Below are 57427 nucleotides of genomic sequence, written 5' to 3' on the forward strand. Positions count from 1 at the left end.
TGTATTCCGCAGGAAGCAAATCCTCCAATTTCATTTCCGGTACATCCAATTCAGGAAGGCTGTAACCGGTTCTTCCAGGCTTCGTCAATTCAAAAATAAGTGCTTGATCCTGTTTATTCATGGCGATCCCCCAATTCGTTCACAAGCTGATCGATTTCTTCCTTCGTTCTCAGTTCCGTTACCGCAACTAGCATATGGTTATTAAGAGCAGGATTGGTTAATCCAAGGTCATAGCCGCCGATAATGCCTGACTGAATAAGCTTTGCATTCGCTTCTTTAACAGGCTTTTTTAACTTAACAGCAAATTCATTAAAAATGGGTCCTTCAAAGGCAATTTCCAGGCCTGCTTCTTTAAAGCGGTTTTTGGCGTAGTTTGCTTTTTGAAGATTTTGAAGCGCCATTTCCTTTACTCCTTTTTTCCCTAAAGCGGTCATGGCAACAGAAGCCGCCAGCGCATTCAGTGCCTGATTGGAGCAAATGTTCGATGTTGCTTTATCACGGCGGATATGCTGTTCCCGCGCCTGTAGCGTCAATACGAACCCGCGCTGCCCATCCTCATCCACCGTTTGGCCGACCAGTCTGCCGGGAACTTTTCTCATCAATTTATTCGTAACGGCGAAATATCCGCAGTGGGGACCGCCGAATGCCGTCGGTATTCCAAACACCTGGGCATCTCCCACTACAATATCAGCACCGAGGGCACCCGGGGGAGTCAGAATTCCAAGCGCCAGAGGATTGGATGATACGATCATCATGCTTTTTCCCTGATGGGCAATCGGCTCAATATCTTTTAATGGTTCAACTTGACCGTAGAAGTTCGGATATTGGACGATAACGGCTGCCACATCATCTCCCATTTCCTTTTCAAGCGCAGCAAGATCGGTTGTTCCTTTTGAAGCAGGTACTTCTATGACTTCAATATACTGCCCCTTTGCATAGGTGCGCAAAACGTCTTTTGATTCAGGATTTACGGCTTCAGAAACGAGAATCTTCTTCTTTTTCGTCTGCCCTGCTGCAAGCATCGCTGCCTCAGCAAGAGCCGTGCCGCCATCATACATGGAAGAATTGGCTACATCCATACCTGTCAATTCACAAATCATCGTCTGAAACTCAAAGATTGCCTGCAGCTCTCCTTGGGAAATTTCCGGCTGATACGGGGTATAGGCTGTATAAAATTCCGAACGGGAGATGACATGGTCAACGATGACCGGCATGTAATGATCATATACACCGGCTCCCAGGAACGAAACATTTTGCCTCAAATCCTTATTTTTCGCTGCAAGACTGCTTAGTTCTTTTAAAAGCTCCGTCTCAGATTTCGCAGGCTTAATCTTATACTCTCTGTTAAATCGAACCTGACCGGGAATATCCTCGAATAAATCATCTATTGTTTCTACGCCAATTGCATTCAGCATTTCTTTTTGATCTTGTTCTGTCATCGGCAAATAACGGTGCTTCATCACTGTATCCCCTCTCCTTTATCCTCTTGGACGTTTATAAAACGGCGTTGAAACAACCTTTGCTTTCAGCTGTTTGCCGCGGATTTCCACATATACTTCCGTTCCGGGTTCGCAGCATTCTGCCAGAAGGAGCGCCAGGCCGATGTTTTTCTTTAATGTAGGAGATTGGGTGCCTGTCGTGACCATCCCAATCTGCGCTCCATTTTTGTATACCGGATATCCGTGTCTAGGAATCCCTTTATCCACCATCTCAATACCTGTCAATTTCCGTGGTGCGCCATTTTCCTTCTGTTCTTTTAGAACTTCTTTTCCAATGAACTCTGCTTCTTTATTCGGTTTAACGGCAAATCCAATCCCTGCTTCGATAGGTGTAATCGTTTGAGAAAGCTCCTGTCCGTATAGCGGCAAGTTGGATTCAAAGCGCAGCGTATCCCTTGCCCCTAATCCGCACGGCAGGGCCCCCAGATCTTCTCCTGCTTCAAGAATGGAGGACCAAAGCACTTCAGCATCCGCTGCACGGCAGTACAGCTCAAATCCATCTTCACCTGTATAGCCTGTTCTGGACACCAATACGCTGACTCCGGCAATTGTCACTTGATCTTTAAATTTAAAAAATCGGATATCCTGCAAGTTTTCCTCTGTTAAAGATTGCAGGATCTCTTCAGCAAGCGGGCCTTGAAAAGCAAGAAGCGCTGTTTCATCCGATACGTCTGTAATCACAACTTCTCCATCTGCATGTTTTCTCATCCACTCTAAATCCTTCTCAATGTTGGATGCATTGATGACAGCCAAATAATCGTCATCCGCTTTTTTATAAACGAGCAAATCGTCGACTGTACCGCCATCCTCATAGCACATCGCTGTATACTGAGCCCCTCCGGCTTTTAAAAGGGATACATCATTGGTCATCAATCGTTGAAGAAAAGGCAGGCTGCCTTTTCCTTTTATTGATACTTCCCCCATATGGGAGACATCAAATAATCCGGCTTTCGATCTTACAGCGTGATGCTCTTCTTTAATAGAAGAAAACTGAACCGGAAGCTCCCAGCCCCCGAAGTCAATCGTCTTTCCTCCACTTTGCTTATATACCTCAAACAAGGGTGTTCTTTTTAACTGTGACAAAGCTTTCCCTCCCCGGAATATCGTGCTTAAGATGCAAAAAAGGACAGACTCCTCCTGATCAGATCAGAAGGCTCTGTCCTTGGCACCTGAAAGTTTACCCTGTTCGGCAGGGCTTTCCCCTTTGGCGGTTTACGATTTGTAAACTCTCTCCAGAGCTGCGTCAAATAAGAGTCTTTTTGCCTGAGAGATTCACATATGTTTGCTCCTTCGGCGCCGCATGCGGAATTTGCCCGCTGCGATCTCTCCCCTTATTGTCATCCGCACATATTATTCCAAATCATGGTTACACTAATATCAGCCTATCTTTGCCTATCCCGATGAACGGACATGGACATGGGAACAGACAGAGGAATAACAGAAAATGAAGCATTTTGTAAACTTTCTAACTACTTAACATCCTACCACCATATCAGAAGCAGAGCAATCCTATTTTTTCTGAATGTTTTGCGGGTATCTTATCAAATCATTCGTTTTTTAACGATATACCTTCTTAATATACACATAAAACTATGCTTTTTTCCCAAAAAGTGAACAATACAGAGAGTTGGTGAGAAATAGATGAAAAGGTTTACAAGTTTCAATGTACCCATCCACTATGACAATAAATGGGAAGATGAAATGATGGACCGGATGGAAACGGACGGTCCGTGGGCTAACTGGGAGCTTTTTAAGCTGTCCTCTGAAATTCAGCTGCATACCGCCGTTCCAGAATTTGAAGGATTGCAGGCCCCCAAACACCTGCCTGATTTTCAGCCCCTTCCGCATCAGCTTGAGGTGGCAAAAACGGTTGTAGAAAAAATGAATGGCAAAGCCATTCTTGCAGACGAAGTCGGGCTTGGGAAAACGATCGAAGCGGGACTTATCCTCAAAGAATATATGATCCGCGGCCTTGTGAAAAAGGCTTTAATCCTTGTTCCCGCCTCTTTAGTTTCCCAGTGGGCCCGGGAGCTGAATCAGAAGTTTTACATCCCTGCTGTTGAGCAAAAGAAAAGTTATGTATGGGAACAATGTGATGTCGTTGTGTCATCCATTGATACGGCTAAACGAAATCCGCACCGGGATATCGTTTTGAATCAGCTTTATGATCTCGTTATTATTGATGAAGCTCATAAACTGAAAAACAGCAAAACGAAAAACTACGAGTTTGTGCTGAATTTAAAAAAGAAATATTGTCTCCTGCTTACCGCAACTCCGATCCAAAATCGAATTGAAGAAATTTTTAATCTTGTTTCTCTTTTAAAACCTGGTCATCTTGGCAACGAAGCCTACTTTACTGAAGTGTTTTCAGCCAAAAATCGCTCCGTCGAATACCATGAGCACCTAAGGGAACTGATCAATAAAGTCATGCTTCGAAACCGGCGCGGCGATACAGGCATTGATTGGCCGAAACGAATTGTTGAAACGGTTCCCATTGAATTTTCTGAAACAGAACAACATCTATACGATCAAATAACTGCAGTAAAGACCTCTCTTCCCGGAGGAGTGAACACTTTCTCCATCATGACCCTCCAGAGAGAGGCATGCAGCAGCCGGGAATCCGTCTACATGACGCTGAAAAAAATGCTGGACCGTCCAGAGGAAGACGGTTCTCCTATACCGGTTCCTGTTATTCACCAGCTTTTGAAAGCAGTAGATGAAGTAACCCAAAACAGCAAGGCTGAAAAAGTGCTGGAGATTATCCAGAAAATCAATGATAAAGTCATTATCTTCACTGAGTATCGGGCCACCCAAATGTACCTGCAATGGTATTTAAAGCAGCACGGAATTTCTTCAGTGCCTTTTCGTGGCGGATTCAAGCGCGGAAAAAAGGATTGGATGAAGGATTTGTTTAAAGGAAACATTCAAGTTCTGATTGCCACAGAGGCCGGGGGGGAAGGAATTAACCTTCAATTCTGCAATCAGATCATTAATTACGATCTGCCATGGAATCCAATGAGGCTCGAACAGCGTATTGGACGGATTCATCGCCTTGGCCAGGAACGGGATGTTCATATTTATAATCTGTCAACAAGAAATACCGTTGAAGAACATATTCTTAAGCTTTTGTATGAGAAAATCAATCTCTTTGAAAAAGTCATCGGACAGCTCGATGAGATTTTGACACGTTTGGAAATTACAAATTTCGAAGAGCACCTTCAGGACATCCTGTTCCATTCCTCAACAGAAGGCGAAATGAAAATCAAAATGGAAAACCTTACTTCCATCCTCGATTTCGGGCAGCAGGAAACGGAAGAAAAAAAAGTGTCAGGTGACATCCTTTAAGGAGGAAAATGATGAACCAGCAGGAAATTCATACACTGCTTGAACGCTTCTTTCGGGCGAACCAGTGCGATATATCCAAAAAAACACCTGGCGCTTTAGCCATCCAGCTGACAGTCGATCTGGACAAAGAACTGATGAACCGCCCTTTTTACTGGCATTACCTTGAAAAAACCGGGGGCGAGCCGAATCCAATGAGTCTTACGCTGCTCACAGATAAGGACGAAGTCTCAGAAGAGCAGAAAACAGAATTCATCCACTTTGGATCGCCGAGGCTCCATCAAATATTTGGCTCAGCGCGTAAGCTGGGAGCATTTGCGCGTATGTATGAGGATTCATTTATGGAGGGAACACAGCAGCCGCTCCATCCATGGCTTGGAATGAATATGACGGTTTCCTATCAGTGCGATATGAAAAAAGACTTTATCTACTCTATCGGTCTCCATTTAATAAGCGGAACGATGGTCGAGAATTTTCAGGAAAGATTGAATCAGCTTCAGCTTACTCCTAAAATACCGGACTTCCGCTTTACCCTCTCGCCGTTAATTCTGCCCAAAAGCGGAATGACGAGAATCAGGCAGTACATCGAGAGAAAAATAGCAGAGGATTCTCATGAGTGGGCAGAAGAATCGAGGCAGAGATGGAACGCCGATTTAATGCTCCTCCATCATTTCTATGAAGATATGGAGGAAAAACCGGAAGTTTATGAACTCGAAAAAGGCGCATTGAAGGACCTTTATGAACCGAACATCCATATTTCTGTTAATAACGGGGGTATTTTTTACCTGAATCCGCAAACGATTTTTTAATTATATCGGCAGAAAAATCAAAAATTTTAATATATTTTTCCAATTCGACATGATTCAGCACCATTTTTTCTTTTTCCAATCTATAATCATGGTACAAAGGTTCCTTCCGCTGATCGTGACTTTAGTATGACGTCCGCGGAAAGGATGCCGATTCTGTCAGATAAAGGCAAACCTGTTGAAAGGCAGGGACGCAAAATCACGGGTCTTAGGTTGCCGGCCAGGCAATGATGATCGCCGGATTGCCTGAAATACATACGTATTTTAGGAGGAAAAAGGATGGAGAAGGTACTCGTAAAAGAAGAATTGGATGTAGAATGGAAAGAATTGATCCTCGCTGCACTGGACATGGGAATCAGCAAAGAAGATATCCGCTATTTCCTTCAAAATAAGCAGGCAGAAAGAGAGAAATAACCAAATTTTGTCGAAAAAATTTTGTCGATTTTGTTCGATTTATCGAAATGATCCCTTCGTTATATGCTATAATATCGATGGGAAGGTGATGTTATGATTGGGGAACGCATACGCAAATATCGCAAAGAAAAAAATCTATCTCTATCTGAACTAGCAGACCGGGCAGGCGTAGCTAAATCATACCTAAGTTCGATTGAACGAAATCTGCAATCCAATCCATCTGTACAATTTTTGGAAAAGGTTTCATCCGTGCTTGGCATCTCTGTTAATACCCTGTTAAACGGCAACACAGAAGATGCTTATGCAAATCAGCTGGATCAGGACTGGGCATCACTTGTAAAAGAAGCTATGCAATCAGGCGTAACGAAAGATCAATTTAGAGAATTTCTGGAATTTAATAAATGGCGGATGCATCAGCCAAAAAAATAAAACGGCCGGACAGATGTCCAGACCGTTTTATTTTTTATGAAGCTGTTTTTTTATGATTCTCCTCGATTTTTAAAATCGCCTGCCAAATGGTGGAGATAGAATAAATAATCAGTAATATGCCAGGTATGATAGCAAACAGCGCACGGCCCTCTTTTGTTTGGGCATAGCTGCTGATGTAGCCTGCATAAGGAATCGTCACACCTGTGTATTCAGCTACCACATTCGAAGAGAGTACAGGGGCTGAATCCTCCGACTCGTTATGATCCCCCTTCGTCCGATACACTGCCTGTCCCCGGCTTACGGTTTTTTCCGTAATTCTGTGAGTTGCGAGGTCATATTCATTCATCCAGAATGTGATGACATCATCCTTTTTAAACCTGTTCATATCTCCTCCGGTCTTTACTGCTATAACTGAACCGGTCTGGATCCCCGGTTCCATTGATCCGGAAAGAACGGTTTTAAATTGATAACCAAAAACTTGAGGCTCGCCGCCGGAAGCCTTTGAAGAGAAAACCGCGATGGCAAGACTGATCAGAATAAAAAACAGCAGCAAGGTGAACGCTCTGCTTACAATCTTCAATTTCTCTCCTCCTTTTCTTCTGAAATCGGAGGATTCGTTTGCAGAACTTCGGATTCATTCTTTTCATCAGAGTTCGCGGCAGGCAAATCGTTCTCAGGTTTTGGTTTCTCTTCGAGGTCAGGCTTGTCCGCATTCTCTTTGTTCGTTTCTTTAGAAGGAACTTTTGAATCGGGTTTCTTTTTTTCTTCCTTTTTTGGAGGCGGACATTCAGCTACCGTAACTTTTTCACTCTCTGTCCGGACCGTTTCATTCATTCCCTGAAAGCCAGGGCGCTGATCGGCTTCTGCATAATACACTCCAGCCTTATCCGTTCGAATAGAAAGATGTCCTGTCTCATTCTCCCCAATGATTGAAAGGGAGCCCTCTTCTGCAAGCTCGCCATCTTTAAAAATTCGATAGCCTGTAGAACCAATCATTCCGAATCCTGAATTTCTGATTGAAAACGTAAGATTTACGGGACTGCAGTTTGTCTTCGGCTCTGTTTCACCTGCTTTTTCAAAGCTGAGTTTGCTTCCATCCCACCAGGAACCTAATTGAATTCCTATTTCCTGCTCGGCTTTCGCATGAAAATAGGCTTGAACGGGCGTCACGGATAAAGTCAATATTAGCAAAACCGCACAAACAAACACCGCAGTCTGAAGCAGCTTATTTGCCTTTTTCATTTTCTTTCTGCTCATCAATCTTCATCCCCCGTTCGATATGTATGAATTCCCAAGATGCAAAAACCGATAAAGTGAGGCAGGGAGCAGCACAGCCACTTACCTGCTGTACTGCTCCCTCTCTATACACTATCGGAACCGATTGAAATTATAGCTCCTGTCCCTCACCCTGGCGTCCATCAAATGTCCATTTCAGCTGCAGAGAATCTCCCTGGAATTGGTTTTGATCTTCACCATTGTCAACAAACTCAAATTGTACGAACAAATCATCGGTTGTACCGGCTTTCAGTCCTTTTTTCTTTTCAAAAAGCGGGGTAAACACATTGCTAGCTACAGCATTTGGATCCATATCCTTCAGCTCTTCAAGCGTTGTACTGTAAATAACGTCATTCAGCTTGTCCGCATTATAAAGGAAATTCACTTTAATATGGCTGCCGAGATCCTCTGTATTTGCAGGCTCGCCCTCTTTATTCGCTACCGTATATTCGGTTGTTAAAAGAACTTTTTTAATATCAACCGTTCCATCATTTTTCAGTTTAAAGGTTCGTGTCATCCAATCTCCGGGCTTCATGTCCTTCACATTCACAACCTCAGTAGGAACCGCATTCAAATCAAGCGTTCCCGCCGCAAAAGAGCTCGCCGCTTCTGCTTTGTCATTGAAATAGGCATAAGTTCCCCCGCCGACCAGTGATAATCCGAGCGCTGCAGATGCAATACCCAACCCTAATTTTGTCTTGATCCCCATTTTACATTCCTCCTGATTTTTTCTGCGTGTATGTGAACTCTTTTCCTGTAAAGAAGCTCAACCATTACTATCGAAATCTTCTGATAAATAAACGTGCATGGAGGAAAAAATTCTACAGATGTAAGATTATGTAGAGTCTGTCATAAAATTCTTTCTTACCGCTACTTTAGTTTAGCAGTCGCCTAATTTCGGCAAAAGGTTCTTTGTACCAGAAAATTCACTCATCCATTCGTATGATTTTTCTGAAAAATAACCTTGCCTTATTTTCGAAAACTCTTACTTTTCAGGCATTTAGCCAACTGCGGCTTTTTTCTCTGCATCTATTTATCCGGTAAAATAGCCTATAGTAAGCTCTATGCCAATACAAACAAAAAAACCAGGATACAGGACCTGGTTTTTTAAGCATACAACGAGATGAAAGATTTTTGACGGTGCTGATTTTCATTGTATTTCCCTTTTAATGGGGTAACCTTCGTCTGGGCATTTTCAAAAAGAACCCTTTGGAAGGATAAATCATTCGAACAAACCGGGCAGACCCATGCTCCGCCATTGTAACTGCTATAAGAAGATTTTGCACAGCGCGGACATACTTTTTTGAACATCATCATCTCTCCTAATTGGTTACATGGAAAATCCAAGTTGAATGCAGAATCATGACAAATGTATAAAGAAGACAGGCTGCGCAGGTCGCACCCTTTAAGATTTTCGTTGTTTTCAGCGGAATTAGAAACACCATACAAAGCAGAAGAATCGAAAACATCAGCTTCACTCCGATAAAAGCCACTGGAGTCCACTCGTACAGGTTTTTCATAAGAGGGTTTGCTTCCTTTATAAAACCAAGTTCAAGACCGGCTAATGTAACAAATAAATCGATTGTATTAACAATCGCCAGGTAAATGAATGCGGTTTTCATGAAGCAGCTCCTTTGGCATACAGGCCATTATTTATGCTATGTATGGAATTCAGGAAACTATACCCTCTTAGGCTCCTCCAGCCTCGAAATGACCCGCCAAATGGTTATTATGGAGTATCCAATCAAAAGCAATCCGGGAATAATGAACAAGAGCGCGTTTCCTTCTTTTGACTTAGCATATTCAATAAAATAACCGATATACGGGATGGTGAAACCTGTATACTGGGCTGTCACATTTTGAGCAAGCACCGGTTCAGAATCAGGAGTCTTATTATTGTCTCCTTTTGTCGTATAAATAACAGCCTGACCGCTCGCCTTTTTTGCTACAATCCGATGAGTTGCGAGATCTTTTTCATCCATTTTAAAAGTGATGACATCCCCTGGCTGGAAACGATTCATATCGCCGCCTGTTTTGACAGCAATGATCGAGCCGGTTTGAATTCCGGGTTCCATTGAACCGGATAAGACGGTTTTCAGCTGATAGCCGAAAAACTCCGGTTGACCGCCGGATGCTTTTGAGGAGAGGACGAGGAGGATCATGACAAGCAAGAGAACAAACAGCAGTGCGGATAATGTTTGACTGATTAGTTTTCCCGCCAGTTTCATTTATTAACTCCCCCTTCGCTGCCTATCGTTTCCTCACTCAAACGACCTGATTCGTCTGTTGCAGGATTATCGCTTGAGGATGTTTCTTCTATAGCCTTGTTCTCCTCCTCGGTGCCTTCTATTGGAGATTCTACTTCTTCCTTGTCTCCCTCCATCTCCTCTTTAATAGAATCCTTTTCATGATTCTCCTCCTGCTTTTCTTTTTCATCTTTAGGCGGAGGACATTCAGCTATTGAAACGGACTGGCTGTTTGTTCTGGTTATCTCTGAGTCATTGCCGCCATAGCCTGGACGCTGATCAGCCTCGGCCATATAAGTCCCTGGAGAATCGGTTATAACAGATAAAATTGCCGTCTTTTCAGCCTGGATTATTCCTAATGTGCCTTCTGTAAATACTTCTCCATTTTTATAGATTCGATATGTGGTCGTACCAATCATCGTAAAACCCTTGTTTATTACAGGAAAGTTTAATCTTATTGGTTCACAGCCTGTAAGTTCATCTGCAGCAGGAAGTTCCTCAAAACTCAAATTACTCTTATCCCACCAGGTTCCGGCTTCAATATAAATGCCTTGTTCCTTTTGGTCGTTATAATATGCTCCAGTAGGAGAGGCTGCATAATTTAAAATCAATAAAAAAGAATAAATTAATGCGAATAACTTAAATAAGGAATGACTTTCATACATATTGTTCCGAATTGCCTCCAGCCCCCGTTCTTTTATGGGTAGAGTCATGTAAAAAGAAGGCAGGAAGTTCCTGCCTTCCCATCAGCCTTAAAGCTCTTCCCCTTTTCCCTGACGTGCCTCAAAATTCCATTTCAGCTGGAGAGAGTCACCTTGAAATTCATTTTGATCCTGCTCATTATCAATAAATTCAAATTGGACAAATAAATCATCTGTGGTTCCGGCTTTAAGGCCTTTTCTCTCGAATAAAGGGGTGAAAACATTTTTATCAAGTACATTAGGATCCATATCTTTTAATTCTTTAAGCGTAGTACTGTAAATTACATCATTCAGCTTATCTGCATTGTATAAAAAGTTTACTTGAATATGATCGCCGAAGTCCGAATTATTCCCTGCAGCACCTTCATTAACGGTATAGTCTGTTGTTAAAAGCACTTTTTTAATATCCAGAGAACCGCTGTTTTCCAATTTAAAAGCTCTAGTCATATAGTCACCAGGTTTGATATTCTTCACATCAATAATCGTTGTCGGATTTACATTCAAATCCAAAGTTCCCGCTGCAAATGAAGAAGCAGCGTCTGCTTTGTCATTAAAATACGCATATGTACCGCCTCCGACTAATGAAAGACCAAGTGCTGCAGATGCCAGTCCTAAACCTAATTTCTTCTTGATACCCATTGTAAAAGCCCCCTAGACCAAATTTATATTGAACTTCTCATGTTAAGGAGAAGGATCAATCTGTTTTTATCTGTTTTTCAGTCTGCCTGAACAATAGCCTGTAAGATAGAAAAAGGAGAACTATGCCTGGCAGGTTAAGCAGAATAAGCAAACTTATATTTGATTGGATGCTGGCAAATAGATACCCTGCTGAAGGAATAGTTAAATTGGTATAACTGCCTACGATGTTTTTCCTTTCGACTGTCTCACGATCGGGTGCATCGTTGGCATCTCCTTTAGTTTTATATTTATTTTCATTCAGAACTTCATAAATCCGATGGGTGACCAATATTTTTTCTTTCGTTTTAAATGTTATAATATCCCCTTTTTCATAAACATCTGCATTATTCCTCTTCTTGATTAAAATCATAGATCCCGTTTTGAAAACCGGTTCCATGGAACCCGATAATACATTCTTTAATTGAAAAGGAAGGAATTGGTGGGTATTTCCAAGAAGTAATAGATAAAACAGAATGCCTATTAATAAAGTAAACCTCAAAGCATATTTCTGAACGATTTTCAGCATTACGCCACCACACGCTTTGTTCTTAATAAAGAATTATTTGTTTTAATTATATCTTATGGCCTATTTAAAAGAAAAATCTCGAAAAATGCTGTTTTTTTCATTTTAACGAACGTTTTCGTTCGTTTTCTCGGTTTTTCTTCTTTTTACTAACTATCTTGTAATTTTATTAAGAACGAACTGTTTTATATAATGAACGAAAGGAGTTCATTTAGTAACAAGAAGGAGTCTATTAATGGAAGAAGTCGGGAAGAGGATTCGGGAAATCAGAAGACAAAAAGGGTATTCACTCAGCGAATTAGCTGAGCTGGCAGGAGTTTCAAAGTCTTATTTAAGCTATATAGAGCGAAATGTGCAAAAGAATCCAAGTCTGCAGTTTCTATCCAAAATATCAGAAACCCTGAATATTGAAGTAAATGAACTGCTCGGTGAGCAACAGGAATTAACAAGCCAGCTCGATGATGAATGGAAAATGCTAATTGAAAAAGCGATAAAAGATGGAATGAGCAAAGAAGAATTCGAAACATTCAGAGACTATATCAAATTTATTAAGTGGAAAGAAACCCAGGAGGGCCGAGAAGATGAAAACTGAACAGATTTCAAAAGAAGAGTGGATTGCACTGCTAATGGAAGCTAGAAATCTTGGATTAACTCCTGATGAAGTGAGACATTTCCTTTTTAGCGGAGGAGCAGGACCTGCACGCTAATCCTGCATAAAGCACAATGGGGACATTGGTAAAAGTTTTAGCTGTTTTAATTCCGGTTCTATACGTTTGCGGTATTTGGTTTCAATCAAGTCATTCTACCAACCAAATCCTCGTATTTCTGGCATCTTTAAGTCATCATCCTGCAGGAAGCGGAGAAGAAATAATATTTTCCAGACAGATGGGAACATTGTTGGAAATTCTGCATTTAATTGAATTTGGCCTATTGTTCTTTTTAATGGTTCATTGCATGCATTTGTTTGGTCTTTCCCGACAGAGAGCTTTTCCTCTTGCTCTAATTGCAGCATGCAGCTTTAGTATAATAGAAGAATGGCATCAGTTATTCGTCGCAGGGCGCTCATCTTCCTGGATCGATTTGGCAAAGGACTGGATTGGAGTATTTGTGGTATGGGCTTTTATGCTGAACAAAGAAAGGGATAGAAGAAGGAAAAAGAAATATGAATGGAAAACCAGGCTTGGCAGAAGAGTATGAACAAATACCCGCTTACCCGCACCTGGGCGGATAAGCGGGTATTTGTTGTTTTTTAATGTATTGCTTCCATCTGATTTTCTAAAAGCTGGCTAAATTTGCTGGATTTCTGAATGGATAATTCTTGGAAACCACCTGATTGGATCATACAGCCTTCATCTAAAACAATTACATGATCGGCATTTTTAATTGTAGAAAGCCTATGTGCAATTACAATGATTGTCATTTTACCTTTTAACCGATCTATTGCCTCCTGAATCTTTCTCTCGTTTTCACTATCGAGGGCGCTGGTAGCCTCATCCAATATTAGAATAGAAGGTTTTTTTAGAATAGCTCTTGCAAGCACCAATCTTTGCCGCTCTCCCCCGGAAAGCCTGACACCGCGATCTCCTATATGAGTCTCAATGCCTTCAGGGAGGCTCCGGACAAAATCTGCCGCACAGGAAAACTCCAGGGCTTGCCATATATCTGCATCTGAACAGGCAGGATTTATCAATTGCAGATTTTCACGTATGCTCGCATTGAATAAGAATGAATCCTGCGGAACGTAACTGATGGCTTTTCTCCATGAAATGATATTTTTTTCTTCAAGGGGGAACCCATCAATCAGAACTTCTCCACTATCTGGCTTCATCAATCCCATAAGAATATCAATAAATGTGCTTTTCCCCGCCCCGGAAGGACCTACTATTGCAGTCATTTCATTTAGACGAATCTCAGCATTTATATTTTTAAGTACATAGTTTTGATTCTCATTGGAGTAGCTATAGAAAATTTGACGGTAATGTACACCTTTTTTAAGTTCATAAGGTTCTTCATGATTCTGGAAAGGATTCATCCTTTCCCTTGAAGATTCGCACTCTGTATACAAACTTTGTACTGAGTTAAATGCCGGTATCGTTGCAGCCAGGTTTTGCATGGTAGACTGGATTTCTGTAAAACGCGGCCAAAGTCTTGTGAAAATGAGAATAATAGCCATCAATTCTTCAATATGAAAATGAAATTTAATTATTGAGAAATAGAGAAAAATAGCAATAAAAATTGAAGAGGTTACTTTATAATACAAGTCAGAACTTGTCTGCAGCTTAACATATTCTATTTGCTCCTCTACCATTCTGCCGGTGTGGCGGCTGAACCAGGATAGTTGGGATTTTTCAAGCGTATTGCTTTTGATGTCTTTCATCCCGTTAAATTGATCTGTTACTCCCGCAAGATACTCCTTACCTAATACAGAAGATTGCCTGCCGGCTTTCACCGCCCGGTTAACAAATTTATGAGAGCATAAAATAATAAAAGCACCGCACAGCAAGACTAGGCCTGTAATGCTGGCGGATAGCCAAAAGGCAAGTAGCACCTGTATACTTGTAAAAATGACCGAAGTGATCATCTGCAGGAAAAAATTCATTCCGCTTACCACTCTTGCAAGTTCCGAAGTAATGGAGTTCAGCAAATCAGATTTTCTTTTCTTTATAAAAAAGGACCAGCTTGAGTTTAATACTCCCTTAAAAAGATTAATTCTTAACTCTCTGCTAAACTCATGCAGCAGCTTAACATTCAGAATTCTTATAGCCCGCTGGAGGATACTTTGACTTAGCATAATAAAAATAAAAATAACCAACAGCAGCACCAGTCTTAAATCCTCAGGCAGACCTTCAGCAAAACCAATAACAGACTTAAAAATAGGGATCCCCTTATTCTCCGGAATCATACCGGTCACACTAATCAGCGGGATCAGCAGCAAAATCCCCATCCCCTCCAGTAAGCTGACAATGACTATACCAAATAAATTAACCGGTAAAAGCCATCCGGAAAACTTAAATAGTTCCTTTATATACATATAAACAATTCTCATATGAGCAGCCCCTTAGGTAATAGCTTGTTTCCTGGCTTTCCTCCAAATAGCCAAGAAGGGTCTTAACGGAAAATATAAAAAGTGAAGCCTTTTAGGTAATGGAAAAGTTTCAGCATCAATTGGATATGGATAAAGAAAACTCAAGAGGAATAACAGCTTCTGCCCAAAAGACTTAATGGAAAATAAATACCGGGAGTGATAAAACGCGATTTCCTTCGGAACAGGATCGCTATGAAGGTTGATCATTTGTTTCAAATAAAACATGCATGCTTCCGCTGCCTTTTCAGCACGTCTATTTTTTAGTCCATCCATCTCATTAGCAAGTGAAGCAGAAAAAACCTGTGAATGTAAAAGAAGCACTTGGCCGCCTATTAAAGAAGAATGATATTTTTTCATCTGTTTCTTGATAAATCTCCAATTTAATGGCTTTTCTATAAGTAAATGAATATCCAGCAGCCATCTTAGCCGTGACCAGCCGTGGCGTGCTCCATGTTCTGCCAGGAAAATAAACAAGTCTTCCTCGCCAAGTAAGAAGACTGGATGACTGGTAAGACTGCTCAGCCTTCTTCTATCCCACAACTCCCTAAAACATGGTTCCTTTCCCGGGCCGGGATTTAAACGCCAATGCACTTCTACTGTAATGTCCTTTACAGGATGGAAAAAAGCAGTATGATGGTGTCTCCACTTCCATTCTCCCAGAAAAGGGGAGAAATACTCGTCCTTTTTAAAACCTGAGTCTGCCAATAACATTTCCGCTCTTTCCAAGTCTTTAAACGGAATAAGCAAATCAAGGTCTCTTGACGTTCTTAAAGAAAGGTCCCCGTATAAATCCATTGATAAAACCGGACCTTTAAGAAACAGAACCGGGATATCCTGTTTTGCAAACAGCTGGCTGATTTGGACCATTTCGTTGCTTAGATGGAGCATCTGAAAAGTGTTTTTACGGTGGAGGATGGAAAGTTTTTGCATCACTGAATCGGGAAATACACCGGGATTTTTCTTTGCCATCAATGGGTATAGGTTCGGAAAAATCCGATGATGCACAGCTAATTTGATAAACAGTTCCCAATCCGTATCCGTTAAGTCATTCTCTATCTTCCCGTCTGTTGATAGCAATTGAATAATTAGCTTTAATTCAGCGGGTAACAGAGAAAGATCCAGCTTATACTCTTTTTCTTCCACCAAACTCATCCCCGCTTTCTATTTTCTTTGCAAAACTGCTTATGGCTGTAAACCTTTCTCTGCCCTCTTCTCCAGTGACATACTTATTTCCGCAGCGCAGCCAGGCATGAGCAATGAGTTTACCTTCTCCATCTTTCCCAGTTCCCAGATAAAGCGTGCTGGCAATATTTCTTCGTTCCAGCATTTTCATAGCGGCAATCGCTTTAACCAAGCATTGGCTTTCCCAAAAAGCATATCGACTCATAATGTGAATGCACTCTGAAATGAGTTGGACGGTCTGTGAGGAATTAGAGTTAACAGGTGTTTCTTCCATTGGAGTTCCTAACAGGGAAATGGTTTTCGAAAAAGGTCTTGCCTTTATAATCCTTGCCCATCCGAGAAAAAGAAAAGCTTCGATTAGCAACTTTTTCAATTCGGAATCAAGCCTTATAAATCTCTTTACTTTTTCCATCCATCTCAAATCCTCTTCCGGCGAATTTATTTTTTGATTGAAATTAACTTTTCTTCTCCCAGCTGTTTTATAAAAGAGAGAACGTGGTCTTCACATTCAGGCTCTTTCACAGCATAATTTTTCATAAGAGATTTAATAATTTCATTAACGGCAACAGGTTTTTCAATTAAATCCCATATAGCTCCTCCAATCTCACCTAAGTTGTAATATTTTCCGTTTCCGATGTTTAACATCACCTTTTCGCCATTCATGTCACTTACCAGGTTGCCTTCGTTTTGAACAACTTCACTATCTTTTGATAGGTTGCTATGATTCATTACACACTCACCCTCTCCGTTTTTTTTAGGACTTCGCTGATTAAATGACTGGTAGCAAAATAATGATCCGGTCTTGAAATCCTGAAAACATCTATTGTGTTAGCAAGCTGGGATATGGTTTTAAAGTGCCAATCCAGCAAGCCTAACTTATTCACAAAAAAATTCCGGTATGTATGACACGATAACAGATATAGCTTCTCAAGTTTTGAAATGGACAGACAGCTAACCTCTTCCATTTTTGTTTTCCTCAATTCAAAGATCCCGGCAAGCTCCAATGGCTTGTTTCGAAAGTGCTTTCTTACTGGAATGGCATATTTACGCTCTCTTTCAAAAAGCGGGCTATATTGGGAAGATTCCATGCCAAAGTGTTCCATGCTGTCTCTCCACAGTTTTTGCTGAGGATAAGCCGGAGCTGCAAACGGTACCCCGTTTTCGAATGTAACAGCTATCACGTCGTCGCTTAATAGCAGATGCCCTTCATTCAACAAGGCTGAAGCAAGGGTGGATTTCCCGGCACCGGATTCTCCTATAAAGGCATAAGCTTTTCCATTTATAGAAATGGCGCTCCCATGCAAAGGAAGAATTCTCCTCTGAATAAGAAGTGCCCCGAAGCAGGTCCCAAGTATATATAATTTGATTTTATTTATATCAGAGCCCTGCATGGGAGAAACAATAATTTTAAATCCATCTTCGATACAAAAAATGGCAGTCCCATCAATTTTAAACATGATCCTTTTTTCTTTAATATAAAATTCATTATCATTTATATGAAGAGCTTTCCAAACGTTATTTAAATCTTCAATCACAATATAAACGTGCGGTTCATCCAGGAACCCAACATTTGCTTCCAATTCAGGAAAGAAGATATCACTGGCTACTCTGAGTCCAAAAACATCATATGAGTTATAATGGTCCGGCTGTATGATTTTTCACCCCAGTCTGCTGGCATTATATTTAATGGACCCTTATATGCATAAAGAATATAAGGGTCTTTAAATGGATAACAAATAAAATTAGATCAGCTGTATTTTACGGGATCATCCGGATCTGGCTGAACTGCATCCGGGTATCTGTGACCTGGTCCAGCCATGGTCATATTTACATCCAATACTTCTAAAACTGGTTTTTCCCATTCCTTTTTCATTTATTTCACCTCCTTTCAAGAGATCCGTTTCATAAACCTGAAAAATATTAAACTTCTCATAATTAATCTAAAATCATGTCCATATACTTCATGGTCGGATGGTTCTTTTAATCGATTAAGAGATTTCAGGATAACAGCTTGATTCAAATATTCGCCTATGTGTTTATCTTTTGCCATTCTTTCCGCTTCTAAAAGAAAATTTCCCCACTGAGAATACATTCGAAAAATTCCATCAGCCCCCTGAATTCCTCTCGTTCTCATGTTCAATCGCACATCATCAGGCAGATATCCTTGCAGAGAACGTCTAATCAAAGAGCGGTCGTATCCGTTTTGAACGTATTGGCTTTCAGGGACAGATAAACAAAATTCAGCTACCCTTAAATCATTAGTAGGATCCCGATCCCATAAAGAATGTTTAAGAGAAAGCTTAGTGGAATAGGTGCCATTAATACTCCAATAATATGGTTTCTCGAACTGTGTTTTTCTCATCGAAAACGCATCTGAGTAATTTACACCATCAAAATCAATATTTTCTTCGTTCAGCCTGTCCCATACATGATGTTTTGCTGCATAGTCCTGATTAATAAGCACCGGATATGGATCGGGGCGGTTTTTTGAACTCAACCCTGGAAATGCTTTATGTGCAATCAGTGACAATAATCTTTTTCTGCCAATACCAATAAGTTCGCTGTATAATGACAATTCTTTAGAAAAGCTTTTTAATTTAAGTTTTCTAAGTAAAAGGGCATAGTAATCCAAGGAATGCCCCCAGGAAACGGTCCAATTTCCCCGCTGGCCATTTAACAATATGCCTACTCCTTTTTGCGAAGCAGTTTCATAAATTCCTTTAAGCCAAAAACTGTTCTCAAAAAATTTATAAGGCATTTCCATCGTATCTAGCCAATCATCTATAACAGAATATGGATTCTGATTCTCAAACTCCAGATAATCTCCTTCAATATTACCTGAGTAAGATATGGTAGATTGAATCCATGGGGTTTCGTCAGCATTTCTTCGCTTTGGTGTCCAATCCTTAAAATCTTTCACAGGTATGTAACTGAAAGACAGCAGCTTTTTATCGTTCTCTGCTAATTTCTTTGCAGCAATAGCCGCAGCAGAACCAGAATCCAGCCCTCCGCTTAAATGGGATCCTACCTGTTTATGAGTACGCAGTCTGTTACTAATTGCCTTTTCATATACATCCAGAAATGCTTCTTCGTAATCATGATTCGTCTTCAAGTTTAATTTTCTTTCGTAATCAAAGGAATGATATTTTGCAATGGTTAATGTTCCTCGTTTTATCGTGATTGAATGTCCTGGAGGCACTTGTCTAATTTGATGATAAACAGTCGAATTGTTATCTATAGATTCAAAATTCAGAGGGATAGCGAGATAATCTGCAACCCATTGATTGTTAATGGCATGACTGATAAACGGTAAATTTAAAAGCGGGTTAATGAGGGTACAGAAAGCAAACGTATTGTTATCTAAATGGTAGTAAAGAGTGCGGCAGCCTGAATAATCTCTCGCACCGAAAATCGTATCTCTTTGTTTGTCCCAAATTATAAAAGCATAATCTCCCACTAAGAACTTAGGACATTCTTCTCCCCATTTCTCGTATGCACACAATATAAGAAAACTGTCAGTTATATCCGCTCTTACCTCTTTTTTAATCTGCAGCCGCTCAAACAATTCATTCCGGTTATCAATAATTGCATCTGCTGTAATGGCTAATTCCCTATTGTACTCGTAAAAAGGAAGCTCTTCCGTAATAGATTCCGGAGTAATCCATTGTAAGATGCAGCCCATAAATACATGATTCCATTTAAAATAGCCGTTTTTGTCTGACGGTACATGATTAAGCGATTCTATTAAAATATCTGCATATTCGCCGGGAACTGGTTCATGATCCACTTGGAAAACTCCTGTTATTGCGCTCATACAGCCTCCATCGAAATTTCTTTATAAAGAACAAAAACATTAAAAAAAACGTTATAGTAATTAGTTCTACACTTTTTTTCTCTATAAAGAACAATCTTTTTTCAAAAATATAACACCGTTTAAAATTTTTGTCAACCGATCATAGTTCGGAAGTCTCATATTTACCCTCAATAGAGTAAAGGAAATCCATTAGTTTAAAGGCAGGTCTCATCAACGAAACGAGTGGTTTAAAGTGAATAAAAATGAAGGATGATTATATGAGGTTCTGAAGGAGGACAATACTAAAAAATCAATAAGGACATTAAATAAATTATCGGTAAGGGCTTCCGCATTTAAAAACAATTTTTTAAGGATCACGAAATGAAGCGAACCCCCACTCTTAGCCTAAAGTGTGGAAATTCGCAGACTTTTACTTGAATCACTTAAATTTCTAACCTCAGAAAATTTTCAAAATAGGTTTCCGGCAATCTACCAGTTCAATTTCATCATTGAACACATACGTATGAGTTCCTTTATTATTCTTAATTACTTCTGGAACTATTTCATTAATTTTGCATTCTTTATACTCTTTTTCGGTCAAGATTTCTACCTCATTAAAATTAACAGAATATCCATAAGTAAACTGACAATTTTGAGAGGGCCGTAACAATTTCCCTTCTCTAAAAAACAGATTACCTGCGGGTCTCGCAGTTCTTGAATCTGATACAATTGGATTCATGGGATGCTTTTCCCACTCTCCATACAAGGAATCTGAAAAAAACAGATGCAATTCATCAAGTGAACTTGCCCCATCCGCAAAAACATTTGTAAATAGCCAGTATTTATTTTGGTGAAATAAAATAGTACTGTCCACAGCATTAATGTTACTCATTAGAACTTTTTCCAATTCCCATTCATACGGGAAATTTTTTGCTTTGTATAACTCTATCGTTTTGTTTTCAGATGTTTCCGGTATCATATAGATATTCCCCTTATCTTCCATTAAAAATGGATAAGATAAATGATAGGGTTTGTCCAAGACTTTTACCGGTTTTGAAATCAAGCCTTTTTTCACATCCATTTCTATGAATGAAATAATTCCTTTTCCTTCCCTGTATACATATTCTTCAAAAAAGACATAGTTTTTTTCATTTTGTCTCATGACAAAGGGATCCGCATAAAACCTGTCACCCTGTGTATGAAGCAATGTGAAGACATCCGATGACTGCGATTTATTTTTATACGCTAAATACCATTGTTCTCTAATAAGTCTTGCTTTAAGTTTATGGACCAATAGACGAGATAGAAATATTAGCATTTGTGCATTATTGGGTATTTTTTTTTGTACAGCTTTTCCTTCTCCGACTTTTTCAACAGAGAAGCAGTTCTTTTGCAGATAAAGAAGCTTATCATTATGAAGGCTTTTTAACTTTTCACAAATTATTGAAGCGACTTTCCAATACATAAAATTCCTATTTAAAAATAGAGATTCAAAGTTCATAGAAGAAGTCGTTTCGTAAAGAATCACCTCTTCATTCCGGTTGCTTTTTAAAACATTTAAACTTGTAGTAAAGGGGTGTTTTTTCCCAAACATAGCCCAAAAAGCCTTCGTGCACCATTCATTTGAGCTATATGACCATACACCATGCTCAGCAAGCCTTAGTATCCCTGCTCCCAGGCTTTTACTTCCAAGCTGGATTATTACATCAGGTTTTTCTTTATCGATTTCATTTGCCTGTTCACGACTAAGATCCGCTTTTCTGCCCTCCGATTTAGCTTCAACTATTTTAGTATCTCCCTTTATCAGCAACGGAGTAAGATCAATTTTTTTAAATGAATTTTTTTTCGTAAACCGGCAATAGTATTTATAATCCCATTGGGTATACGTATCGTACAAAAATCTGTCTAAACCTTTTAATATCCTTAAAGGATTTTGCTCATGCGGCAAGGTTGTGTCTCCAGTGACGATTACAATGGAAAGCTTAAATATTTCTGATGAAAGAACTTCTTGAATAATTTTTTCTTTCCAGCTGTTTATGATTAAAGAATCCACAATAATCCCGACTTTAGTAGGTCTCCTTCTCATTTACAAAACCCCCCTCTAATCTTTATCTCATATAAAAAACCTGCCTCACATCGGCAGGTAACGTTCAAAGTTATCGTTAAATAAGAAGGTATCAGCAAGTTTTGCTTACGTTCGTGCAGAATACATACCCTCCAGCAAAATCGGTCAGGGCGCTGGGATTTTACTGGTTCATCTAATCACAGCTGCGCTAAAAAATAACATTGCTGGATAAGTACTCATTGTTCTTGTACTTAAGTGCCGAGTTTTGAAAAACATTTTCTTTTGTGATTACTCTTGTCGCCTTAGAAGGAACCACATCCACAGAAACCCCAATCCTGCCGTTAAAGCCGTTGAATAAATTATCTTGAATCAAAGCAAGCTTTCCATTAAATTCTTTATCGATACTAACTAGCGGTCCACTGCCACTTTGGGTTGAGTACTGAATAATGCAGCCTTTTAATATGAAATTTTGGAAAATATTTTTCACTTTTACTACCCGGCCGGTGCTTCCTTTAATCTCGGATGTAAGGATTGTTAGTTGCTTTATGGAAGCAGTGACCGATAGAATATCATCTGTTCCATTTGAATCAAACATACAGTTTAAAAAAGTATATTTGGCATCCGTATTTCCTGGTATACCAAGAGTAAAATTGCATACTTGACCCGGTCCGCCTATAAATTTGCATCCGGTATATGATCCGGGAACCAGACCTGTTGTCTTTAATAGATTAAAAAAGATGGAATGGTTGTATATCCAGCCATCGGAAGTTCCATTCATTATATAATTCAGGTAATTACTATCTGGACCTTCAAAAACACAATCCGTAAAGATTTGAGGCTGTTTTTCTAAAGTAAGAGTATAGAAAAATTCTGAAAAAGAGGTGCTTTTTTGCTGGTCATTAAAAAACTTGCAGCCTTTGAAATTTACTGTATAGGCCATTTCTTTTGAAACGGTTATACCGCAATTATGAAACATATTATTATATAGAAGCATTTGTCTGCCGATTCCCTGTATCCTTAAAGAACACCCATAAAAATAATTCTGTCCAAGCAAGATTTCACCTGCCAATATAGAACTGGCTTTATCAAAATAATTATTTGCTATAATAACACTGTCTGCCCCTTCATTTATGGCCAAGGAAGCATATTTGGTGATGGCAGTCATTCGATTGTTGGTGATGTGTATAAATTTCCCGTCTACGGCAACTATGTTATAGCCGCTGATGTAAGAGAAATTATTTCCATCTATATAAATGAACTGATTTAAATCATAGCCATCTTCTATATCAACTCCTGCTTGGGGATCTGTACCGCTTATATGATGTATGTCACAGGATTTAATATAGATATGTTTACCGCCCGTTACACTGATGCCCTGACGTCTGCAATGGTGCAAAACGCAATTTTCAATACTTACGTTTCTGGGGAATTGAGGGACCCTTACAGTAATAAGCGTATTCTTTTCAGATGGAAGTTTACTCTGATGAATAACTACCTTTGCATATGCCGCTCCTTCCATTAAATCAACTTCATCAAAAAATTTAATCATTCTGGCAGCTGAAAGATATTCATGAGTATTACTAAAGAAATATAAATCATAGTATTGAGATTGAATATCCGAGCCCAATTCTCCATATCCATTTCCATACAAACCGAAATACCCAAAATTTTGTATCTCCTGTTTAGTCAGGTCAATCCTTATGTTTGAACGAATCCGGTTATCTTCTGCACTGTTTTTCCCGTCTGCCGGATTAATGCCTCCCGGCTCGAAGGATCCTCCAAAGCGATATTCTTCCAGCAGCCCAAAAAGATTGGAGGTGCTGATCGCGTCACCTGTACAATCATAAATCTCTAAGTGATCCAAAGTAATAAACCTGCAATTAGCAGAGGACTCCGTTCCAATCCGGATACCCATACCCCATTCATGAGTACCTTCTATTGACTTGTAATCGTGATGGATCCTGTCTCCCTGAATAATCCCGTTTGTAATTCTAGCATGCACTTGATTGGTGTAACTAATAACAGCATACCCTGAGAGACTATTGTCTCTTATTTTAAATGTAGACCCATTTAAATTTAATGTCATATAACTAGCAGGGTGAATAGGGTTATTTTCATCAATTAAATAAGTTCCCGCTGGAAAAACAAGTTCAGCATACCCTTCATTACGTGCCCATTTTATGGCTTCATTAATACCCTTTGAAGTATTTACTGCATCTTGTCCCACGTTATTAATTTTCCAGCGGTCCAGTTCCAATCTGTAAGAGCCAAAAAATCCATATGAGTTTCCATTTTGTAAGCCGCTCAATCCGTTTTTTTTCTCCTCACTCATTCTTTTCTCATCCTTTTTCAATAAACTATTCGTTCAAGGAAGAGAATGACTGTACAAAAACACAGTCAGATGATGTTTATCATGAAAGAAAAAAACGCTTGTTTCGTTTAAAAGATTGCTTTTACAAAAACGGATTAAGGAGTATGATCCTTTCCAGACGATGTGAGGTATATAGTCGAAGGCAATACCCTCTATATCCCAAATCGGATTATACCTTTTATCCTTAGTTATATCCCGTTTCATCATCATGGGGTCATTTCCATAGGTAAGCATCCAGCTTTTTTCCACGCTGAAATCCTTCCATTCCTTTAAAGATTCACATCCAATTTTCTGCTCTTCAATTTTTTGGAAATGGATGAAAGAGCACCTAGTCCAACCATTTTTACATAGAGGAATTCTTTTGTTCGACAGAATAGTAGAGAGTAAATGAAACTCGGCACAACCAGACTCAACGTCCCTTTAATTAAAAGGGATAAGAAATTCTCTTCAAGTTTGAAAGTCAAAAGCTGACTTAATGCAGAAGTAATCAGGCATGCGAGGATGGTTAACATACCATATAAACAATAGCTTTTAAAGTAATGAGCTAAAGAGGCATTAAATATATATTTATACACGAGTCGAGGAATATTCCAAAAACTGGTTAAAATATTACTCAGCATCGTACCGATAAAAATTCCGGCTAATCCAATTAGATGAACCAAAAGAATAGAAGCAGCTAAATTGATAGCAGCCTCCACTAGTGACATGTACTTATCCTGCTCGAAAATCCCTGCTTTCACTTTAAAAATAGTAATGGTTGCTCTCATGCTCTTCATGTAAAAATCCATTAAAATCAAGATAAAGACAGCACTGTCAAGCAAATACCCTTCTCCCAGCCACACATTTATGAAGGGCTCGATTGTGTGAAAGGAGAAAATAACCGAAACAGAAAATATCCAGAAACTCACGAAATTGGATACCTTGAATGTAAAATACTGTTTTTCACTGCTTTCAGTTGCAATCAAGTTCCCTACACTCTCACTCGCTCCACTAATAATAGGCTTTACTATAGAAGCAATCTGATTAATGATCATGGAGTAGTTGGAGTAAATACCCAAAATAGAGATATTAATAAAAGTTGCTATCAATATTGTATCCGTGCTAAATACTAAATACGTACCAATATTGCTAATAAACAGGGCCTTTACGTTCTTAATAAGGGACCTTTTCTCTTCTTCCGAAATTGACAGCTTAGTTTTCGTTTTAATATAGGGATATCTTTTTTCAGCAATCAGTCCGCTTATTACTGCTTCTGCAAGAGACATTCCTAATTCTACCAGCAAGTACAGAATATAGTTGTGAGTATAAATCAAAATGACCAGTCTGAGGAGAGTTGTCGACAATTGAACAGCAAAATATAAAGTGGATAAAATATAGGCTTTTTGATCAGCGTTTATGAGTGCGATGCGATGAGCATTAAAATAATAGATGAGATTTTTAAAAACAAAAATTAAATAGACAATGGTTAAGTTCTCAATCGCCTCTTCCCCTTTCAAAATAAATCCCAGGAAGGGCAAGAATAACAAACTAAGCACCAAAATAATGACTGCAAGGAAGGAATACGCCTTTTTGTATAATTGGATATATGCAATGATTTTTTCTTTATTCCCTTCTGACATGGGCTTATACAGGTGGTATACAATACTCATGCCTATGCCGCTCTCAACCAGTGCAAGCATGGAAATAACATTGGTAAAAAACCCATTGAGCCCAAGGTAATCCGGGCCTAGATAATCAATAAAAATTTTCCTGGATACAAAACCTACAGCTGTCATGACGAGCTGGGAAACGACCAGTACAGCAATATTTTTCAAAGAGTTTTTTATTCTCATCTATTCTCATTTCCTATTCAAGAAGATTAAATGATTCTGCTTCCATGGTTAGTGCACAATTTATATATGTTTTAGAAAAATTCATCCATCTTTGTATAATTTCTTCCGAATATTCGAAGTTGATTGGCTCACGGAACACATCCCTGCTCCTTTGTTCTGAAGATTGAACGATTCGGTCCGAAAGATTTAGTTCCTCCAATAAGTCACGCATTCTTGTATTGATTGATTCACTCCTGTAGAAAATAGCAAACGGAATTCTAAAAATGATTGAAAACACAGCTGCATGATAAGAATTCGAAATGACATATTTAGCATTTTTTATTAAAGAGACAAACATCAGAGGACCTATAAATCGAAAATTTTTGTCTCCATAGTTTCTCATTCCTGTACTGATTGTATAAATTTTCAACCCCGTTTCTTTAGCCAGATCGATTGCTAATTTTTTTATATGATGATTATTCTCAAAGTCATATATTAATATATATTCTCCTGGGATTTTCTCGTTGCCCAGTTCTTCCCAGCAATTTTTCCCCAGAAGAAATACGGGGTCCAGAACACTTACTGCACTATCTATTTTTAATTTTTTCAGTAATTCTACTCCGCTTTTTTCTCTCACTGATATTAAGTGTAAGTTTTTCACTTGCGTATAGACAAACGTCTCCAGCTCTTTATCAATAAAGTCTGTAGCAAAACTAGGGGCATAAGAAGCCCGCCGTTTACCTGGAGGTACAAAATCCAAATAGAATGCAGGATCCTTGCCATTTTGATGCAGGCTGTTCCATATTTGATCGCTCCCGCAAATGTAAGCATCTGCAATCGGCGGATTATTTTTCAGCTCTTTATTTGACTTATATTCTTTGTCCGTTAGAATTAAGTATTTTTCAGTAAATTGGTCAAAGGCTTTTTTTCTTTTAAGGGCTATTAGTCTTCCTGGAAATTTCAACGTTATATAAAATAACCTAGCCGGTATACTCTTTTCCCATTTTGGATTGTCAATGCTGAAGAAATTGTAATCTTTACTTAAATAATCTGGTCTGTAATTTATTATCACTGTCTCATGGCCGCAGTTTATCAAGTATTTCATCAATGCATAGGCCTGGAGAGATGCCCCATGATTGTAGACATTGTGGCTGGTGATTGTACAAATCTTCATTGAGGTCCACTTCCTTAAGCAAAGTTAATAGGTCTGAAGGATTTTTTTTACAATTCCAATTATGCGCATCTGATCCTCGTTGGATAAGTTTGAGCCTGAAGGAAGACAAATTCCATTTTTAAAAACATAGGTGGAGAAATCTTTATCCATATGGGCATAAAATTTCCGGCCTTTAAAAATGGGCTGTAAATGAAGAGGTTTCCATACCGGCCGGACTTCTATATTCTCCTCGGACATGGCACGAATTAAATGATTTACCGAAGACCCTGTCTCTTCTCCTGAAATCATTAATGCTGTGAGCCAACGATTTGATTTCGTTTCTTGCAGCTCTGGCATAAAGTGAACACCCTTTAAATCTGATAAATCCTTTTTATATAAATCAAAAATTGCTCTTCTGGCAGCTACCCGGTCATCTAGTATTTTTAATTGAGCCCTGCCGATTCCTGCTAATACATTACTCAATCGATAATTAAAACCGATGGAACTGTGCTGATAATGAACTGCAGGATCCCTTGACTGGGATGCAAGGAATTTTGCCTTTTCAATTGCATCTATATCATTTGATACAAGCATTCCCCCGCCTGATGTAGTAATAATCTTGTTGCCATTGAACGAATAAATCCCGAAGTAGCCAAATGTTCCGCTCGATTTGCCTTTATACTCGGAGCCTAGTGATTCTGCTGCATCTTCTATCATCGGAACATCATATAAATTGCATAGAGTAATCAGCTCATCCATTTTGGCACTTTGCCCATAAATATTTACGACAATAACTGCTTTGGGAAGAGTGCCTTTCTCCGCTGCATCTTTTAGTGCTCTTTCCAATGCGTAAGGAGACATGTTCCATGTATCTGGTTCAGAGTCTATAAAAACCGGATCGGCCCCTTGATACAAAATAGGATTAGCCGTAGCAACAAAAGTAAGGGAAGAGCAGAATACAGTATCTCCTTGTTTTACACCCAATAAAATAAGAGCCAGATGAATCGCTGCTGTACCTGAGCTAACGGCAGCGGCGGCTCTGACTCCAGTTTTCTGAGCAAGCTCTTCTTCAAAAGCGTCCACATTTGGACCTAGAGGAGCAATCCAATTCGTATGAAAAGCTTCATTAATATACTCAAGTTCTTTCCCGCTCATATGCGGAGGCGACAAGTAGATTCTCTTTTGCATAATGGCCTGTTCCATTTAAATCTCCTCCCTTTTGTCTGTCTTTTTTAAATGCGCAGGCACACCATATGCCGTACAATTAGAGGGAATGTTTTTTATAACACAAGAACCGGCTCCAATTATCGACCGGCTTCCGACCACTACACCAGGTATGAGTGTTGCAGAAGCTCCAATGTGGGTTCCGCTTCCGACTTGTACATTTCCTGTTAATACTGCATTTGGTGAAATATGAACATAATCAGAGATCATCGTGTCATGTTCAATGATGGATCCGGTATTGATGATACTGTGATTTCCGATTTTAGCGGCAGCATTGATTACACTATTTGGCATGACGACTATGCCGCATCCGATAATAGCTGAATGGCTTATAATCGCGCTGGGGTGAAATAGATTAGCATATCTTTCAGCCGGCAATGCTAATCTTTCTGCCATTCTTTCACGTGTATAGTTATCACCTATGGCAATAAAATATTGATTAGAATCGTAATTAAAATCGGAGTAAATTGAAACGGGTCCATAAATCATGCCATTCAGTATTTTTTTTTCCGAAAAGGAATCGTCCAGGACTGCTGCAATATTAAACAATCCACTCAGATTGGCAATCTCCTGAACCACTTTACTGTGTCCGCCGTTTCCAATAATGATAAGGGACTTCATATCAGGTCAAGCCGGATCCTTTAAATTTTTCAGCTGTTGCAAATCCTTCTTGTTGAATTCCTTCAGACTTTAATGCCTTTAAAAATGTAAGAAAAAGAATTTTCATATCAAGTCCAAAGCTCTGATTACGGATATACCATAGATCAAGTTCAAATTTCTCTTCCCAGGTAATAGCGTTTCTTCCATTTATCTGAGCCCATCCAGTTATTCCCGGTTTAACTTCGTGCCTTCTTTTCTGCTGCATAGAATAAAGTGGCAAATACTCCATTAATAGAGGCCTTGGTCCTACGAGGCTAATATCCCCTTTAAGAACATTTAACAACTGTGGCAGTTCATCTAAACTGTACTTTCTTAGAAATCTCCCAAAAGGGGTTAACCGCTTTTCATCAGGCAGCAATTCAAAATTTTCATCTCTTTCTTCTGTCATAGACCGGAATTTGAGCAGCAGGAATGGTTTTTCATGGAGACCTGGTCTTGTTTGAGTAAAGAAAACTGGCCGGCCGATTTTCAGCCCTATCAGGGTGGCAAGTATAATCATAGGAATCAAAAAAATAAGTAATAAAATAAATGCAGCCAGTATATCAAAGGAACGTTTCAACCCTTCTCACTCCTTATCTTGCCTCATTTATAATTTGCTTTTTAATTTCTTTTATCAACTCTGCTGTTTGGATTTCTTCTCTCTTCTCAGCAATTTGATAAGCGCTAATCATTATTTTTTTCAGCTGTTCCTGAGTCATTTTTCTGTTTGTCATTACTCTCTCACCTTTAGTCTTTTTACGGTTTAACCGATTAATTTATACAATTTATCTAACTCCGAGGAATTATCATAGTTTTCAGCCTTCAAATTATTAGACAGCCGGATCCTTAATTCTTCGTCCTCAATCATATAGGCAATTCCTTCAGCAATTCCTTCAGCACCTAAAGAGGTAATTTTCCCATCAAATCCATCTTTCACCTGACTTGCGGCTGTTGGGAAGTTTGTAATGACCAACGGTTTCCCTAGAATTTGCGCCTCTTTGACTGTCACAGCTTTCCCTTCATAGCGTGAAGGCTGAACATAGATGTCACAAGCATTTATATAAGGATAAGGGTTCACTTTTTTGCCCAGCAGAAAAAACCGATCCTCTAATTTTAAATCGGCAATCAGCATTTTTAGTTTGGCTTCAAGCGGACCATATCCGACTATGTACCATTCGATGTTATACCCTTCATCAACTAAGCGTTTGCATGCTTTTACTGCTTCATCAAATCCCTTTGCCGGAGTCAGACGGCCAACTGAAACTAAAATGGTCTTTCTTTTATCTGCTTTAATTTCTGCGGGTTTAAAGAGTTTTGCCTGCGCTTTTACGAAAGAAGGGGATAGTACATTCTCGATAACGGACGTTTTATATTCTAATAGCGGAAATTCCTTAACAAATGTTTTCGAGCAATCCTCTGATACGGCGACAATATGATCAAGTTTTTCCCATATTCGCAAATCTGACCTTTTATTTACTTTAATATTGGAATAATCAGTGTGGATCCATCCAATTTTCTTTTTGGCTTTCACCTTGGTTCCCACAAAATGATGCGGCCATAGAAATCCAATAGCTGCGTCATATTCCTTTTTTAACTCCGGAAGGATAGGAGAAGTGTAATCCCACCCATATTGGATAGTTAAATATCCGGGTTCTTCAATTTTCTTCAGCTTCCCATACACTGCACTGGAGCACCTGGCCAGCAATCTTCCCAAGAAAATACGATAATGCTTGGACGTTAATACATTTGCCATTGATTTTCTAAAGGTTGTATAAGCCGGTATTTCAGGAAGCAATTCAGGACCTTTTGGAAGAAAAGGCATAAACTCCCCTTCATGTTTAAAAAGGAGAAGATCTACGCTGTATTTTGTGTAATCTATCGAATCTAAAAGACCTATCAAACTTCTTTCTACACCGCCAATAGCAAGATCAAAGGATGAAATTAATATTGATTTCTTCAAGGATTTCTCTCCTTTAAATAATCTCTAAGAGAATTATTGAGGCTTTCCTGATACCATATGGCGTATAGCAGATATCGCATTTGGACCTATTATTCTGCTGGCTGCTTTTTTCGCTCTGCTTTTTAATCTTACAGATGCAGGCAGCCATGTTTGAGCATAGTGGTGAATTGTATAACTATCATCCGAAATGTAGGTGCCTCCATTGATATAATCATAAGGACTGAAATAGGTTCTTGGATAAATAGCAAAGCTCCCATTCAGGTTTTGAAATTCATTATTTTGCACCAGACCATATTCTTTTGAAAGATTGGTCATAATTTTGGTATTGGTTGTCATATCAAAAACACCTTCACTATTAACGAACATTTTATCGTTATAATACTCTAAAAATATCTTAATCATTGGGTGAAGCTTCTTTGCTCCCATTGTACCTGATTGCAAATGCGTTTCATCCTCAAATCCTGAAAATCCTTCATGAACGAGTAAAGGGTCTAATGGTTTTAATACTTCTACATCTGTATCTAAATAGATTCCGCCTTCTTTATATAGAATATCAAGTCTTGCATAATCACTAACGAATGCAAATTTCCTTGCCTTATATGCCTCTGCAGCAAACTGACTTGAATTTATGTCGAAATTAGATTCATTCCATTCTTTGATTTCGTAGCAAGGCAAATGCTTTTTCCAGCTTTCTAAACACTTTAAAAATAATTTAGGTTTAGCACTATTTCCAAACCAGCAGTAATGAATGACTTTCGGAATTTTTTCATCCTCCATGCAGAAATCTCCTTTAAGTAATATGATTATAATGGCAAATTTCATCCGGACTTTATCTGCCGCGCTTCAGAGGCAGATTCACATCTTCCCATTCAATCAGCTTATACAGTTTTTTAAAATGAAAGTATGATATAGCTCAAATTTAAAAAATCACTTTTATAATCTAAATCCAGTGATATGACTTGTTCATAAAAAAAATAAATCAAATAAAAAATCAATATCATAAAATAGACTAACTTTTCATCTTTTCTTTTAAATAACTTTGGCAGCCACGATATTAAAATAAGATTATATAGTCCGAAATATATGGAGAATCTGGCAAAAATCCAGTTCTGTGTCGAAATAATCATGATAATCAATCCAAGAATCGACATGTTCACAATAATATCACTTTGAGGAAAGATTTCTTTAAATCTCTCTCTCCCTAAAAAGGCAATGATCAGCGGTGCAGCATTAACCAGTACCCTGACATAGCTTGCCCCTCCTTCAGAAAACTCCCTATACTCCTGGTACTGAGTGCCTTGAAGCAAGGAAAATAAGCCTTCTGAGAATTGATTAAAGCTTACAATTGCTGCAACAGCTAAAAATAATAGAATAAACGTTTCTGCCCTCCACGCTTTTTTTCGGACTAAAAAATATACCGGAATTAAAACAAGTGCCGATAAATGAAAAAAAGATGCAAAAATGACAAGCATAAAGTAGAGGTTCCTTTTTCCTTTAAATATAAGGATCGTTCCTCCAAAAATAATAGAAGCTGCCAGAAACTGCCGGATTCCATTCATGGAAACTGTAAATAAACCCGACGTAACATACAAGTACGTGCTTAATTCAACTACTCTGGAATACTGATTCAGTACTTGAATAACCAATATATTTGTTATGATAGCGGTTGTTAAAATCAAAATTTGCGGATCGTCCGAAATATGCTGCAGTGCCATTTGCAAAATGCCAAATGCTATATCTTTATTATTGAAGATAAAATTCCAATCGTAATCATTAACCATATAAGCATGGGCATAAAAAAACGTATCGCCAATATTGTTCCTTAATCCCGCTACTGCCGAGAATAAAATCATGACCATTAAAATGAGTAAGCGGTTTGGCTGAATTCCCAGAATTCCATATTGGGTATCAGTTGCAAAATACCTGGAAAATGATGATAACAAAAATACAGCGAAGAGCAGCAGCCATAGGATTGTCATTCAACCAGCCCTTTCCTGAAAATACTAAACAGCTCTATTTTTTGAACGGATGAAATGATACAAAATGAATCCCGCAGGTGAAGCAAGCACAGTTAAAAACTTTGAAGGTGATTGCTGTAAAAATCGATGATTTTTGCTGAAGAGACTGCTGGAAACATAGTGAACTGCCTGTCTGAATTTGAAAGATATTCCTGCATAGGAAAGTTTCATAAGTTCCTTGCGATAAAACGCAAAACCATTGGGATTATTTTTGTACTGTTTATAAATGTTTAATGAAGAACCGTCTGGAAGATACTCCACAATACATAGGACCTCATTCAATAAAAGCATTTTATATTCCTGATCCAATTTGAAGTATTTGTATGCCAAACCCACGTACTTTTCACCGGTAAATAACGGGTAAGGAAACTTTTTTGTTAACTCCGTCCTATAGACCAGTTTTTTGTCCCCTTTTACTTTAAATTTATGGTAAATATCATATAAACTCGACTGGTGAATCTTTAAAGGAAGCTTCGTGCCAATCACTCTGCCGCTGTGGTCCGCATCCAGTCCAATTATTCCGCTCACTTTGTCACTTCCGTACACCTGCCAAAACGCGAGAATTTTCTCTACCGCATCAACTGGCATAAAGTCATCAGAATCGATACATACATTCAGCTCTGTATCTATATTTTCATAGGCTGTATTATGGGCCCCATGCATACCTTGATTGTCCTGCCAAATGTACTTAATCTCTACTATGTTTTCTTCTTTCCATTGATTTACCAAGCTTCGGGTATGATCCGTTGAACCGTCATCAATAATGAGCCATTTAAAATTTTTATTTGTCTGCATCTTTAAACTCTCATAAACTTGATGAAGACAATATGCCCTATTAAAAGAAGGTGTGAATACAGTTAATATTTTCATAAGCTCACCTCGCAGCTGATAAATAAAATTCCTGAACCCAATCTGCTGTGTGCCGGATATCATATCCCTTTTTGGCTAATGCAGAATCAGGGATGACTCTTTGTTTTTTTCGAAGGAGCTCCTGTGGAATAGCTGAAATCCATTTTTCTTGATGATCGAGTGATAAATAGGTAACCAAATTAACTCCCATATCCGCCTCTTTAGTTATCCTATCGGAAATAATGCATGGAAGGCCCGATCCTTGCGCCTCGATCAACGTTACCGGCAAGCCTTCATGAAAGGATGGAAAAACGAATAGATCAAATGCTTGAAGCAGTTGATCTATATCATGCCTGACTCCCAGAAAACTGACTTTGTCGGTTAATTTTAATCGGGTCACTTTATCTTCCATTTGCTGCTTGAGCTGGCCATCTCCTGCTAAAACTAGGTGAAGATCCATGTATTTTTTTGTACACTCATAAAAAATATCAATTAAAAAATCATGATTTTTCTGCAGATTGAATCTCCCGACGTGTCCAATGACATATTTATGATTGAGGCCGAGTTCCTTCTTTAATCGGTCTCTGATTTCGGGTGTATGCTTAAATCTTTCGGGAGCTATCCCATTTTTCATAACCACTTTTTTCGGATCCTGCTCTCCATATAGCCATTGCGCAGCTGCATTTGAGCATGCAAAATGATGGGTAGAAGCTTGGCCAATCAATTTCCCTGAATAGTTTTTATAGATTTTCGCAAAAATATTCCCTTCACTTTCAGTATTGTGACTATGGGCTATTCGAACTGGAATTCCTTGTTTTTTTGCAGCCTGAAGGACAAATCCGCTCATTTTATCCATGTGAGAATGAACAATTTTATAATATGAATGACGGTGAAAGAAGTGATTCAAATTTCGTATATAGTTAAAATGCCCGCTTTCTGTCATATATGGGATGCGGTGGATGACTCCCCCGAGAAGACGAATTTCTTCATCAAACACCCCTTCATTGCAAGTTAAAAAGTCAAACTGAACTTTGGAACGGTCAATGTGGCGGTAAAGATTCATAATCATAGTTTCAGCCCCTCCGCGGTTCATATTGACTACTGTGTGGAGGATTCTTACAGGACGGCCCATTCCGGTCTCCCCTTTTCATTCATATAGGCTGAATAAATCGATTTTTTTTGCTCTAGAACAATCTGTTCACTGTATTTTTTTTCAATTTTCTCTCTGCCTGCTATCCCCATTTTCTGGAGCTGCTGCTTAGGATACCTGCTGCACTGCAAAATTCTCGCAGCCATATCTTCTATATCCCCCTGTCTAACGAGCCATCCATTTTGCCCAGAAATAATCAGTTCCCTGTGTCCCCTGTTATCGGCTGCAATGACAGGTAAGCCGCAAGCCATTGCCTCCATAATATTTACTGGAAGACCTTCTCTGAAACTTGGACCAACCGCCGCATCGCAAAGTGGCAATAACTCCGCAATATCCTTTCTAAAACCGAGAAACTGAATGAGGTGATCCGTTTTTAATTCTCTTGCCAGCTGCGTACATCTATCTAACAGCACTCCTTCTCCAGCAAGAAGAAGTCTCACATTTGGGACTTTTTCTTTGATTAGAGCCAGAGCACGGATAAGCAGCTCCTGATTTTTGTTTTTGTTAAATTCAGCTGCATTGAACAAAAGAAACTGATTTTCGTCAAACCCAAATAATCTCCTTGATTTATCTCTTACGGAAGAATTGATTCTATTAAATCGCTCTGTATTGACTCCAACTCCATTAACCCGTTCAATTATCCTGCTAGGGAATGAATGTGCTTCAGCCAGATTGTAATCCTCATGGTTAATTGTTATCAGGCAGTCTGTAAAGGCAGCTAGTAATCGTTCGATAGGATAAAATACAAACCAGCTTGAAGCAGAGCTGCCTTTACAGAAATGGAATCCATGAGCAGTATAAATAAGTTTCGTCCCTTTCTTCCGTGCTTTCATTGCAGCTAATCTTGTGAGCACTCCCCCCATAGGAGTATGGCAATGAATGATGTCGTATTCATTCTCACAAATAATATTTTTTAATTCTTTAAATGCATACATATTTTGTGATTTAATAGGGGACCTCTGGATTGGAATATTATATTTAACATCTGCATAAGGCAAGTCCAAATCTCCTGAGGCGGCTATATGAACCTCCCAATTTTGTTCCTTAAACCACTTCATAACAGGTAAATGAAAAGCTTTAAAATGATAGTCAACTGTTGCAGTCAAAAGCACTTTTTTAGCCATCTGTCCATTGCTCCCATATAAAAAACGCCGCAAGGACGCTCTGTTTTTTTAACCCGGAACGGATAAAAGCTCCTTCACTGCCGGACGTTTATTAGCAAGCTCTAACAGCTTTTCTTTAAGTTCCACTGAACTCATGTTCGGATAAGAGGTAATCAAATGATCAATTTCATCTATAAGAAGTTCCGATTTTTTGCCAATATAAATTTTAGGATAGATCTGTTCTTCATATACTTCCTCTTTCTGCAGAAGCTCTTCAAAAAGTTTTTCTCCTGGACGGATACCTGTGAATTCGATTTCAATATCCTCTACTGCATTCCCGGACAGAATGATTAAATTTCGGGCAAGGTCCACTATTTTCACCGGATCTCCCATATCCAATACGAAAATTTCGCCTCCGCTTGCCAATGCTCCTGCTTGAATAACCAATCTGGAAGCTTCTGGAATGGTCATGAAATATCGAATCATATCAGGATGAGTGACCGTGACCGGCCCGCCATTTTGAATTTGTTTTTTGAAAAGAGGAATAACGCTTCCCCTGCTACCGAGCACATTCCCAAAACGAACTGCTACAAATCGTGTTTGACTTATTGTATCCATACTTTGAATGACCATTTCTGCCAGTCTTTTTGTAGCGCCCATCACGCTGGTTGGATTTACCGCCTTATCTGTCGAAACCATGACAAATGTTTCTACCCCACTCCAGCTTGCAGCTTCAGCAGCATTCTTTGTTCCAATCAAGTTATTTTTTACTGCCTCTTCGGGATTTCGCTCCATCAGAGGAACATGCTTGTGCGCAGCCGTGTGATAGACAACATGCGGTTGATGTTTTGACATTACTTCCTTTATTTTATTGAAATCCTGAAGCTCCGCTATTTCTGTAACAAACTGAATGCTGGTCTCACTATAAAGGGCCTTTAATTCCATTTCGATTGAGTAAATGCTATTTTCTCCGTGCCCTAATAGAACTAGAACACTGGGATTAAACTTAGAAATCTGGCGGCAAATCTCCGATCCTATCGATCCGCCTGCACCTGTAACCAGGACTGTTTTTCCATGTACATACTCAGAAATGCTTTCTATATCAAGCTGTATCGGCTCTCTTCCCAATAGGTCCTCCACCTGCACATCCCGGAACTGACTCACGGCTACTTTTCCGGTGACCAAATCTTCAAGCATCGGTAATATTTTGGTTTTTGCAGAGGTTTTCGCACACTCTAAAAAAATCCTGTTTAATTCTTTCTTCTTTAGCGAAGGAATGGCTATTACAATATTTTCTATTGATAGCTTCTCAACAGCCCCCGCAATCTGGCTGACCCCTCCAATAACCGGGAGACCCATGATGTCCAGCTTTTGTTTTCTTTTGCTGTCATCTATGAATGCGATCGGCTTCAATTCAGCTTCTCGATTGTTTTTGAGCTGCCTGGCAACCATCGTACCTGCTGACCCTGCTCCTATAATAAGCGTCCGCTTCTTATTGCTGGTTGCTTTCATAAGTGAATCTCTATACATTCTCCAGCAAAATCTCGAACCCCCAATTAATAGCATATGAAGCATCCATGTTACGGCAAGAAGCCGGAAATACACATCCTGAAAAGCAACTTCCTGTACAATTCCAGCGGTCATTATGGAAAATGTCACAGCTTTCATAATCATCATCAGCTCATCTATGCTCGCATACTCCCATGCTTTTTTATAAAGCTTGTATATATAAGAAAATACATGATGGCAGATAAGAAGTGCCAGAGAGCTAATGATGATTGGAAGAGTTGCTACATGTATATCTGCTGAAACAATAAAGCGGCTGAAAAACACAGCAGTTAACACAATGAAGGAATCGATCAGAATGAGTATTGAAAGTCTTGTCCGAAAAGTCAAACTGCTTCACCCCTTTATAAAAGTATTGAAAAACTTAGCCATAATTTCCTCCGCAATCTTTTATGGCTAAGTTTTTCAATTAAAAAGTGGGGCATTTAACCCCTCCTCACATTACACTTATGACGACTGGCGTCTAAGGTTCATTAACCCGCAGCGTAACCGAGTGCCTCCACAGATAACGGCAAGGAGACATGACCGAAACAATCGTTCTATTTAAAGAACGATAAGAGTATAAAAAACCAAGGAATCGATTTCAATTCAATGACCTAAATCATTTAAAATGATTCCAAGAATGGCCGTATCAAATGTTTCTAATCTCTTCTTTGCTTCAACTAGCTTTGATTGATCTGTCCTGCCGGCCCTCGCTACCAGGATAAGACCTTCACATTGATTTGCCATGACCTTTACATCAGAGGTTTCTAAAATAGGTGGCGCATCAATAACGATACAATCGTACTCCCGTCCAGCATATTGAATGATATTCCTTAAAGACGGAGAAGCCAGTAATTCAGAGTGATTAAACTTTATAGCACCGCTTGTCATAATATCCATACGGCCTATTTCTGTTCTGCCAACTGCTTCTTCAAGCCTGCTTACGCCCCTCAGTACATCACTTAAACCGACTGTGTTATCAATTTTAAATGTTGTGTGCAGACTTGGCTTTCTAGAATCGCCATCAATCAGAAGAACTTTTTTTCCCTGAGAGGAAAATGAAATGGCTAAATTGGCACTTGTGGTGGATTTTCCCTCTTTATATCCTGGCGATGTAACTATAAATGATGTGAATTTTTCACTCTCTGGATTTAGCTGTATGTTTGTCCTGATGGAACGATATTGGTCTGCAATTTTAGACATTGGGCTAAAAAAAGATATCAATCTGTGTTTATCTGTTTTAGTTGCAGAACGCTTATTTATATGTAACAACAGATTCACCCCTTATAGAAAGCTTCAGCCTTTTATTCTTGTTATGCGGGGCTGTTTTCCGATTAATTTTAGATACTGTACCGAGTACTGGAAGCCCAGCAAGTTTTTCAATTTCAGACTCATTGCGAACCGTATCATCGAGAGAGTCTGACAGGAAGATTAAACCGATGCCGATTACCAGACCAATGACCATTCCCATCATAATTTTATTAATGGGATTTTCTTTGTAAGATTGTACGTTCTCTGTAGCAGCAGTGAGTATTTTAATATTTTTAAAGTTTAAAAGCCTTGGCAGCTCTTCTATATAATGCTTCATCGTAGAATTGGCTATTTTGGCTGCCAAAACGGGATCTGTATCCGTCACTGTAAGCTGGACAATTTGAGATTCACCTACCGGAGATACAGATATTTGGGATGCCAGTCTTTGAGGAGACCTGTTTAGTTCTAATTCGGCTGCAACCTTTGTCATAATAACAGGCTCCCGTATTACTTCCGTTAAAGTATTAAAAAACTTAGTATCATCCCTAATGACCATCCTTGCAGTGGAATCATATACAGGTGTAATAAAGTACGTACTATATATTGCTCCTGCAAATGAAAATAAGAGAACAGAAGTAACAAGAATCCAGATTCTCCGCTTTATGACACTGAATAAATTTTTTAAATCTATCTCCTTTTCCACTAATGCCATCCTTTCAATAAGAAATCGCCCCTTCGTTTCCAATAAAGAACGATTTTATTAAAATTTTTTTTACTGATATGAACAGTTTAGTTCTTTATACAGAACATGTCAACGATTTAATCGTTCTTTCTTGTTAACTTTGTACGGATTTAACGTCGAATCAGCTCGTCTTATATAATTTTGTTCTTCATAATGAAATTTACCTTTTTTCTTTTATTAAATCAAGCCTTAATATTTTTGTATTAAAAAAAACGCCCTCTTATTACCAGGCGTTAAATCATCGTCTCTCTTTCCTTTTCCTCACCCAAAGCATAATCGAAAACGGCAGCACCCCAAACCACCTGCTCCAAAAAGGAGTTCGCATTTCCTTTTTAATCTCTTTTTGCTGCTGCCGCTGTTCTTTAGGTGTATCCATATATTTTACGACTTGCTGGGTTACATATTTCACATAGTCATTGGATGACATCATGATCCCTCCTGTCCTTGTCCCTATTATGGACAGGAGTTTCTTTTTATAATCTTGAGATGATCTCAAGGGCAACCGCTTCCGGAGGTTTTCCAGTTGTGTCAATCGGAACGGATCCATCCAGGTAGAACGGTTTTCTGCTGATAAAAAGGTCTTTCATTTGGTCTTTGTTCTTTTCCCGCAGAAGCGGCCGGGCTGTATCCTCTTCCAGTCTCCCGTAAAGAACGTCAAAATCACAGTTTAAAAAGAAAATCTTCCCAAGCTTTTTCAGCAGCGTGCGATTTTCTTCTTTTATCACAATGCCTCCGCCGGTTGTAATCACCGCAGGTGCTTTCGGCAGATCATGGAGGATTTCAGTTTCAGCAAGACGGAATCTTTCTTCTCCATATGCAGAAAAGATTTCTTTTACCTGCATGCGGAATTTTTCTTCCAGCAGATGATCTGTATCGTACACAGGAATGTTTAATTTCTTTCCAAGCTCAATCCCGGCTGTTGTTTTTCCCGCTCCCATAAATCCTGTTAAAATAATTAATTCCACTTAGATCACTCCGTTAATTCGATGGTTTCTATCATACATCGAACAAGGGGACGGAGTCTACCATTCATTCCAATTTGATATTTGTATTGTGCGGATGTTTAAATCATACGAAGCATGAAAAACAGGCTCTTTTTTCAGCCTGAATTCCAGATCAACCGTTCTTCTATCAGCAGAAGCTCGAGCAATAGAAAATCGAATTGTTCCAGCTGTGTCTTCCATGATCAGCTCCCCTTCCTCTCCTGTCACCGCTTTTTTGAAAGATTGAGAAGCACCAGTAGAAATGAGGTGCTGCAGCAGATAAAAGTTTTTTGTATCCTCATAATACTTTTTTTCAATGATCAGCATTTGTGCCAGGTGGAGGGCCGTCATTAGAAATAGCAAAATCAGCATGACAGTAAATGGATAGATAAAACCGTTAGGCCGCTTATTTATGACCATATATGAGAGACCCGACCGATACTGAACGGGATTTCCCGCTCTTACTGATCACACGAATGGTAATGAGTCCGTTAGAAGCTTTCATCTCTGCCTTTTGTACTTTCTGCAGGATAATTTCATTGCCTGTATGATTGATTTGCCTTCTTACATAGGTGTTATATCGCTGATACGTGACGGTCTGCCCCAGTCCGTTGCGGAAAGAGAGAGTCTCACCTGTGACGGCAGGATTTTCGGCAGCTTTGAGTTCGTTGACTGCCTGTTCACTGAAAAACTCCCACTCAAGATGGCTTATATCACTGTATCCTTCAATGGACTTGTAGAAAAAAAGGAGAAGGGGAAGCAGGGAGGACACAATTAAGCTGAAAATCCCGAGGGAAAGCAGCATATTCAAAAATGAAAAGCCTTTCGAATCAGTGAATTTGGAAGCAATATTCTCTTTCGTTGCTTTGGACGTCTTTCCAGGATAAACAGGACTGATCAGACTTGTTTTGAATGGTATACGAAACTCCCCCCACTTCAATGTATTCCGTTTCAGCAAGGCTTTTCCCAGCCATTCTGTCCCGGGTATAGCTTTGCAGGTATTTTATTGATTGAATCTCCAAGCGTGCATTTTCCCTTTGCTGCATAACCGTGACAATAACCGGAAGCAGGGTCAGCACAGCCATACACCATATTGAAAAAGAGGCAATGGATTCAAGAAGCGAGAAGCCATTATACTTTTTTAACAACAAACCGCCCCTTCCCCAAATAAAATGTCACTCTATACGCTTGTTTTCTATACATAATCCCTACCGTACCGCTATCCGATATATTGCCGTTCGTAAGAAAGGTGACCTTCAGGCCTAAAGACTCCATCACGATTTTCATTCCTTCCGGAAGTTTTCGGCTGAGGAGATCTTTCGTTTCAGCAGCCCTTCCGTGTCTGATCCGATAGCCGGTCTCATCCTGATTAAAAATAAGGGTGCATGGTATTCTCGTCATCACGGCATGCTGCTGCGCAAATAAAATATCCTTTTGAAACTGCTCAAAAAAGTGTTCAGCCAACAGCTCTTCCTGTACGGGCTGAAAATGAAGAAGAGCCGTTAACGACAGGACCGTAAATATGGAAAGAACGAGCAGGGCCTCAATAAGAGTAAAGCCGTTCTTCTTATTTCGATGCTTCAACAACGGCACCGTTTGTATCCAATGTTACTTCACTGCCATCCGGGCATTTGTTCGATTTAATATAGCCTTCCGTTTTTAAATCTGCAATGGTTGGCACCTTCTCTTTATTCATCCGGTAGGCTTCAGCTTGAGCAGAAATCATATTCCGCAAGCCGGAACAGCCTTTGTTCTGTATATTGCTGCTGTGATTTGCGATATTAGGAATGGTGACAAGCAAAAGAATGGTAATGACAAGGAGAACAATGAGCATTTCAATAAGGGTGAAGCCTTTTTGTTTTTTCATGAAAATTCCCTCCTAAATTTGATTGATCATCTGATACATCGGGAGAATCATAGAAAGATAAACAAGGAGAACGATAAGCCCGACCACACTGAAAATAACTGGCTGAATGACCGCTGCTGCTGCGGAAAGTGCTGATTCCAGCCTTGTGAGTGTATACTGGCTGTACGTATACAGCTCCCGGTGCAGCCTCCCGTTCTTTTGGCCATAAGCGGCGATTTCTCGAAGCTGTGGGTCATAGTGGACCACGTCGAAAAGACCTTCAAAATGTTCCCCGTTTTTTAACCGGGCGATCATTCTATTTGCTTCTTCACTGAAAAACGGGTGCAGACTCTGTTCTTTGAAGATCAGCAGGCTCTCATAATAAGACAAGCCTCCCTTCAGCAGATTGCTAAGCTGAAGGCTGATATAATAGCTGTTAAAAAGCTTTAATCCTTCACGCAGCAAAGGAATTCTCATAAGAAGCCCCATCTGTTTAGAGGGTTTCATTTTTCTAAAGGAAAGAAAATAAAAGGCAGAACAAAGAACGGCAATGACCGGAAGAACTGATGCAAAGGCAGATATGAACTGAAAACTGCCGAAAAGGACTGTGTTTAAAAAGGAAGGCTTCATATTCATGGAATCGTATACAGAGAGAAATTGCGGGGCAATTACATGCTGAACAATATATAAAACACCGAACATAATTAAAATGAGAAGAACGGGATATCTGAGCATTTTTTCAATTTTTTTATACTGGTCCTGTTTCCTTTGCAGAAGCTCGGCACTCTCATTCAGTGAGAAAGCCAGATCTCCATGCTGCTCAGCAAAAAATAAATACGTCACTACATCACGCTGAAATTTGAGCTGGTGCATAATCTGAAAAAATGGAATTCCTCTTTTCAGTTCTTCCAGACAGTGCTGAAGGTCCGCTCTTTTCTTTTTATCTATCTGCAAAGATAAAAAGCGAATCGCTTCGTCCAGTGAGTATCCTTTCTGAATAAGACCGTTTAACCGGGTAATAAAGAGGGCCTGTTCCCGGCTTTTCCACCTACTCTTCATTTGAAAAGATCCATCTGTGATATGTATTTTGGGATAAATAGCCGAGCGCAATCCCTTTTTTTATCACGTCTTTTAAAGTAGGATAGTCCGTCCCGTCTCTTGCCCCTCTCGTCTGATGAAAAGCTGCCGTAAGATTTCTTCCGTATAACAGTTCGAAAACTGCTGCTTTTCGGGTCTTTCTCATTTTTTTGCAGAATGGCGAGCACTTTCCGGCACAGTATGGGCATTTTAAATCCACCAGTCTTTGAGCGGACACTGCAATCAGAGTTTGCTCCATTTCAGCCTGCGGAACACCAAATTCAAGCAGGCGATAAAGGGCACCCTCGGCATTTCTTGTGTGCATGGTGCTAAGGACAAGGTGTCCGGTAAGGGCAGCGCGTATAGCGATTTTAGCGGTTTCCGAGTCTCTTATTTCTCCTACCATGATAATATCAGGATCGTGTCTTAATATGGCTCTCAAACCAGCAGCATAGGTGATTCCTGCTTTTTCATTCACCTGAACCTGCATCATTTCCTGATACTTCGCTTCAACCGGATCCTCAAGGGTAATAATGTTCCGGTTGAAATGTTTTTTGGCATGATTGAGGAGTGTATAAAGGGTGGTCGTCTTGCCGGAGCCTGTCGGGCCTGTAAAAATCATGAGACCATGAGAATGATAGAAGAACGAAAGAAGTTTTTTCGTGGCAGAAGGAAAGAGAGAGATGCGTGAAACAAGGGGAACTTTTTCATAAGAGAGGAGCCGGATTACCATGCTCTCTTCATAAATGGTCGGCAAAGTAGAAAGGCGAACGGGAATTTCCTGATTTCCAGAAGGGACCGAAAGAGATCCGCTTTGTGGTTTCCGGCGTTCCCCTATATCCATCGAGGCTGCAAATTTCAGATGCGAGATCAGCCGCTGCGACATTTCCTTTGGCAGCTGCTGCTGCTTTAATAGATCATCATCAATTCTATACAGAATCTCCGTATAATGTTCTTTCGGTACAATATGAATATCGGATGCTTGAAGTTCGATTGCCTGTATGACTATGTTTGAACACAACGCTTCTATTTCCTGCACTGGCTGCCCCCCTTTATCCTGATTGATTTGAAGTATATCTCTAATTAAAGAATGCGTCACCTTGAGATATATTGATTTTGATAGGTGATTCTTAAAGAAAATGAAATTATGTACATAAAAAAAAACCGTTTTCTTGTCAAAACGGCTAAATTTCATACTTTTTTATTCGGTAACATAATAAATATAGGTCTTGGTTTTTCTTTTCAATAGTGAGGACTTTTCATAATAAATTCTATAGCCGCTCTGCAGGGATTCATGTCCTGCATACTTTAGCTTACTCTCTTTAGCAAATTCTTTCGTCGCATCAATGATGCTTGCTCCTCTTGATACAAAAACCGGATGATCGTAGCTGGTTGTTATGGTTTGCATATTAATGCCTTCAAGAAAAAATTTATAATCACTCACACTTTCCATCCCCTTGTTTTCTTTATAAAGAACAACATAGGTATAATATACCATTTAAAATAGCGATTAACAAGAGAAAAATGGAGAATCCTCATTATTTTGTATCTTTGAGAGAACAAAAAAAATCACCCGCAAGGTGATTTTTATGATACGGACATATGAAGATGGCTGGTTTTTGCCAGTTTGCTGAGCGCCTGCGGATTGTAGCCGACGACCAGCTTTTTGCCGTCTGTCAGAATGGGTCTCCGCAGCAGTTTCGGTTCATCGGAAAGCAGTTTGAGAAGAGAGGAAAGATTCATGTCTTCAATATCCAGGTCGAGTTCTTTAAACGTTTGACTTCTCGTAGCCAGAATTTCATCAATTCCATCCGTTGTGAGCTGGAGGATTTGTTTAAGCTCTTCTTCATTAGGAGTTTCCCGGAACATGTGTCTTTCTTCAAAGTCGACTTCGTTTGCTTTCAGCCAGTGTTTCGTTTTTCTGCATGATGTACAGCTTGGATAAGTGAAAAAAGTCAAATCGCTCATTTTTAATTCCTCCTTATTTATGGTCAAAGGCTTATATATGGCTAAGTAAGTATTTTTATCTCTGTATTTGTATTGTACATCAGTTGTACACGTTTTGTACATCAATATGCACCAAATAAATTTGACAGCCTTAAATTTAGGATCCGTCTTTCTCTTCAGGTTTTCTTAAATATTTTTCAGCTTTAGAAACAACCGCATCAGCAGGCATCATCAGTGCAATCTTTGTTTCGTTTCTCCTCTCTGCACGCTTCCTGGATCGCCGGTCCGTGTTAAAGTTTTCAACAAATGTAAACGCTTATTTACAATGAAAGGAAATGTCCTTTATAATAAAAGAGGATGGACTAGAGGGGTAAGGGAGGAATGGCATATGGATCGGATGTTTCGTGTGCTCGGATTCTGGACTGGGATCTTTGCAGTCATGTTTTACTTAGGGGGAATGGAAGAAACCTCATTGCTTTTCTTTGCACAAACGGTATTTTTTGTCTTTTTATCCTATCTTAAATTATCAGAGCGCATGTACATTTATATTTTCGGTGCTTATTTAACGGTTTTCTTTGTTGGCTTTACGTACTGGACTACATTTATGATGGTTCCTGGTCAAGGGGGCCATTAATCATTGGAAGAATTGGATAAGAACAGAAAAGAGGCTGAATTTTCAGCCTCTTTTCTTATGAATCATAATGTAGAATGATTCACTCATCCCTTCCTGCGAGAGAAGAGATCTAATTGCCCGGTTCTGCTTTGCTGTGCCGGAAAAAGGGTTCGGATCATACGTATCTTCAAGAAAGTCAGAAAGGCCGTTACCCCAAAAAAAGTCGGATTGTTTTTGTACAGAAATATCCTGCCACCCAAATTCTCCTGTCTTTTTTAAATAAACATCCAAAGGAATATCATAGGTAAGGTCCATTTCAAATGGATAAGCCAGGGGATTCGAAATAAGAGTGTGATTTTTAAATCCCCGGATGGTTCCTTCCCTTCTCGTATTCAGCTGTTCAGAGAAGTGGCCATAGTCCGCAGTAATGACATAGGCATCGCGCATCTTGTGATTCATCTCTTCGAGCATACACAGCATGGCTAAAGGAACCTCCGCTCTATAACCTTCCTGCAGTTTAATCCCTGACCATTCCAAATACTGGGCAATCAGGTAATCCTGCTTCCCTTCTTTTTGTTTGAAAACGAGCGAGCCATGATCATCCGTGCCTACGCCAATTTCCACTGGCTGTCCATTGTCCATTTCCACAAGTTTTACAGGCATCGCATCAAATAGTTCGTTCGAGAAGATTACGCCTGAAAATTCGTCCGGAAGCTCACTGAGCGAGGATAGAATGCTTACATTGAGATGCTGAAGGCGGAGAGAATGATAAGGACTTTTTTCTATACAAAAAACCTTGCCTTCTTTATACGAATCGGGAGACTGCTTCTCCCATTCTTCTAAAAAAGCGCGGATGAACTTCCCCGTTCCGCTTCCAGCTTCACAAAAGACCGGAGGAATTTCCCCGGTCTCTGTTTTTTTTATAAACCATCTTGCAACAAGGACACCATATAATTTTGATACAGAACTCGTTGTGTAAAAGTCCCCTTCTTTGCCGATTTTAGGATGCCTGGACATGTAATAGCCGGCATCCGGATCGTACAAAGACATCTCCATGTAATCATCAAAGGGCAGAAATCCTTTGTTTCTCTCGATGTTTTTAAATATAACGTTCACCATTCGTTAAAACCCGTTTAAAAATGGATTCCGATCCATCTCATCCTGAATGGTTGTTTCAGTGCCATGTCCGGATAAAACGATCGTATTCTCAGGCAAGTTCAGCAGCTGATCATGGATGCTTTTCATTAAAAGTTCATGATCTCCTCCCGGTAAATCTGTACGCCCTACCCCCTCTTTAAACAAAACATCTCCGCTGAATACAGACTCCGTTTCTTTATGATAATAAGAAACACTTCCAGGTGAATGGCCCGGAGTATAAAGGACATCAAAATTAAATTCTTTAAATGCGAGCGGTTTTCCAGGCTGTACATATTCATCAGCAGGTCTGGCATGGATGGGGCCCGCCTGAAAAAAGTGAGATCCATTCAGTTCAGGAGACGGAAGCCAGTCTTTTTCCTTTTTATGAGCATACACAGGAACATTCCATTTATCCCGGACTTCGTCTACAGCCCCGATGTGATCGAAATGGGCATGTGTGAGCAGAATAGCCAGTGGCTTGAGCCCCCTGGATTGAATGTGGCGGTTTAATTTAATCCCTTCGCTTCCGGGATCAAAAATAATACATTCTTTCTCTTTGTTGCTTAAGATATAGCAATTCGTTTGCAGCGGACCTAGCGGAATCCGTTCCCAATTCATAAAAGCACCTCATCAGTCATTTAAAATTCACTCATTATATACCCCATTATTCATGAAAAAGCAGAAAGTTTCAATCATATTAGACCACTTGGCACAGGTGAATGATAAGGGATTTTTATCTCGACATTCATTTTGAAAACGTTTAAAATTAAAAGGGAACTTGTTTCATTTTTTTCCAGAAGCGATGCAAGGGGGATTGGCAATGGGGTTAGTCATTATCTTTTCATTGATTTCGCTGTTAGCAGTATATGGATTATACCGGGCCTTTAAGGAAAAAAACATGCTTTCTATGCTGTTTTGTCTGGCCACTTTCGGTGTATTTGGCTGGTTCACTGTTATGACGGTGCTTCATCATGGATTTCCGACACATCATTAAGAAAAAAAGAAAAGCTGGCCGTCATTTGGGCCAGCCATTTTTATGTTTATGTAGAAGGGTTCATATGTTTTTGGACACTTTCAATCTTGCCCTTCATCGTCGTTTTCTTATCTCTTCGGTCATCAATCCGTATATTGGTCGCCACTCTTGATATTCCTTCTTGAAAAGGAGCTTCATGAATAGCCTGTATAACTTCAAATAATACTGGCAGCTCTCCTTCAATCAGTGTATTCATTGGAGTGAGCTCATACTCGATTTTCCCCTGTTCTTTATATCCTGAGAGAATGCTTTGAATGCCGGCCACATGCTTGCTTACACTCGGTGTGTCCGTTCCAATTGGAATAATCGTTACATCAGCGATTGGCATGATTTTTCCTGCCTTTCTTTTTGATTCAGTATACCATATGCCTTACCTATTAGAAACGGATGAGCGTTTTCAGGCTTCCGGTCGCTAAATTATACATTTTTTCCAGCTGGAATCCATAAAGAATCTTCGTTCCATCAGGAGAAAACACCATGGGAGCATTCTTTGCGTCCGCTAGAAGGGTGGATTTCTTCTCTTGATCTAAAGAGTATGAAATTAAATTCAGCTGATGTGCTTTATCGTCATACTCAAAAGAGAGGAAGCTATTCCCAGACGGATTGATTTCCACTTTAGGCACATTAGTTGCGGCATCTTCCGGTATCAGAGAACCTGTAAACTGTTGCTTCTTCAATCCTTTATGAGCAGCATAAACTAACTGCCCATTTTCGCCCTTTAGCGCAATCCACGTCCTTCCTCCCGAGAACACAGCCAAAATCCCGTCAGAAAGGACTTTTTCCTCCCCTCGTTCAAGATCGTATTGATAGAGGAGGGAACCGGATGACTGAGTGCCATCTTTCATGTAAAGCAGTTTATCGTCCCCGTTCCACTCAGCAAAAGCGGCATCAACCGGGCTGATCCTTTCAGAACCGCTCAATGGATAGTATATAGTGGTCTTGTATGACCAATCTTCATTAAAGGTGGTGACAAAGAGTCTGTCGGAGTTCGTTTTGCTCCAGGAGAATGCGAGATCATGCGAGGAAAATTGCTTTTTAAAGCGGACCTTTCCGTTTGAATCAATTAGCAGCAAATCCGTTTGCTTTGGAGAAGAACTTCCCTGGAGGAGAATGTAATCTCCCTTGGAGGAAGTTTCGAAATGAGTGATGGCTATGTCTGCTTTGAACAATTCGTTTTTTTGCCCGTCCGTATAATTGTATGAGTACAGAATCGTTTCTCCCCTGGAATATTCAGCAAACACAACGGTATCATTTTTCAGCCACCCCCCGACCATCTGGAAGGTCTGTTCATTAGCCTGATAAGGGACGAGTGTCTCTATTTTCATTCCTTTTTCATGCTGCACCTCGCTATTAGCTTCAGCAGACGGTGTCTCTGCCGGTGTTCCGTTTACACAGCCCGAAGCTGCTGCTGTCAGAACCATAGCTGCTGTCATTACATAGAATCGAACGCTCCCCATACCTGCTTCACCTTTCATTATCATTTCTTACATATATAACGCAGCCCAAAAAATTCCTTCTCCTTTTTGCCTAATGTCATTGTATTGATCAAGGGGCAAAGGATTCTCTCCCAATCCCAGTTCAATTGTATAGCCCGGCCGGCCCCGCTCATGGATAAACCAATCCCGATAGCCTGCGTGACTGTCAATATTCCGCACCGCTGCGTAGCCGCTCAGGATAGAAAATTCTTTCACAATCAATGCAGATTCTTCCGGTTCTTTATTCAGATACCCCCAATAGATTTCTTCCCCCTGGGTGTGAAAACAAAGGAGACGGTCAAACTCTTTTTCTTGTGATAATGCTGCCATCGCGATGGATTCGGGCTCGGAAAGGGGCTTATCACCCGGATAATCTCTGGAGGCCGGAGATTTTGGAATTTTCCTTTCCTTTTCAATCTCCCAGTAGGCAGGATATTGATTATTCAAATCTACCCCTCGAATATTGGCTTTCCATTGTGAAAAATCTTGAGATTGCTGATTCAATTGGAGAACTAGCTTTCGAAGATTGTCTTCTTCTGGAAGACCTTCTAATACGAGGTCTACCCCATCAGGATTTACCATAGGAACTATTGAAAGGGAGTTGTGAGTATAAAGCTGAAGAGAAGGATGGCCGTATCTTTTTTTTCCATGAACAAGATCATTTGCATACTGTTCGAGCCAATCCATTAAGACGGCAGAAGTAATCCATTCGTTTGCATGAAAGGACGCGTTCATATGAACGGTTCTGGCACCTGTTCCGATTGTTATCTCTATTATAGGCTTTTTTCGTATAGTATTTCCAATTATACGAGTGCGAATGAACGGGTACTTTAGAACCATTTTTTCTATATCGCGATAGAAACAGGAGGAAGTATATTCTGTCTTTCTCAATGAAATATCGTCTGAAACTTTCATCGCCTTACCTTTCCCTGTCATGGGGATATCCGGTTCATATAAATCAGGGAAAGGCTCATCCGCTGTGACCCATTCATATCCGGGTATATCGATTATGGATGAAGAAGGTATCCATTCAGGAAGAGGCGGATTGGACTGTTCAATTAATACAGCATCAATCTGGAAATGCGCAGCAAGATCACTTATCCGGACATGTTTCCTTACTTTGATTTTCAAAAAAAATCCCCCTTTCAGTACAATTCATTTTATGAAGGGGATACTCCTTTCTGAACCATTCAAAATGAGCCAAACGACTAAAGAAAAAAGCAGTGAAATGGTTATATCTACCTAAAAAAAGCTTTGGCCCCTGGGCCAAAGCTTCGTATCCATTATTCAGCAGATGCTTTTTTGTCATCTTCTTTATTATAAAATCTGAGCAAATCGCTGTAGATGATTTTATCAGAGTAGTCAAGTTCTTTTTTCGCTTTCGCAACATAAGGCTCACAAACCTCTTTATCCTGGGCAGGCTGGCCTGTGCTCTTATCGTAGCAGATATTATCTGTATATACATACTTGTCCGTTACAAAACTTCCGTCACGCATAACTGTAAATGGCAGACGATCTTTAGAAAACAAGTCATTTCCGAATTCTACTTGATCCTTCGTGTCAATTCCAAGTAAATTCATCAATGTTGGACGGATATCGATCTGTCCTCCCACTGTATCAATTTCCTTTGGATTTTTATCCGTTACACCCGGAATGTGGACGATAAACGGAACACGCTGAAGCTGCTGGGATTCAAATGGCGTTACTTCTTTGCCAAGGAACTTCGCCATCGCTTCGTTATGATTTTCGGAAATGCCGTAATGATCTCCATAGAAGACGATGATGGAGTTATCATATACCCCGTCTTCCTTAAGTTTTTCAATGAAACGTTTTACTGAATCATCTTCATATTTCACAGTCGTAAAATAATTATTCAGCGTTTTACTGTTTGAATCGAACTTATCAATGGTCTGATCTTTCTCGTCTAATTCAAACGGGAAATGATTCGTCAATGTGATTGATTTAGAATAGAAAGGCTTTTTCATTTCTTTCATATGATCAGCTGTCTGTTCAAAGAACTCTGTGTCTTTTAATCCCCATCCTACAGATGTTTCAGGGGTAACCTTGTAGCTGTTTACATCATAAAACTTATCATATCCAAACGAATGATACATAAGATCGCGGTTCCAGAATGATTTATTATTCGCATGGAATGCTGCGGTTGTGTAACCATTCTGCTTCATGATTTCTGGTGCCGCATTGTATTCATTATCGGGATTCGTGAAGAACACGGCTCCCCGGCCAAGCGGATAGAGGGAATTTTCAACCAGGAATTCAGCATCGGATGTCTTCCCTTGTCCTGTCTGATGATAAAAATTGGTGAAATTGTAGCTTTGTTTGGCCAAATCATTCAAGTAAGGAGTAATTTCCTTGCCGTTTAACGTTTCATTCATCACAAAGGACTGTGTAGATTCCAGCGATACAATGATCACATTTCGTCCTTTCGCAATTCCTTTCAAATCCTGATTCGGTTCTTTTTTATTTGCTTTAATATAGTTTTGAATCTCTGTTAAATTGGTGCTGTCTGCCATTGCACGCTGTGCAGAAGTTTTGGACTGGATAATTCCATCATAAACATGGAAGTTGTATACACTGATGTTTTTAACAAGCATCTCCCTGTCAAATGACCTTGTCAGAAGCTGGGGACGCTCCGTTTCAGCAAGTCCAAGATTAAAGAAAAAGATGGCTGCAACCATTAAATAATAGGCTGAGCGCTCTTTGCGTGTTGCCCGTTCCTCAGACCGGAATGCCGGCTTGCGAAGCAGCCAGAACAGAATAATCAAATCAACAAAGAGCAATAAGTCAACCGGCTGGAATAATGATGAGATACTGCTTCCGAGGTCACCCATGTTGCTTGACTGGAATAAAACCGGAATGGTCAGGAAATCATTGAAGAAACGGTAAAACACCATATTGGCAAGCAGGACAACGGTCAGCACGATGCTGACAATAAACACGTACCTGTTTCTGTTTTTTTCCTTCATGAATAGTCCGATTCCGTAAATGAACAGCAAAAAGCTCACCGGATTAATAAAAAGAATAAACTCCTGTTTCCAGTTTTCAATTTTAATTTCAAAGCTAGTTTTATAGACAATGTAAGTTTTCAGCCACATAAATAATGTCGCTATGAGTAAAAATGAAATTTTTGATATTGAATTTTTACGCATTCTTTTACCTCCTTGTTCGGCAGAACTGCGCATTGCTCTCATCTATACTTTTCCCAATTTCAGTAAATGATTTATTAACAAGCTAAATCATATCTTAATACTTCGTTTACAAAAAATCAATGCTTTTAATACGCACATTACATTACAATGATAGAATTATATTTTGACTGTAATCTTTACCCCGCTGGGAATGAAGACAAACCAGGCCATGTTACAGCTTTTTAAAAAAATTTATTATTTTATTACATAATTCAGCGGAACATAATTCCGCATGAAAAAAGAAGCCAGCTTGCCCGGCTCCTCTTATTATGCGCACTCAAAATACTCTCATTAATAATCTGTCAGCATGGTTTTAGCAAGCCACGCTCCGCCAATCACACCTGCATCATTGCCGAGAGTGGCAATCTCAATGCCAGCCCCTTCACCGACTCTTGGGAAGGCATATTGTTTAAAGTATTTTTCAACGTGGACTCGAAGGTATTCCCCGGCTTTTGAAACTCCGCCTCCGATTACAATTTTTTCAGGATTTAAGCCGTTCGCAAGGCTTGAAAGCGAAAGTCCGAGATGGAAAGATACAAACTCTACAACCTCTTGGGAGATGGCGTCGCCTTTTGCGGCAAATTCAAATACATCTTTTGAAGAAATGTCCCCTTTTTCTTTTAGCGTGGTTCTTAAAAGGCTTTCCTGATCCGTTCCGCTTAATTTTTCTTTTGCCAGTCTGACAATTCCGGTGGCCGAAGCAATGGTCTCAAGGCATCCGGTTTTTCCGCAATTGCATGGTGCTCCGCCTTCGGGAATAGAGGTAATATGGCCGATTTCTCCGCCGGCTCCATTTACACCATGAATGACATCACCATTTGAAATGATGCCTCCGCCCACTCCTGTTCCGAGGGTCACTAATATGACATCCTTGGCGCCATCGCCGGCTCCCTTCCACATTTCACCGATTGCAGCGATATTTGCATCATTATCGATAACTGCCGGAAGGCCTGTTTCGACTTCAAGATGGTCTTTTAATGGATAGTTCAGCCATCCGAGGTTAACCGTCTGGTAAACAAGGCCTGAAATGAGGTCAACCGGACCAGGCGCTCCCATACCGATTCCGGCAAGCTTGGATTTCGTTTCTCCAATCTGGCTTAACTTCGCATCAATTGCTTTTGCAATATCAAGGGTAATGTTTTTTCCAGTTTTATCAGTGGGAATTTCCCACTTTTCAATCAATTCTCCATATAGAGAAATAAATGCCATTTTAATTGTGGTCCCGCCTAAATCTACTCCAACCAGCCATTTTTCACTCATCATTATCTCAGTCCTTTTTCACCTATAATTAAGGAAACCGTTTGCACAATCATTTAAAAGTCTGTTTATCACGTTCAATTTGTGCTTCATGACGAAGGATTAGAAGCGCCATCTGAAAAACTTGCGTTTCAATCAGCTTTGATTCGTACAGCTGTCTGACTTCCTCTTCCATGAGCTCAAGATCCGCTATCCGGTCTCCAATATAAATAATGGTTCCGTATTTTTTTAAAAGCTGACGGACATCGTAAACCGTTTTCAAACCTTCACCCCGTTTTAACACAAGTTCGTCCATATATAAAGTATCGGAGTTTGATTAGGGAGTCAAGAAAAACTTGTTTATCAGGATGGAAGCCTGGTCGCTTCTTCTGAGGAAGAAAGACCGTTCACAGCCCTTATTTATGAACATGACCATTTAAGACTTTCAGTATGATGAGGCACTATCCCATGATTGCTGGATTCCAAAAATAACAACCCAAGATCACTCATTCAATGAGCGTTCCTGGGTTGCCTAATTTAAAGATATAGCGGCTTATGCCCATCTTGAATAGCCGAATGCTGCCAGTGAGACCGCAAAAATCAGACACGCTGCGGCGGCAAGAATCTGCCTGCCGGATTTCGATTGTGAAGGAAGCTGGACAGCAAAGGCAGCTGCCATGCCGCCAATCAGCCCGCCAATATGTCCGGCATTATCGATATTGGAAACGGTAAAGCCGATGGCAAGATTAATGAGGATCACAACGATAATATTCGGTCCAATGGTTCTAAGAAATAATTCACGCTGAACGACTCCGAGATATAAGAGAGCTCCAAAGCAGCCGAAAATAGCTCCTGAAGCCCCTGCAGAAATCGAGGAATTGAAAGCGAAGCTCCCTAACGTACCTAAAATTCCCGAGAAAAAGTAAATAATAAGGAATCTCACCGATCCAAACATTTTCTCGACAGCTTCTCCAATGAAATAAAGGGCAACAGAATTCATCAGCAGATGGATAAAGCCGATGTGCAGAAACATAGGGGTAATTAATCTCCACCAGTCTCCCTCTATGATGTACGGATTAAATTTTGCCCCGAATTGAACAAGGGTCTGATTGTTCTGGCTTCCGCCTGCTAACTCCATCAGGATAAATAGAATGATCTGAATAGCAAGCAAGATTTTTGTCAGTTTCGGTGTTCCATATGAGAAAACCTGTTTTTCCTGATCAATCCTACTATTTTCTTTATCAATTGTATTTTGCTTGAAGGCCTGCAGCTGTTCATAGTCTTTAATGGATGGCAGCTGATTGTTTAAGCGGACTGCTAGCATATCCTCAATCGCCATGATTCCACTCGAGCGCTTTTCATCATAAATTAATTCATTTTTCAGAACTGTATTTCCGAGGGAATAAGGTTTTTCGACAATATGCTCCCAGTCATCCACCGGGGGAAAAGCCGAAATATATACATTTAAAACATTCATGGATTTTCTGCCGGCGTTTTTCCTGACTTCTTCAAACATGCCTGCAGCTCTCTGCATATCCTGTTCGAGCCTGGTTCCCCAATCCGCATCCGTTCTTAACAAACGGACAATCTGAAATTCAGCTCCCCGGGGATTTTCAAGCCAGATTTCCTCATGATCCTCAGCCATCGTAATGATTCTGTATTTCATGTCCAGCAGCTGATCGATTATATTCCAATAGAAAACATCTTGCTCTAAAGCCATAGCAACCTCTCCAGCAACCATTTTTGTTATGGACATTATATCAGGAGTGATTGTTAAATAGGAAGGAATAACGTCTGTTCTATAGGTTTTTGCGCAGCAAAAAAGCACCAGCTGCTGACTGGTGCCGCGGTCAGAAAAACGCCTTATGCAAAAATTTATCCCTCACAAACGGGACCCTTAAGGAAAGGCGGATAAAAAACGCTCTCAATGCAGGATTTCCAAGAATCAAATTTAAGATCCTGTATCTTGAGCGGTAAAGCAAATACCCGCCAATCAGTGCAAGCAGATAGCTTATCATGCGGTTCATATCTATCCCTCCTGCTCATACTTTTTGCGTTGGCTCCCTTTTTTATCCGCCGATTTTTGAAATTGCTTATTATCTGTTTTCAAAGAAAACGGAGTAAAGCTTTATGATGCTGAAAGAAGCTGTTTGCGCGAGAGCCTTTAAAAAAATAGCTCTGTCAAACTTGTCTCCTGATTGCAGCCTGCAGGCGCTTTTCTTTCCTTGGGCAGGCGGGTGAGCCTGTCCGGCGCTTTGCGCCTGCGGGGCTTCCCTGCCCGCTGCTCTAAGCAGAAGTCTCGCGCCTTCCACTCCATGTGTCAAAGGGCTTTAAGCCTAAAAAATTATAAATACACAGACCGACAAAAGAGCCGCAATACTGATAGAAAGAATATTTACAACATCATTATTAAAAAAGGAATTTCCCTGAACGACTCTTCCTTCTTTGCTGCAATGAATTCTCTTCTCCGTTACTTTTCCGCATACCGGACATTTGTATTTCACCTGCACAGAACCTCCAAGGAGTGTATCGGCAAGGTTTCCGAAAAAGCCAAGTACAGCGATCATTAATCCCCATCTCCAGCTAAGCTGAAAAATAAAGACAGAAAGAATGGCAATAAAAAGAGCTCCTGCTGCCGCAGCGATTGTACCAAGAGGAGAGACTGCGCCGGATGTACCGCGAACTGTTTTCTTAAAAGAAAGCAGCATCCTTGGCGCTTTCCTGCTTAATGTTCCTATTTCTGAAGCCCAAGTATCTGAATTCGCTGCTGCAATGGAGGTACAAAAGACCGCTGTCCATAAATCTGCGCCGGTCAGCCAAAACAGAAAGCTGGCAATAGAAGAAATTCCGCCATTCGCCATTACTTGAATTGAATCACGCCGGTCTCCCTTTTCAAGCATCTCGTCAAGCACCATTTTCCTGTTCCTCTTGTATTTACTTAATAAGCTGGAGCTTGCAAAAAATGCACCCAGCAAAAAAAGACCTTGAAAGCCATATCCTAAGTAAATCAGAACTCC

General features: G+C 39.9%; 67 protein-coding genes and 2 riboswitches (2 of these 69 only partly in view). Of the genes, 9 read left to right on the forward strand and 58 right to left on the reverse strand.

Annotated features, from left to right (window positions below; translation table 11 throughout):
• The 3 genes in view from gcvPB to gcvT are tightly spaced (at most 18 nt apart) and all read right to left on the reverse strand, a layout consistent with a single transcriptional unit that may run on beyond the window.
• Positions 1–121 carry the 5' portion of an aminomethyl-transferring glycine dehydrogenase subunit GcvPB gene (gene gcvPB, locus CEF21_RS14980; protein ID WP_123917704.1) on the reverse strand. The gene continues 1355 nt to the left of window position 1, outside the view, so 121 of the gene's 1476 nt are visible here — the first part of the coding sequence; the start codon lies at positions 119–121; its stop codon lies beyond the left edge, outside the window.
• Complete coding sequence (gcvPA, locus tag CEF21_RS14985; RefSeq protein WP_123917706.1) at positions 114–1460, reverse strand: aminomethyl-transferring glycine dehydrogenase subunit GcvPA; 1347 nt, start codon at positions 1458–1460, stop codon at positions 114–116. The genes gcvPB and gcvPA overlap by 8 nt, the downstream gene beginning before the upstream one ends.
• A gap of 18 nt (positions 1461–1478) precedes the next feature.
• Positions 1479–2582, reverse strand: coding sequence for a glycine cleavage system aminomethyltransferase GcvT (gene gcvT / locus CEF21_RS14990; protein ID WP_123917708.1), 1104 nt, complete (start codon positions 2580–2582; stop codon positions 1479–1481).
• A 158-nt stretch (positions 2583–2740) separates the two neighbouring features.
• A riboswitch (glycine riboswitch) is annotated at positions 2741–2840 on the reverse strand.
• A 300-nt stretch (positions 2841–3140) separates the two neighbouring features.
• Here gcvT and CEF21_RS14995 point away from each other — a divergent pair.
• The 4 genes from CEF21_RS14995 to CEF21_RS15010 all read left to right on the forward strand — a co-directional run bounded on the left by CEF21_RS14995 (position 3141) and on the right by CEF21_RS15010 (position 6490).
• Positions 3141–4844: a DEAD/DEAH box helicase gene (locus tag CEF21_RS14995; protein WP_123917710.1), complete on the forward strand. Its 1704-nt coding sequence runs from the start codon at positions 3141–3143 to the stop codon at positions 4842–4844.
• Between the two features lie 11 nt (positions 4845–4855).
• Complete coding sequence (locus tag CEF21_RS15000; protein ID WP_123920289.1) at positions 4856–5650, forward strand: YqhG family protein; 795 nt, start codon at positions 4856–4858, stop codon at positions 5648–5650.
• A 155-nt stretch (positions 5651–5805) separates the two neighbouring features.
• A riboswitch (cyclic di-GMP riboswitch) is annotated at positions 5806–5897 on the forward strand.
• A 29-nt stretch (positions 5898–5926) separates the two neighbouring features.
• Positions 5927–6061, forward strand: a complete 135-nt coding sequence (locus tag CEF21_RS15005; protein ID WP_123917712.1) for an anti-repressor SinI family protein — start codon at positions 5927–5929, stop codon at positions 6059–6061.
• A 93-nt stretch (positions 6062–6154) separates the two neighbouring features.
• Positions 6155–6490 carry a helix-turn-helix domain-containing protein gene (locus CEF21_RS15010; RefSeq protein ID WP_123917714.1) on the forward strand — a complete coding sequence of 112 codons (336 nt, stop codon included), beginning with the start codon at positions 6155–6157 and terminating at the stop codon, positions 6488–6490.
• Between the two features lie 34 nt (positions 6491–6524).
• Here the strand turns inward: CEF21_RS15010 and sipW (CEF21_RS15015) are convergent, their stop codons facing one another.
• From sipW (CEF21_RS15015) to CEF21_RS15055, 9 genes are all read right to left on the reverse strand, one after another.
• A complete protein-coding gene (gene sipW / locus CEF21_RS15015; protein ID WP_123917716.1) occupies positions 6525–7070 on the reverse strand; it encodes a signal peptidase I SipW in 546 nt (181 codons plus the stop codon).
• Positions 7067–7747 (reverse strand): hypothetical protein, encoded by a 681-nt coding sequence (locus tag CEF21_RS15020; protein WP_123917718.1) that lies wholly within the window; start codon positions 7745–7747, stop codon positions 7067–7069. The genes sipW (CEF21_RS15015) and CEF21_RS15020 overlap by 4 nt, the downstream gene beginning before the upstream one ends.
• Positions 7748–7877: 130 nt before the next feature.
• Entirely contained in the window at positions 7878–8474 is a 597-nt protein-coding gene (locus CEF21_RS15025) for a CalY family protein (RefSeq protein ID WP_123917720.1), read from the reverse strand.
• Between the two features lie 398 nt (positions 8475–8872).
• Positions 8873–9076: a hypothetical protein gene (locus CEF21_RS15030; protein WP_123917722.1), complete on the reverse strand. Its 204-nt coding sequence runs from the start codon at positions 9074–9076 to the stop codon at positions 8873–8875.
• An 11-nt stretch (positions 9077–9087) separates the two neighbouring features.
• On the reverse strand, positions 9088–9387 hold the full coding sequence (locus CEF21_RS15035) for a DUF5658 family protein (protein WP_123917724.1): 300 nt from the start codon (positions 9385–9387) through the stop codon (positions 9088–9090).
• 57 nt (positions 9388–9444) lie between these two features.
• Positions 9445–9993 carry a signal peptidase I SipW gene (sipW, locus tag CEF21_RS15040; protein ID WP_123917726.1) on the reverse strand — a complete coding sequence of 183 codons (549 nt, stop codon included), beginning with the start codon at positions 9991–9993 and terminating at the stop codon, positions 9445–9447.
• Positions 9990–10676 carry a hypothetical protein gene (locus CEF21_RS15045; RefSeq protein WP_123917728.1) on the reverse strand — a complete coding sequence of 229 codons (687 nt, stop codon included), beginning with the start codon at positions 10674–10676 and terminating at the stop codon, positions 9990–9992. The genes sipW (CEF21_RS15040) and CEF21_RS15045 overlap by 4 nt, the downstream gene beginning before the upstream one ends.
• A gap of 87 nt (positions 10677–10763) precedes the next feature.
• Positions 10764–11351 carry a CalY family protein gene (locus tag CEF21_RS15050; RefSeq protein WP_123917730.1) on the reverse strand — a complete coding sequence of 196 codons (588 nt, stop codon included), beginning with the start codon at positions 11349–11351 and terminating at the stop codon, positions 10764–10766.
• Between the two features lie 55 nt (positions 11352–11406).
• The gene (locus CEF21_RS15055; RefSeq protein WP_123917732.1) at positions 11407–11916 is read right to left on the reverse strand and encodes a signal peptidase I; all 510 of its coding nucleotides are present in this window, start codon (positions 11914–11916) and stop codon (positions 11407–11409) included.
• A 232-nt stretch (positions 11917–12148) separates the two neighbouring features.
• On the opposite strand from CEF21_RS15055, the gene CEF21_RS15060 reads away from it, so the two are divergent.
• From CEF21_RS15060 to CEF21_RS15070, 3 genes are read left to right on the forward strand one after another with little or no spacing between them, the layout of a single operon-like run.
• On the forward strand, positions 12149–12505 hold the full coding sequence (locus CEF21_RS15060; protein WP_123917734.1) for an XRE family transcriptional regulator: 357 nt from the start codon (positions 12149–12151) through the stop codon (positions 12503–12505).
• Complete coding sequence (locus tag CEF21_RS15065) at positions 12495–12620, forward strand: anti-repressor SinI family protein (protein WP_123917736.1); 126 nt, start codon at positions 12495–12497, stop codon at positions 12618–12620. Before CEF21_RS15060 ends, CEF21_RS15065 begins: the two co-directional genes overlap by 11 nt.
• A 16-nt stretch (positions 12621–12636) precedes the next feature.
• Positions 12637–13110 carry a VanZ family protein gene (locus tag CEF21_RS15070; RefSeq protein ID WP_123917738.1) on the forward strand — a complete coding sequence of 158 codons (474 nt, stop codon included), beginning with the start codon at positions 12637–12639 and terminating at the stop codon, positions 13108–13110.
• A 52-nt stretch (positions 13111–13162) separates the two neighbouring features.
• Here CEF21_RS15070 and CEF21_RS15075 read toward each other — a convergent pair whose 3' ends face one another.
• The 35 genes from CEF21_RS15075 to CEF21_RS15240 all read right to left on the reverse strand — a co-directional run bounded on the left by CEF21_RS15075 (position 13163) and on the right by CEF21_RS15240 (position 45731).
• The gene (locus CEF21_RS15075; RefSeq protein WP_123917740.1) at positions 13163–14959 is read right to left on the reverse strand and encodes an ABC transporter ATP-binding protein; all 1797 of its coding nucleotides are present in this window, start codon (positions 14957–14959) and stop codon (positions 13163–13165) included.
• A 12-nt stretch (positions 14960–14971) separates the two neighbouring features.
• Positions 14972–16141, reverse strand: coding sequence for a nucleotidyltransferase domain-containing protein (locus CEF21_RS15080; protein ID WP_241156874.1), 1170 nt, complete (start codon positions 16139–16141; stop codon positions 14972–14974).
• Complete coding sequence (locus CEF21_RS15085) at positions 16122–16592, reverse strand: lasso peptide biosynthesis B2 protein (protein WP_123917744.1); 471 nt, start codon at positions 16590–16592, stop codon at positions 16122–16124. Before CEF21_RS15085 ends, CEF21_RS15080 begins: the two co-directional genes overlap by 20 nt.
• A gap of 26 nt (positions 16593–16618) precedes the next feature.
• Complete coding sequence (locus CEF21_RS15090; RefSeq protein ID WP_123917746.1) at positions 16619–16909, reverse strand: lasso peptide biosynthesis PqqD family chaperone; 291 nt, start codon at positions 16907–16909, stop codon at positions 16619–16621.
• Positions 16909–17637: an aldolase gene (locus CEF21_RS15095; protein ID WP_241156687.1), complete on the reverse strand. Its 729-nt coding sequence runs from the start codon at positions 17635–17637 to the stop codon at positions 16909–16911. Before CEF21_RS15095 ends, CEF21_RS15090 begins: the two co-directional genes overlap by 1 nt.
• Positions 17638–17927: 290 nt before the next feature.
• Entirely contained in the window at positions 17928–18053 is a 126-nt protein-coding gene (locus tag CEF21_RS15100; RefSeq protein ID WP_123917750.1) for a paeninodin family lasso peptide, read from the reverse strand.
• Between the two features lie 15 nt (positions 18054–18068).
• Complete coding sequence (locus CEF21_RS15105) at positions 18069–19994, reverse strand: asparagine synthase-related protein (RefSeq protein ID WP_123917752.1); 1926 nt, start codon at positions 19992–19994, stop codon at positions 18069–18071.
• A 436-nt stretch (positions 19995–20430) separates the two neighbouring features.
• The gene (locus CEF21_RS15110) at positions 20431–22059 is read right to left on the reverse strand and encodes a glucosamine inositolphosphorylceramide transferase family protein (RefSeq protein WP_123917754.1); all 1629 of its coding nucleotides are present in this window, start codon (positions 22057–22059) and stop codon (positions 20431–20433) included.
• Positions 22060–22246: 187 nt separating this feature from the next.
• Positions 22247–24370 (reverse strand): right-handed parallel beta-helix repeat-containing protein, encoded by a 2124-nt coding sequence (locus tag CEF21_RS15115; RefSeq protein ID WP_123917756.1) that lies wholly within the window; start codon positions 24368–24370, stop codon positions 22247–22249.
• Positions 24371–24678: 308 nt separating this feature from the next.
• The gene (locus CEF21_RS15120; protein WP_123917758.1) at positions 24679–26241 is read right to left on the reverse strand and encodes a lipopolysaccharide biosynthesis protein; all 1563 of its coding nucleotides are present in this window, start codon (positions 26239–26241) and stop codon (positions 24679–24681) included.
• Positions 26242–26254: 13 nt separating this feature from the next.
• A complete protein-coding gene (locus CEF21_RS15125; RefSeq protein WP_123917760.1) occupies positions 26255–27394 on the reverse strand; it encodes a polysaccharide pyruvyl transferase family protein in 1140 nt (379 codons plus the stop codon).
• Positions 27395–27418: 24 nt separating this feature from the next.
• On the reverse strand, positions 27419–28576 hold the full coding sequence (locus tag CEF21_RS15130) for a DegT/DnrJ/EryC1/StrS family aminotransferase (protein ID WP_277423906.1): 1158 nt from the start codon (positions 28574–28576) through the stop codon (positions 27419–27421).
• On the reverse strand, positions 28577–29218 hold the full coding sequence (locus CEF21_RS15135) for an acetyltransferase (protein WP_123917762.1): 642 nt from the start codon (positions 29216–29218) through the stop codon (positions 28577–28579).
• A gap of 1 nt (position 29219) precedes the next feature.
• Positions 29220–29816 (reverse strand): sugar transferase, encoded by a 597-nt coding sequence (locus CEF21_RS15140; protein ID WP_123917764.1) that lies wholly within the window; start codon positions 29814–29816, stop codon positions 29220–29222.
• Between the two features lie 13 nt (positions 29817–29829).
• Complete coding sequence (locus tag CEF21_RS21355) at positions 29830–29970, reverse strand: YwzD family small protein (protein WP_164462203.1); 141 nt, start codon at positions 29968–29970, stop codon at positions 29830–29832.
• A gap of 29 nt (positions 29971–29999) precedes the next feature.
• Complete coding sequence (locus CEF21_RS15145; protein ID WP_123917766.1) at positions 30000–31196, reverse strand: glycosyltransferase; 1197 nt, start codon at positions 31194–31196, stop codon at positions 30000–30002.
• A 33-nt stretch (positions 31197–31229) separates the two neighbouring features.
• Positions 31230–31973 carry a glycosyltransferase family 32 protein gene (locus CEF21_RS15150; RefSeq protein WP_123917768.1) on the reverse strand — a complete coding sequence of 248 codons (744 nt, stop codon included), beginning with the start codon at positions 31971–31973 and terminating at the stop codon, positions 31230–31232.
• A gap of 113 nt (positions 31974–32086) precedes the next feature.
• Positions 32087–33175 carry an EpsG family protein gene (locus tag CEF21_RS15155; protein WP_123917770.1) on the reverse strand — a complete coding sequence of 363 codons (1089 nt, stop codon included), beginning with the start codon at positions 33173–33175 and terminating at the stop codon, positions 32087–32089.
• Positions 33176–33199: 24 nt separating this feature from the next.
• A complete protein-coding gene (locus CEF21_RS15160) occupies positions 33200–34084 on the reverse strand; it encodes a glycosyltransferase family 2 protein (RefSeq protein WP_123917772.1) in 885 nt (294 codons plus the stop codon).
• Positions 34085–34088: 4 nt separating this feature from the next.
• Entirely contained in the window at positions 34089–35195 is a 1107-nt protein-coding gene (locus tag CEF21_RS15165) for a glycosyltransferase family 1 protein (protein WP_123917774.1), read from the reverse strand.
• Positions 35180–36337 (reverse strand): glycosyltransferase family 4 protein, encoded by a 1158-nt coding sequence (locus tag CEF21_RS15170; RefSeq protein WP_123917776.1) that lies wholly within the window; start codon positions 36335–36337, stop codon positions 35180–35182. Before CEF21_RS15170 ends, CEF21_RS15165 begins: the two co-directional genes overlap by 16 nt.
• A gap of 48 nt (positions 36338–36385) precedes the next feature.
• Positions 36386–38212 carry a polysaccharide biosynthesis protein gene (locus tag CEF21_RS15175; protein ID WP_123917778.1) on the reverse strand — a complete coding sequence of 609 codons (1827 nt, stop codon included), beginning with the start codon at positions 38210–38212 and terminating at the stop codon, positions 36386–36388.
• Positions 38213–38470: 258 nt separating this feature from the next.
• Positions 38471–39136, reverse strand: a complete 666-nt coding sequence (locus tag CEF21_RS15180; RefSeq protein ID WP_123917780.1) for a CpsD/CapB family tyrosine-protein kinase — start codon at positions 39134–39136, stop codon at positions 38471–38473.
• Complete coding sequence (locus CEF21_RS15185; RefSeq protein WP_164462204.1) at positions 39120–39818, reverse strand: YveK family protein; 699 nt, start codon at positions 39816–39818, stop codon at positions 39120–39122. Before CEF21_RS15185 ends, CEF21_RS15180 begins: the two co-directional genes overlap by 17 nt.
• 277 nt (positions 39819–40095) lie before the next feature.
• Positions 40096–40287: a YqzE family protein gene (locus CEF21_RS15190; protein ID WP_481747594.1), complete on the reverse strand. Its 192-nt coding sequence runs from the start codon at positions 40285–40287 to the stop codon at positions 40096–40098.
• A 43-nt stretch (positions 40288–40330) separates the two neighbouring features.
• Positions 40331–40822: a shikimate kinase gene (locus tag CEF21_RS15195; RefSeq protein WP_123917784.1), complete on the reverse strand. Its 492-nt coding sequence runs from the start codon at positions 40820–40822 to the stop codon at positions 40331–40333.
• 57 nt (positions 40823–40879) lie between these two features.
• Entirely contained in the window at positions 40880–41260 is a 381-nt protein-coding gene (locus tag CEF21_RS15200; protein ID WP_123917786.1) for a competence type IV pilus minor pilin ComGG, read from the reverse strand.
• The gene (comGF, locus tag CEF21_RS15205; protein WP_277423942.1) at positions 41247–41780 is read right to left on the reverse strand and encodes a competence type IV pilus minor pilin ComGF; all 534 of its coding nucleotides are present in this window, start codon (positions 41778–41780) and stop codon (positions 41247–41249) included. Before comGF ends, CEF21_RS15200 begins: the two co-directional genes overlap by 14 nt.
• On the reverse strand, positions 41671–41988 hold the full coding sequence (locus CEF21_RS15210; RefSeq protein ID WP_123917790.1) for a type II secretion system protein: 318 nt from the start codon (positions 41986–41988) through the stop codon (positions 41671–41673). The genes comGF and CEF21_RS15210 overlap by 110 nt, the downstream gene beginning before the upstream one ends.
• A complete protein-coding gene (comGD, locus tag CEF21_RS15215; RefSeq protein WP_164462205.1) occupies positions 41972–42424 on the reverse strand; it encodes a competence type IV pilus minor pilin ComGD in 453 nt (150 codons plus the stop codon). Before comGD ends, CEF21_RS15210 begins: the two co-directional genes overlap by 17 nt.
• Positions 42408–42707 (reverse strand): competence type IV pilus major pilin ComGC, encoded by a 300-nt coding sequence (gene comGC / locus CEF21_RS15220; RefSeq protein ID WP_123917794.1) that lies wholly within the window; start codon positions 42705–42707, stop codon positions 42408–42410. The genes comGD and comGC overlap by 17 nt, the downstream gene beginning before the upstream one ends.
• A 12-nt stretch (positions 42708–42719) precedes the next feature.
• Positions 42720–43745 carry a competence type IV pilus assembly protein ComGB gene (comGB, locus tag CEF21_RS15225; protein ID WP_123917796.1) on the reverse strand — a complete coding sequence of 342 codons (1026 nt, stop codon included), beginning with the start codon at positions 43743–43745 and terminating at the stop codon, positions 42720–42722.
• Positions 43735–44802, reverse strand: coding sequence for a competence type IV pilus ATPase ComGA (gene comGA / locus CEF21_RS15230; RefSeq protein ID WP_164462206.1), 1068 nt, complete (start codon positions 44800–44802; stop codon positions 43735–43737). The genes comGB and comGA overlap by 11 nt, the downstream gene beginning before the upstream one ends.
• Positions 44803–44964: 162 nt before the next feature.
• Entirely contained in the window at positions 44965–45207 is a 243-nt protein-coding gene (locus CEF21_RS15235) for a hypothetical protein (RefSeq protein WP_123917800.1), read from the reverse strand.
• A 143-nt stretch (positions 45208–45350) separates the two neighbouring features.
• Positions 45351–45731 carry a Spx/MgsR family RNA polymerase-binding regulatory protein gene (locus CEF21_RS15240; protein ID WP_123917802.1) on the reverse strand — a complete coding sequence of 127 codons (381 nt, stop codon included), beginning with the start codon at positions 45729–45731 and terminating at the stop codon, positions 45351–45353.
• A gap of 367 nt (positions 45732–46098) precedes the next feature.
• Here CEF21_RS15240 and CEF21_RS15245 point away from each other — a divergent pair, with 367 nt between their 5' ends.
• The gene (locus CEF21_RS15245; protein WP_123917804.1) at positions 46099–46344 is read left to right on the forward strand and encodes a DUF2626 domain-containing protein; all 246 of its coding nucleotides are present in this window, start codon (positions 46099–46101) and stop codon (positions 46342–46344) included.
• 42 nt (positions 46345–46386) lie between these two features.
• Here the strand turns inward: CEF21_RS15245 and CEF21_RS15250 are convergent, their stop codons facing one another.
• Positions 46387–47442: an SAM-dependent methyltransferase gene (locus CEF21_RS15250; RefSeq protein WP_123917806.1), complete on the reverse strand. Its 1056-nt coding sequence runs from the start codon at positions 47440–47442 to the stop codon at positions 46387–46389.
• Positions 47443–47445: 3 nt separating this feature from the next.
• Positions 47446–48078 (reverse strand): MBL fold metallo-hydrolase, encoded by a 633-nt coding sequence (locus CEF21_RS15255; protein WP_123917808.1) that lies wholly within the window; start codon positions 48076–48078, stop codon positions 47446–47448.
• 202 nt (positions 48079–48280) lie between these two features.
• Here CEF21_RS15255 and CEF21_RS15260 point away from each other — a divergent pair, with 202 nt between their 5' ends.
• Positions 48281–48454 (forward strand): DUF2759 domain-containing protein, encoded by a 174-nt coding sequence (locus tag CEF21_RS15260; protein WP_123917810.1) that lies wholly within the window; start codon positions 48281–48283, stop codon positions 48452–48454.
• A 46-nt stretch (positions 48455–48500) separates the two neighbouring features.
• Here CEF21_RS15260 and CEF21_RS15265 read toward each other — a convergent pair whose 3' ends face one another.
• The 9 genes from CEF21_RS15265 to CEF21_RS15300 form a co-directional block, all read right to left on the reverse strand.
• Positions 48501–48821, reverse strand: coding sequence for an MTH1187 family thiamine-binding protein (locus CEF21_RS15265; protein WP_123917812.1), 321 nt, complete (start codon positions 48819–48821; stop codon positions 48501–48503).
• Positions 48822–48870: 49 nt separating this feature from the next.
• Positions 48871–49950, reverse strand: coding sequence for a YqgU-like beta propeller domain-containing protein (locus CEF21_RS15270; protein ID WP_123917814.1), 1080 nt, complete (start codon positions 49948–49950; stop codon positions 48871–48873).
• A gap of 27 nt (positions 49951–49977) precedes the next feature.
• Positions 49978–51099, reverse strand: a complete 1122-nt coding sequence (locus CEF21_RS15275; protein ID WP_123917816.1) for a M14 family metallopeptidase — start codon at positions 51097–51099, stop codon at positions 49978–49980.
• A gap of 152 nt (positions 51100–51251) precedes the next feature.
• The gene (locus tag CEF21_RS15280) at positions 51252–53135 is read right to left on the reverse strand and encodes an LTA synthase family protein (protein WP_123917818.1); all 1884 of its coding nucleotides are present in this window, start codon (positions 53133–53135) and stop codon (positions 51252–51254) included.
• Between the two features lie 330 nt (positions 53136–53465).
• Complete coding sequence (locus CEF21_RS15285) at positions 53466–54434, reverse strand: ROK family glucokinase (RefSeq protein WP_123920295.1); 969 nt, start codon at positions 54432–54434, stop codon at positions 53466–53468.
• A gap of 49 nt (positions 54435–54483) precedes the next feature.
• A complete protein-coding gene (locus CEF21_RS15290) occupies positions 54484–54693 on the reverse strand; it encodes a YqgQ family protein (protein ID WP_123917820.1) in 210 nt (69 codons plus the stop codon).
• A 270-nt stretch (positions 54694–54963) separates the two neighbouring features.
• The gene (locus CEF21_RS15295; protein WP_164462207.1) at positions 54964–56130 is read right to left on the reverse strand and encodes a rhomboid family intramembrane serine protease; all 1167 of its coding nucleotides are present in this window, start codon (positions 56128–56130) and stop codon (positions 54964–54966) included.
• A 130-nt stretch (positions 56131–56260) separates the two neighbouring features.
• On the reverse strand, positions 56261–56437 hold the full coding sequence (locus CEF21_RS21360; RefSeq protein ID WP_164462208.1) for a hypothetical protein: 177 nt from the start codon (positions 56435–56437) through the stop codon (positions 56261–56263).
• A 309-nt stretch (positions 56438–56746) separates the two neighbouring features.
• Positions 56747–57427, reverse strand: the 3' portion of a protein-coding gene (locus CEF21_RS15300) for a DUF92 domain-containing protein (protein ID WP_123917824.1). 111 nt of this gene lie beyond the right edge of the window; the window shows 681 of its 792 coding nt (coding positions 112–792); its start codon lies off the right edge, out of view — the gene reads right to left on this strand; it ends in the stop codon at positions 56747–56749.

It is taken from the genome of Bacillus sp. FJAT-42376 (genome assembly GCF_003816055.1).
Classification (GTDB): domain Bacteria; phylum Bacillota; class Bacilli; order Bacillales; family Bacillaceae; genus Metabacillus_B.

Coding starts and splice junctions, on each gene's coding strand:
- gcvPA (WP_123917706.1), bottom strand. CDS start 1,460: ATGAAGCACCGTTATTTGCCGATGACAGAACAAGATCAAAAAGAAATG.
- CEF21_RS14995 (WP_123917710.1), top strand. CDS start 3,141: ATGAAAAGGTTTACAAGTTTCAATGTACCCATCCACTATGACAATAAA.
- CEF21_RS15000 (WP_123920289.1), top strand. CDS start 4,856: ATGAACCAGCAGGAAATTCATACACTGCTTGAACGCTTCTTTCGGGCG.
- CEF21_RS15005 (WP_123917712.1), top strand. CDS start 5,927: ATGGAGAAGGTACTCGTAAAAGAAGAATTGGATGTAGAATGGAAAGAA.
- CEF21_RS15010 (WP_123917714.1), top strand. CDS start 6,155: ATGATTGGGGAACGCATACGCAAATATCGCAAAGAAAAAAATCTATCT.
- CEF21_RS15020 (WP_123917718.1), bottom strand. CDS start 7,747: ATGAGCAGAAAGAAAATGAAAAAGGCAAATAAGCTGCTTCAGACTGCG.
- CEF21_RS15025 (WP_123917720.1), bottom strand. CDS start 8,474: ATGGGGATCAAGACAAAATTAGGGTTGGGTATTGCATCTGCAGCGCTC.
- CEF21_RS15030 (WP_123917722.1), bottom strand. CDS start 9,076: ATGTTCAAAAAAGTATGTCCGCGCTGTGCAAAATCTTCTTATAGCAGT.
- CEF21_RS15035 (WP_123917724.1), bottom strand. CDS start 9,387: ATGAAAACCGCATTCATTTACCTGGCGATTGTTAATACAATCGATTTA.
- sipW (WP_123917726.1), bottom strand. CDS start 9,993: ATGAAACTGGCGGGAAAACTAATCAGTCAAACATTATCCGCACTGCTG.
- CEF21_RS15045 (WP_123917728.1), bottom strand. CDS start 10,676: ATGTATGAAAGTCATTCCTTATTTAAGTTATTCGCATTAATTTATTCT.
- CEF21_RS15050 (WP_123917730.1), bottom strand. CDS start 11,351: ATGGGTATCAAGAAGAAATTAGGTTTAGGACTGGCATCTGCAGCACTT.
- CEF21_RS15055 (WP_123917732.1), bottom strand. CDS start 11,916: ATGCTGAAAATCGTTCAGAAATATGCTTTGAGGTTTACTTTATTAATA.
- CEF21_RS15060 (WP_123917734.1), top strand. CDS start 12,149: ATGGAAGAAGTCGGGAAGAGGATTCGGGAAATCAGAAGACAAAAAGGG.
- CEF21_RS15065 (WP_123917736.1), top strand. CDS start 12,495: ATGAAAACTGAACAGATTTCAAAAGAAGAGTGGATTGCACTGCTAATG.
- CEF21_RS15070 (WP_123917738.1), top strand. CDS start 12,637: ATGGGGACATTGGTAAAAGTTTTAGCTGTTTTAATTCCGGTTCTATAC.
- CEF21_RS15075 (WP_123917740.1), bottom strand. CDS start 14,959: ATGAGAATTGTTTATATGTATATAAAGGAACTATTTAAGTTTTCCGGA.
- CEF21_RS15085 (WP_123917744.1), bottom strand. CDS start 16,592: ATGGAAAAAGTAAAGAGATTTATAAGGCTTGATTCCGAATTGAAAAAG.
- CEF21_RS15090 (WP_123917746.1), bottom strand. CDS start 16,909: ATGAATCATAGCAACCTATCAAAAGATAGTGAAGTTGTTCAAAACGAA.
- CEF21_RS15095 (WP_241156687.1), bottom strand. CDS start 17,637: ATGTTTAAAATTGATGGGACTGCCATTTTTTGTATCGAAGATGGATTT.
- CEF21_RS15100 (WP_123917750.1), bottom strand. CDS start 18,053: ATGAAAAAGGAATGGGAAAAACCAGTTTTAGAAGTATTGGATGTAAAT.
- CEF21_RS15105 (WP_123917752.1), bottom strand. CDS start 19,994: ATGAGCGCAATAACAGGAGTTTTCCAAGTGGATCATGAACCAGTTCCC.
- CEF21_RS15110 (WP_123917754.1), bottom strand. CDS start 22,059: ATGAGAAGGAGACCTACTAAAGTCGGGATTATTGTGGATTCTTTAATC.
- CEF21_RS15115 (WP_123917756.1), bottom strand. CDS start 24,370: ATGAGTGAGGAGAAAAAAAACGGATTGAGCGGCTTACAAAATGGAAAC.
- CEF21_RS15120 (WP_123917758.1), bottom strand. CDS start 26,241: ATGAGAATAAAAAACTCTTTGAAAAATATTGCTGTACTGGTCGTTTCC.
- CEF21_RS15125 (WP_123917760.1), bottom strand. CDS start 27,394: ATGAAGATTTGTACAATCACCAGCCACAATGTCTACAATCATGGGGCA.
- CEF21_RS15130 (WP_277423906.1), bottom strand. CDS start 28,576: ATGGAACAGGCCATTATGCAAAAGAGAATCTACTTGTCGCCTCCGCAT.
- CEF21_RS15135 (WP_123917762.1), bottom strand. CDS start 29,218: ATGAAGTCCCTTATCATTATTGGAAACGGCGGACACAGTAAAGTGGTT.
- CEF21_RS21355 (WP_164462203.1), bottom strand. CDS start 29,970: ATGACAAACAGAAAAATGACTCAGGAACAGCTGAAAAAAATAATGATT.
- CEF21_RS15150 (WP_123917768.1), bottom strand. CDS start 31,973: ATGGAGGATGAAAAAATTCCGAAAGTCATTCATTACTGCTGGTTTGGA.
- CEF21_RS15155 (WP_123917770.1), bottom strand. CDS start 33,175: ATGACAATCCTATGGCTGCTGCTCTTCGCTGTATTTTTGTTATCATCA.
- CEF21_RS15160 (WP_123917772.1), bottom strand. CDS start 34,084: ATGAAAATATTAACTGTATTCACACCTTCTTTTAATAGGGCATATTGT.
- CEF21_RS15165 (WP_123917774.1), bottom strand. CDS start 35,195: ATGGGCCGTCCTGTAAGAATCCTCCACACAGTAGTCAATATGAACCGC.
- CEF21_RS15170 (WP_123917776.1), bottom strand. CDS start 36,337: ATGGCTAAAAAAGTGCTTTTGACTGCAACAGTTGACTATCATTTTAAA.
- CEF21_RS15190 (WP_481747594.1), bottom strand. CDS start 40,287: ATGATGTCATCCAATGACTATGTGAAATATGTAACCCAGCAAGTCGTA.
- CEF21_RS15200 (WP_123917786.1), bottom strand. CDS start 41,260: ATGGTCATAAATAAGCGGCCTAACGGTTTTATCTATCCATTTACTGTC.
- comGC (WP_123917794.1), bottom strand. CDS start 42,707: ATGAAAAAACAAAAAGGCTTCACCCTTATTGAAATGCTCATTGTTCTC.
- comGB (WP_123917796.1), bottom strand. CDS start 43,745: ATGAAGAGTAGGTGGAAAAGCCGGGAACAGGCCCTCTTTATTACCCGG.
- CEF21_RS15240 (WP_123917802.1), bottom strand. CDS start 45,731: ATGAGCGATTTGACTTTTTTCACTTATCCAAGCTGTACATCATGCAGA.
- CEF21_RS15245 (WP_123917804.1), top strand. CDS start 46,099: ATGGATCGGATGTTTCGTGTGCTCGGATTCTGGACTGGGATCTTTGCA.
- CEF21_RS15250 (WP_123917806.1), bottom strand. CDS start 47,442: ATGGTGAACGTTATATTTAAAAACATCGAGAGAAACAAAGGATTTCTG.
- CEF21_RS15255 (WP_123917808.1), bottom strand. CDS start 48,078: ATGAATTGGGAACGGATTCCGCTAGGTCCGCTGCAAACGAATTGCTAT.
- CEF21_RS15260 (WP_123917810.1), top strand. CDS start 48,281: ATGGGGTTAGTCATTATCTTTTCATTGATTTCGCTGTTAGCAGTATAT.
- CEF21_RS15265 (WP_123917812.1), bottom strand. CDS start 48,821: ATGCCAATCGCTGATGTAACGATTATTCCAATTGGAACGGACACACCG.
- CEF21_RS15270 (WP_123917814.1), bottom strand. CDS start 49,950: ATGGGGAGCGTTCGATTCTATGTAATGACAGCAGCTATGGTTCTGACA.
- CEF21_RS15280 (WP_123917818.1), bottom strand. CDS start 53,135: ATGCGTAAAAATTCAATATCAAAAATTTCATTTTTACTCATAGCGACA.
- CEF21_RS15285 (WP_123920295.1), bottom strand. CDS start 54,434: ATGAGTGAAAAATGGCTGGTTGGAGTAGATTTAGGCGGGACCACAATT.
- CEF21_RS15295 (WP_164462207.1), bottom strand. CDS start 56,130: ATGGCTTTAGAGCAAGATGTTTTCTATTGGAATATAATCGATCAGCTG.
- CEF21_RS21360 (WP_164462208.1), bottom strand. CDS start 56,437: ATGAACCGCATGATAAGCTATCTGCTTGCACTGATTGGCGGGTATTTG.